The 57,164-nt window shown below is 65.0% G+C and carries 57 protein-coding genes (2 of these 57 running past the window's edge); 35 read left to right on the forward strand and 22 right to left on the reverse strand.

Going from position 1 to position 57,164, the window contains the following annotated elements:
• The 4 genes in view from ACOOGG_RS05290 to ACOOGG_RS05305 are tightly spaced (each overlapping or abutting the next) and all read left to right on the forward strand, a layout consistent with a single transcriptional unit that may run on beyond the window.
• Positions 1–908, forward strand: the 3' portion of a protein-coding gene (locus ACOOGG_RS05290; protein ID WP_420433022.1) for an FAD-binding oxidoreductase. It extends 544 nt beyond the left edge of the window; only the last 908 of its 1,452 coding nucleotides appear in the window; the start codon falls outside the window, past its left edge; it ends in the stop codon at positions 906–908.
• Entirely contained in the window at positions 909–1,820 is a 912-nt protein-coding gene (locus tag ACOOGG_RS05295) for an FAD-binding protein (protein ID WP_420433024.1), read from the forward strand.
• Positions 1,817–2,980 carry a (Fe-S)-binding protein gene (locus ACOOGG_RS05300; protein WP_420433026.1) on the forward strand — a complete coding sequence of 388 codons (1,164 nt, stop codon included), beginning with the start codon at positions 1,817–1,819 and terminating at the stop codon, positions 2,978–2,980. The genes ACOOGG_RS05295 and ACOOGG_RS05300 overlap by 4 nt, the downstream gene beginning before the upstream one ends.
• Complete coding sequence (locus ACOOGG_RS05305; RefSeq protein ID WP_420433028.1) at positions 2,970–3,149, forward strand: hypothetical protein; 180 nt, start codon at positions 2,970–2,972, stop codon at positions 3,147–3,149. Before ACOOGG_RS05300 ends, ACOOGG_RS05305 begins: the two co-directional genes overlap by 11 nt.
• Positions 3,150–3,446: 297 nt before the next feature.
• Here the strand turns inward: ACOOGG_RS05305 and ACOOGG_RS05310 are convergent, their stop codons facing one another.
• Together ACOOGG_RS05310 and ACOOGG_RS05315 are read right to left on the reverse strand one after the other, a co-directional pair.
• A complete protein-coding gene (locus ACOOGG_RS05310; RefSeq protein WP_420433030.1) occupies positions 3,447–6,053 on the reverse strand; it encodes a hypothetical protein in 2,607 nt (868 codons plus the stop codon).
• 261 nt (positions 6,054–6,314) lie between these two features.
• A complete protein-coding gene (locus ACOOGG_RS05315) occupies positions 6,315–10,205 on the reverse strand; it encodes a hypothetical protein (RefSeq protein ID WP_420433388.1) in 3,891 nt (1,296 codons plus the stop codon).
• Positions 10,206–10,734: 529 nt separating this feature from the next.
• On the opposite strand from ACOOGG_RS05315, the gene ACOOGG_RS05320 reads away from it, so the two are divergent.
• Positions 10,735–12,018, forward strand: coding sequence for a DUF222 domain-containing protein (locus tag ACOOGG_RS05320; RefSeq protein WP_420433032.1), 1,284 nt, complete (start codon positions 10,735–10,737; stop codon positions 12,016–12,018).
• Between the two features lie 43 nt (positions 12,019–12,061).
• On the forward strand, positions 12,062–13,573 hold the full coding sequence (locus ACOOGG_RS05325) for a hypothetical protein (protein ID WP_420433034.1): 1,512 nt from the start codon (positions 12,062–12,064) through the stop codon (positions 13,571–13,573).
• Positions 13,574–13,641: 68 nt separating this feature from the next.
• Here the strand turns inward: ACOOGG_RS05325 and cofH are convergent, their stop codons facing one another.
• The 5 genes from cofH to ACOOGG_RS05350 form a co-directional block, all read right to left on the reverse strand.
• Entirely contained in the window at positions 13,642–15,882 is a 2,241-nt protein-coding gene (gene cofH / locus ACOOGG_RS05330; RefSeq protein WP_420433390.1) for a 5-amino-6-(D-ribitylamino)uracil--L-tyrosine 4-hydroxyphenyl transferase CofH, read from the reverse strand.
• Positions 15,883–15,935: 53 nt separating this feature from the next.
• Positions 15,936–17,039 carry a transaldolase gene (gene tal / locus ACOOGG_RS05335; protein ID WP_420433036.1) on the reverse strand — a complete coding sequence of 368 codons (1,104 nt, stop codon included), beginning with the start codon at positions 17,037–17,039 and terminating at the stop codon, positions 15,936–15,938.
• Between the two features lie 5 nt (positions 17,040–17,044).
• Positions 17,045–19,018 carry a transketolase gene (gene tkt, locus ACOOGG_RS05340; protein ID WP_420433038.1) on the reverse strand — a complete coding sequence of 658 codons (1,974 nt, stop codon included), beginning with the start codon at positions 19,016–19,018 and terminating at the stop codon, positions 17,045–17,047.
• Between the two features lie 24 nt (positions 19,019–19,042).
• Complete coding sequence (locus ACOOGG_RS05345; RefSeq protein WP_420433040.1) at positions 19,043–20,158, reverse strand: FIST signal transduction protein; 1,116 nt, start codon at positions 20,156–20,158, stop codon at positions 19,043–19,045.
• 77 nt (positions 20,159–20,235) lie between these two features.
• Complete coding sequence (locus ACOOGG_RS05350; RefSeq protein WP_420433042.1) at positions 20,236–20,979, reverse strand: fatty acid desaturase; 744 nt, start codon at positions 20,977–20,979, stop codon at positions 20,236–20,238.
• A gap of 200 nt (positions 20,980–21,179) precedes the next feature.
• On the opposite strand from ACOOGG_RS05350, the gene ACOOGG_RS05355 reads away from it, so the two are divergent.
• The 8 genes from ACOOGG_RS05355 to ACOOGG_RS05390 are packed head-to-tail and all read left to right on the forward strand — an operon-like array spanning position 21,180 to position 27,095.
• Positions 21,180–21,824 (forward strand): acetate--CoA ligase family protein, encoded by a 645-nt coding sequence (locus tag ACOOGG_RS05355; protein ID WP_420433044.1) that lies wholly within the window; start codon positions 21,180–21,182, stop codon positions 21,822–21,824.
• Positions 21,821–23,293, forward strand: a complete 1,473-nt coding sequence (locus ACOOGG_RS05360) for an acetate--CoA ligase family protein (RefSeq protein ID WP_420433046.1) — start codon at positions 21,821–21,823, stop codon at positions 23,291–23,293. Before ACOOGG_RS05355 ends, ACOOGG_RS05360 begins: the two co-directional genes overlap by 4 nt.
• A gap of 30 nt (positions 23,294–23,323) precedes the next feature.
• Positions 23,324–24,826, forward strand: a complete 1,503-nt coding sequence (locus tag ACOOGG_RS05365) for a D-alanyl-D-alanine carboxypeptidase (protein WP_420433048.1) — start codon at positions 23,324–23,326, stop codon at positions 24,824–24,826.
• Between the two features lie 26 nt (positions 24,827–24,852).
• On the forward strand, positions 24,853–25,497 hold the full coding sequence (locus tag ACOOGG_RS05370; protein ID WP_420433050.1) for an LON peptidase substrate-binding domain-containing protein: 645 nt from the start codon (positions 24,853–24,855) through the stop codon (positions 25,495–25,497).
• Positions 25,498–25,539: 42 nt separating this feature from the next.
• Positions 25,540–25,881, forward strand: coding sequence for a hypothetical protein (locus ACOOGG_RS05375; protein ID WP_420433052.1), 342 nt, complete (start codon positions 25,540–25,542; stop codon positions 25,879–25,881).
• A complete protein-coding gene (locus ACOOGG_RS05380; RefSeq protein WP_420433054.1) occupies positions 25,878–26,099 on the forward strand; it encodes a hypothetical protein in 222 nt (73 codons plus the stop codon). Before ACOOGG_RS05375 ends, ACOOGG_RS05380 begins: the two co-directional genes overlap by 4 nt.
• A 4-nt stretch (positions 26,100–26,103) precedes the next feature.
• A complete protein-coding gene (locus ACOOGG_RS05385; protein ID WP_420433056.1) occupies positions 26,104–26,325 on the forward strand; it encodes a hypothetical protein in 222 nt (73 codons plus the stop codon).
• A complete protein-coding gene (locus ACOOGG_RS05390; protein ID WP_420433058.1) occupies positions 26,322–27,095 on the forward strand; it encodes a tRNA (adenine-N1)-methyltransferase in 774 nt (257 codons plus the stop codon). Before ACOOGG_RS05385 ends, ACOOGG_RS05390 begins: the two co-directional genes overlap by 4 nt.
• A 16-nt stretch (positions 27,096–27,111) precedes the next feature.
• Here ACOOGG_RS05390 and ACOOGG_RS05395 read toward each other — a convergent pair whose 3' ends face one another.
• Positions 27,112–27,345 (reverse strand): ferredoxin, encoded by a 234-nt coding sequence (locus ACOOGG_RS05395; protein WP_420433060.1) that lies wholly within the window; start codon positions 27,343–27,345, stop codon positions 27,112–27,114.
• A gap of 189 nt (positions 27,346–27,534) precedes the next feature.
• Here ACOOGG_RS05395 and arc point away from each other — a divergent pair, with 189 nt between their 5' ends.
• The 9 genes from arc to lepB all read left to right on the forward strand — a co-directional run bounded on the left by arc (position 27,535) and on the right by lepB (position 36,586).
• Positions 27,535–29,295, forward strand: a complete 1,761-nt coding sequence (gene arc, locus ACOOGG_RS05400; protein WP_420433062.1) for a proteasome ATPase — start codon at positions 27,535–27,537, stop codon at positions 29,293–29,295.
• Positions 29,296–29,344: 49 nt separating this feature from the next.
• The gene (gene dop / locus ACOOGG_RS05405) at positions 29,345–30,868 is read left to right on the forward strand and encodes a depupylase/deamidase Dop (RefSeq protein ID WP_420433064.1); all 1,524 of its coding nucleotides are present in this window, start codon (positions 29,345–29,347) and stop codon (positions 30,866–30,868) included.
• A 94-nt stretch (positions 30,869–30,962) separates the two neighbouring features.
• Entirely contained in the window at positions 30,963–31,157 is a 195-nt protein-coding gene (locus ACOOGG_RS05410; RefSeq protein ID WP_420433066.1) for a ubiquitin-like protein Pup, read from the forward strand.
• A gap of 16 nt (positions 31,158–31,173) precedes the next feature.
• Complete coding sequence (gene prcB / locus ACOOGG_RS05415; RefSeq protein ID WP_420433068.1) at positions 31,174–31,974, forward strand: proteasome subunit beta; 801 nt, start codon at positions 31,174–31,176, stop codon at positions 31,972–31,974.
• Entirely contained in the window at positions 31,971–32,648 is a 678-nt protein-coding gene (gene prcA, locus ACOOGG_RS05420; protein ID WP_420433070.1) for a proteasome subunit alpha, read from the forward strand. Before prcB ends, prcA begins: the two co-directional genes overlap by 4 nt.
• The gene (gene pafA / locus ACOOGG_RS05425; protein WP_420433072.1) at positions 32,648–34,006 is read left to right on the forward strand and encodes a Pup--protein ligase; all 1,359 of its coding nucleotides are present in this window, start codon (positions 32,648–32,650) and stop codon (positions 34,004–34,006) included. The genes prcA and pafA overlap by 1 nt, the downstream gene beginning before the upstream one ends.
• Entirely contained in the window at positions 34,006–34,962 is a 957-nt protein-coding gene (locus ACOOGG_RS05430) for a helix-turn-helix transcriptional regulator (protein ID WP_420433074.1), read from the forward strand. The genes pafA and ACOOGG_RS05430 overlap by 1 nt, the downstream gene beginning before the upstream one ends.
• Positions 34,959–35,915: a helix-turn-helix transcriptional regulator gene (locus ACOOGG_RS05435; RefSeq protein WP_420433076.1), complete on the forward strand. Its 957-nt coding sequence runs from the start codon at positions 34,959–34,961 to the stop codon at positions 35,913–35,915. The genes ACOOGG_RS05430 and ACOOGG_RS05435 overlap by 4 nt, the downstream gene beginning before the upstream one ends.
• A 14-nt stretch (positions 35,916–35,929) precedes the next feature.
• Complete coding sequence (gene lepB / locus ACOOGG_RS05440) at positions 35,930–36,586, forward strand: signal peptidase I (protein ID WP_420433078.1); 657 nt, start codon at positions 35,930–35,932, stop codon at positions 36,584–36,586.
• Positions 36,587–36,615: 29 nt separating this feature from the next.
• On the opposite strand, the gene ACOOGG_RS05445 is transcribed toward lepB, so the two are convergent.
• Entirely contained in the window at positions 36,616–37,485 is an 870-nt protein-coding gene (locus ACOOGG_RS05445) for a metal ABC transporter ATP-binding protein (RefSeq protein WP_420433080.1), read from the reverse strand.
• Positions 37,482–38,228: a glycerophosphodiester phosphodiesterase gene (locus tag ACOOGG_RS05450; protein ID WP_420433082.1), complete on the reverse strand. Its 747-nt coding sequence runs from the start codon at positions 38,226–38,228 to the stop codon at positions 37,482–37,484. The genes ACOOGG_RS05445 and ACOOGG_RS05450 overlap by 4 nt, the downstream gene beginning before the upstream one ends.
• A gap of 70 nt (positions 38,229–38,298) precedes the next feature.
• On the opposite strand from ACOOGG_RS05450, the gene tatB reads away from it, so the two are divergent.
• The 9 genes from tatB to ACOOGG_RS05495 all read left to right on the forward strand — a co-directional run bounded on the left by tatB (position 38,299) and on the right by ACOOGG_RS05495 (position 44,580).
• Positions 38,299–38,565: a Sec-independent protein translocase protein TatB gene (tatB, locus tag ACOOGG_RS05455; protein WP_420433084.1), complete on the forward strand. Its 267-nt coding sequence runs from the start codon at positions 38,299–38,301 to the stop codon at positions 38,563–38,565.
• A complete protein-coding gene (tatC, locus tag ACOOGG_RS05460; RefSeq protein WP_420433086.1) occupies positions 38,562–39,413 on the forward strand; it encodes a twin-arginine translocase subunit TatC in 852 nt (283 codons plus the stop codon). Before tatB ends, tatC begins: the two co-directional genes overlap by 4 nt.
• Positions 39,394–40,005 carry a hypothetical protein gene (locus ACOOGG_RS05465; RefSeq protein WP_420433088.1) on the forward strand — a complete coding sequence of 204 codons (612 nt, stop codon included), beginning with the start codon at positions 39,394–39,396 and terminating at the stop codon, positions 40,003–40,005. The genes tatC and ACOOGG_RS05465 overlap by 20 nt, the downstream gene beginning before the upstream one ends.
• A gap of 65 nt (positions 40,006–40,070) precedes the next feature.
• Entirely contained in the window at positions 40,071–41,249 is a 1,179-nt protein-coding gene (locus ACOOGG_RS05470; protein WP_420433090.1) for a M20 family metallopeptidase, read from the forward strand.
• Positions 41,246–42,862, forward strand: coding sequence for an FAD-dependent thymidylate synthase (locus tag ACOOGG_RS05475; RefSeq protein WP_420433092.1), 1,617 nt, complete (start codon positions 41,246–41,248; stop codon positions 42,860–42,862). The genes ACOOGG_RS05470 and ACOOGG_RS05475 overlap by 4 nt, the downstream gene beginning before the upstream one ends.
• A 97-nt stretch (positions 42,863–42,959) precedes the next feature.
• A complete protein-coding gene (locus ACOOGG_RS05480; RefSeq protein ID WP_420433094.1) occupies positions 42,960–43,451 on the forward strand; it encodes a hypothetical protein in 492 nt (163 codons plus the stop codon).
• Entirely contained in the window at positions 43,448–43,681 is a 234-nt protein-coding gene (locus tag ACOOGG_RS05485; RefSeq protein WP_420433096.1) for a hypothetical protein, read from the forward strand. The genes ACOOGG_RS05480 and ACOOGG_RS05485 overlap by 4 nt, the downstream gene beginning before the upstream one ends.
• 3 nt (positions 43,682–43,684) lie before the next feature.
• Positions 43,685–44,185 (forward strand): GNAT family N-acetyltransferase, encoded by a 501-nt coding sequence (locus ACOOGG_RS05490; protein WP_420433098.1) that lies wholly within the window; start codon positions 43,685–43,687, stop codon positions 44,183–44,185.
• Positions 44,182–44,580 carry an NUDIX domain-containing protein gene (locus ACOOGG_RS05495; RefSeq protein ID WP_420433100.1) on the forward strand — a complete coding sequence of 133 codons (399 nt, stop codon included), beginning with the start codon at positions 44,182–44,184 and terminating at the stop codon, positions 44,578–44,580. Before ACOOGG_RS05490 ends, ACOOGG_RS05495 begins: the two co-directional genes overlap by 4 nt.
• Before the next feature lie 4 nt (positions 44,581–44,584).
• Here ACOOGG_RS05495 and ACOOGG_RS05500 read toward each other — a convergent pair whose 3' ends face one another.
• The 12 genes from ACOOGG_RS05500 to ACOOGG_RS05555 all read right to left on the reverse strand — a co-directional run bounded on the left by ACOOGG_RS05500 (position 44,585) and on the right by ACOOGG_RS05555 (position 53,463).
• On the reverse strand, positions 44,585–45,922 hold the full coding sequence (locus ACOOGG_RS05500) for a hypothetical protein (protein ID WP_420433102.1): 1,338 nt from the start codon (positions 45,920–45,922) through the stop codon (positions 44,585–44,587).
• Positions 45,923–45,977: 55 nt separating this feature from the next.
• On the reverse strand, positions 45,978–46,349 hold the full coding sequence (locus tag ACOOGG_RS05505; RefSeq protein ID WP_420433104.1) for a hypothetical protein: 372 nt from the start codon (positions 46,347–46,349) through the stop codon (positions 45,978–45,980).
• A gap of 4 nt (positions 46,350–46,353) precedes the next feature.
• Positions 46,354–46,773, reverse strand: a complete 420-nt coding sequence (locus ACOOGG_RS05510; protein WP_420433106.1) for a hypothetical protein — start codon at positions 46,771–46,773, stop codon at positions 46,354–46,356.
• 10 nt (positions 46,774–46,783) lie between these two features.
• Positions 46,784–47,182 carry a hypothetical protein gene (locus tag ACOOGG_RS05515; RefSeq protein ID WP_420433108.1) on the reverse strand — a complete coding sequence of 133 codons (399 nt, stop codon included), beginning with the start codon at positions 47,180–47,182 and terminating at the stop codon, positions 46,784–46,786.
• A 6-nt stretch (positions 47,183–47,188) separates the two neighbouring features.
• The gene (locus ACOOGG_RS05520) at positions 47,189–47,392 is read right to left on the reverse strand and encodes a hypothetical protein (protein WP_420433110.1); all 204 of its coding nucleotides are present in this window, start codon (positions 47,390–47,392) and stop codon (positions 47,189–47,191) included.
• 38 nt (positions 47,393–47,430) lie between these two features.
• Positions 47,431–48,144, reverse strand: a complete 714-nt coding sequence (locus ACOOGG_RS05525) for a hypothetical protein (protein WP_420433112.1) — start codon at positions 48,142–48,144, stop codon at positions 47,431–47,433.
• Positions 48,141–48,956 (reverse strand): hypothetical protein, encoded by an 816-nt coding sequence (locus ACOOGG_RS05530; protein ID WP_420433114.1) that lies wholly within the window; start codon positions 48,954–48,956, stop codon positions 48,141–48,143. Before ACOOGG_RS05530 ends, ACOOGG_RS05525 begins: the two co-directional genes overlap by 4 nt.
• Positions 48,953–50,581 carry an ATPase, T2SS/T4P/T4SS family gene (locus tag ACOOGG_RS05535; protein WP_420433116.1) on the reverse strand — a complete coding sequence of 543 codons (1,629 nt, stop codon included), beginning with the start codon at positions 50,579–50,581 and terminating at the stop codon, positions 48,953–48,955. The genes ACOOGG_RS05530 and ACOOGG_RS05535 overlap by 4 nt, the downstream gene beginning before the upstream one ends.
• Positions 50,581–51,231 (reverse strand): hypothetical protein, encoded by a 651-nt coding sequence (locus tag ACOOGG_RS05540; protein ID WP_420433118.1) that lies wholly within the window; start codon positions 51,229–51,231, stop codon positions 50,581–50,583. Before ACOOGG_RS05540 ends, ACOOGG_RS05535 begins: the two co-directional genes overlap by 1 nt.
• Entirely contained in the window at positions 51,225–51,650 is a 426-nt protein-coding gene (locus tag ACOOGG_RS05545) for a hypothetical protein (protein ID WP_420433120.1), read from the reverse strand. Before ACOOGG_RS05545 ends, ACOOGG_RS05540 begins: the two co-directional genes overlap by 7 nt.
• The gene (locus tag ACOOGG_RS05550; protein ID WP_420433122.1) at positions 51,613–52,353 is read right to left on the reverse strand and encodes a hypothetical protein; all 741 of its coding nucleotides are present in this window, start codon (positions 52,351–52,353) and stop codon (positions 51,613–51,615) included. Before ACOOGG_RS05550 ends, ACOOGG_RS05545 begins: the two co-directional genes overlap by 38 nt.
• A 336-nt stretch (positions 52,354–52,689) precedes the next feature.
• The gene (locus tag ACOOGG_RS05555; protein ID WP_420433124.1) at positions 52,690–53,463 is read right to left on the reverse strand and encodes a hypothetical protein; all 774 of its coding nucleotides are present in this window, start codon (positions 53,461–53,463) and stop codon (positions 52,690–52,692) included.
• Positions 53,464–53,503: 40 nt separating this feature from the next.
• On the opposite strand from ACOOGG_RS05555, the gene ACOOGG_RS05560 reads away from it, so the two are divergent.
• The 3 genes from ACOOGG_RS05560 to ACOOGG_RS05570 form a co-directional block, all read left to right on the forward strand.
• Positions 53,504–53,824, forward strand: a complete 321-nt coding sequence (locus tag ACOOGG_RS05560; protein ID WP_420433126.1) for a hypothetical protein — start codon at positions 53,504–53,506, stop codon at positions 53,822–53,824.
• 191 nt (positions 53,825–54,015) lie between these two features.
• Positions 54,016–55,194: an oxygenase MpaB family protein gene (locus tag ACOOGG_RS05565; RefSeq protein WP_420433128.1), complete on the forward strand. Its 1,179-nt coding sequence runs from the start codon at positions 54,016–54,018 to the stop codon at positions 55,192–55,194.
• Between the two features lie 38 nt (positions 55,195–55,232).
• Positions 55,233–57,164, forward strand: partial view of an efflux RND transporter permease subunit gene (locus ACOOGG_RS05570; RefSeq protein WP_420433130.1) — the 5' portion only. 534 nt of this gene lie beyond the right edge of the window; 1,932 of the gene's 2,466 nt are visible here — the first part of the coding sequence; its start codon is at positions 55,233–55,235; the stop codon falls past the right edge of the window.

Consider the following 57,164-nt stretch of genomic DNA (forward strand, 5'->3'; position numbering starts at 1 on the left):
CCGTGGTGCTGGGCGACCCCGACGGCTGGGCCCCTGGGTTGGACCTGCGGGGGGCGTATGTGGGCTCGGAGGGAATGCTCGGAATCACGACCAGCATCGCAGTGCGGCTCACTCCGAACCCGCCCGCGGTGCAGACCCTGCTGCTGGCCTTCGACTCGGTGGACGAGGCGGCTCAGACGGTGAGCGCGGTGATCGCCGACGGCATCGTGCCCGCGGCCATCGAGATGATGGACAAGAACATCATCTGGGCAGTGGAGAACTTTGTGGGGGCTGGCTTTCCCACCGATGCGGCCGCGGTGGTGATTGTGGAGGTTGATGGGCTGCCCGGCGGGGTGGCGGCTGAGGCCGATCGGGTGGCTGAATTGGCTGTTGAGCGAGGCGGGAGCGTCCGTCGAGCAGCTGACGACAACGAGCGAGCTTTGATATGGAAGGGCCGCAAGAGCGCGTTCGGCGCCATCGCCCAGATAAAGCCCAACTACTACCTGCACGACACGGTGGTGCCCCGAACTCGACTGGCCGAGGTGATGAACCAGGTATACGAGATCGTCGAAGAGCACGATTTGCAGGTAATGAACGTGTTCCACGCCGGCGATGGCAACCTCCACCCGTTGCTGCTCTACGACCGCCGGGAGCCGGGGATCATGGACCGGGTTCACGCCGCGGGATCGGCCATCATCGAGGCCTCCTTGGCCGCAGGTGGGGTGCTGTCGGGCGAGCACGGCATCGGTATCGAGAAGCGTGATTTCATGCCGCTCATGTTCAGTGAGGCCGACTTGGACGCCCAGGCCCGGTTGCGTCAGGCGTTCGACCCTGACGAGATGGCCAACCCCGGCAAAGTGCTGCCCACCGGAGCCAGCTGCGCCGACGTGAACGCGCTCGAGAAAGTGCCCGAAGGAGTGTGGGGATAGGTGACCGGCGGGGAGGCCGGAGAAGCGCTGGAGTCGTTCGCCGCCGAGGTGGGGGCAGATGGCCCAGTGGCTGTGGTCGGCGGACGTACCCACTGGGAGGTGGGGGGGCGGTGCCCCGAAGAGACCCGCTTGATGCGGGCTCCGGTGGGAGTGCGGAGTTTTGACCCGGCCGACATGACCATTCGGGTGGGCGCCGGTACGCCGGCTGAGGAACTCGACACCGCGCTGGCCGAGGCCGGGCAGCGGGCCAACTTGCCGGTATTACCAGGAGCCACCGTGGGCGGTGTGCTGGCCGTGGGACGCGATGATGAGCATGCTCTGGGCCGAGGGCGGCTTCGCGACGCCCTTTTGGAAGCGGTCTATGTGGCCGACGACGGCCGCCTGGTCACCGCAGGCGGCCCGACGGTCAAGAACGTGTCGGGCTTCGACCTATGCCGCCTGCTGGTGGGATCGCTGGGCACACTAGGGCTGCTGGGGGAAGTGATTCTGCGCACCTGGCCCCGGCCAGCGACCCAGCGATGGCTAGCGGGGCCGTGCGATCCGGTGGAGTTGCGTCGCCTCCTGTTCAGCCCGTCGTCCATCCTGTGGGACGGCAACACGGTTTGGGTCCATCTGGAGGGCCATGAGTCGGATGTGGAGGCCGAGACTGATCTGGCTCGGTCGCTGGGCTGCGAGCCAACCGATGGACCGCCGCCTTTGCCTGCCTATCGGGTACCGACAGGCGCGCTGAAGGCCGAGGGATTCCCCGGCAACTATGTGGTGCAGGTCGGCACCGGATCGGCTTATGTGTCGGAGCCGATTTCACTTTCCGAGCCCGACCCCGCGGTTATTTCGCTGCACCGGCGGCTGAAAGCCCAGTTCGACCCCCGAGGTCGTCTCAACCCCGGGCGCGACCCGCTGGCGGCGGCATGAGTGCAAGGGTCTCACTGGGAATCAATCCTGAGGAACTGGCCTCGTGCGTGGCGTGTGGGCTGTGTTTGCCTCACTGCCCGACGTTTCGGGTAACCGGTGAAGAGTGGGCCTCGCCCCGGGGGCGAATCAGCGCCATGCGCCAGGTGCAGGATCAGGGCGCGGCCATCGACCAGGCGTTCTTGTCTTCGATGGACACTTGTGTGCAGTGCCGGGGTTGCGAACCGGCCTGTCCGTCGGGGGTGCCGTTCGGCTCGATGATGGAAGCCACTCAGGCCGAAATGAACCGTCAGCGGCGGGTGGACTGGCGTCGGTGGAGGTTTCGGCTTCTCGGACGTCCTCGACTGCTGAACCTGCTGTCGCGGATGCTGGCCGTGGCCCAGCGGCTGCGGCTAGTGCCATCCAAGAGGCTGGGGTTGCCCAAGATTCCCCTGCGACAAGATCGGCTTCAAGCTTCGGGCGACGACGTGTGGCTGTTCACCGGTTGCGTGATGGACGCCTGGCAGCGGTCGACCCATGCGGCGGTGAAGCGGGTGGTGGAAGCAACTGGGGCCGGGGTGGCTCTGCCCGGTGCCGGTGCCGCGTGCTGCGGAGCGCTTTCGCTCCACGCTGGCTTGGATGACCATGCCCGCTCATTGGCGGTGCGAACGATGAAGACTCTGGACGGCTCGGCCCCGATTCTGGTGGACTCGGCGGGATGCGGGGCCGCCCTCAAGGAGTATGGCAAGCACTTGGGCACGCTAGAGGCCATTGCCTTCAGCGAGCGGGTGCTGGACGTCCACGAGTGGCTAGCGGCCCATGCCGACCGACTGCCATTGGTGGGGGAGCAGGCTGAGGAACTGACCGTGGCGGTTCACGACCCCTGCCATCTGCGCCATGTGCAGCGGGCGCATGAGCCCGTAGCCGAGGTACTGGCCCGCTACGCCAACGTGGTGACCCTGGACGACGACGGCCTGTGCTGCGGGGCCGGTGGCGCCTATGCGGCCATGCAACCGGATCTGGCGGCGTCGATTCGAGAGCGCAAGCTGGAGGCCATAAGGCGCTCTGGCGCAACTATCGTGGCCAGCGCCAACCCCGGCTGCACCATCCATTTGGCCAACGCCGGAGTGGCAGTGCGCCACCCCCTGGAAATCGTGGACGAGGTTTTGGACAGTGACCGTTGAGCACATCCGCACCCAGCTCGAGCAGATCGCCGAACAACTCGACGACCTGGCCATGTCAGCACTGCGCGACGCGGTGGAAGAAGGGGCCACAACCCGCCCCGAGGAAGAAAAGAAGCTGACCCGAGCCCGCCGGTCAGTCGAGAAGGCAATCTCGATCTTGGAGGCTTAGCCCCTCTTCCGGAAAGGACCTACGCAGATCGACGTTGGTCCTTGCAGATGTGTATTTGTCGAGTTTGGGCCTTGGAAGAGAAGAAGGCCAGAACCCCGAGGTTGATCGTGACCCCGCCAGCCACTGAAGCTCTTCGCAGCCAGTCAGCGCCCGTTCGCGCGGTGATCTTCACGGTAATGGCGTTATCTGCACCTGCGGATGGTTGGGCAAGGGGCCGGCACCAAGACGACGGCCATCGTCGCCGCGATGCGTCGGATGGCTCGCCGGATGGTTCGCCAAAGAGTAGGCACTGGAGGATTAGGTGTGTGCGGCGCGCAGCGCGGCTGTGGAGGCGGGGTCTAGGGCGAGGTAGCAGCCAAAGCTCTCGTGGTAGCCCCAGCTGACCTGGGCCAAAACGGTTTGGCGGTCGGCGGACTTCGCCACATCCACCGGCTCGGCGCCGAACTTGTGGTGGTCGAAGCACCGCTGGGCCGCCCCTGCGTCCCCGGCGGGGAACCCCTCGGGCGCCGCAGCGGCTTGGAGCACGCCCAAAGCGCCCTCATCGAGGGTGAGGTAGCAGCCGATGCTGTCGTGGTAGCCCCAGCTGAGCTGAGCCAACACAGCCTGACCGTCAGCGGACTTCGCCACATCCACCGGCTCAGCCCCGAACTTATGCACCCCAAAGCACAACTCCGCCGCGCCGCCGTCGCCGGTGTCTTCTTCGGTGTCGGTCGGGTCGGAAGCGCCGTCGCCGGTGTCTTCGGTGCCGCCGCCGGTCTCACCGGAAGCGTCGCCGTTGCCAGGTTCGGTGCCGCCGTCGCTGTCGTCTTCGATGTCAGTCGGATCAGATGCGCCGTCGCCAGGTTCGGTTTGGCCGGTGCTGTCTTGGTCGTCGCCAGGTTCGGTTTGGCCGGTGCTGTCTTGGTCGTCGCCAGGTTCGGTTTGGCCGGTGCTGTCTTGGTCGTCGCCAGGTTCGGTTTGGCCGGTGCTGTCTTGGTCGTCGCCGGTGTCGGAGGGGTCGTCGGTGGCGGTCTCGCCGGAATCGTCTTCGTCGGAGGTCCTGCTGACATCGGTGGTGGTCTCGCCGCTGTCGGAAACAGTGACAGGCACCGTGGTTGTCCCACCCGACCCGACGGGTACTCCCTCCAAGGTTATCGACGTTGTCACACTGGGAGGTGTTAACTGGAGGCCCAAGATGTTACCCCAGCAGTCGATGGTTTGGTCGGCGGCGATGGCGCAGGCGTGGCTGCCGCCTGCGGCGATGGCGGTGTATTGGCCATCGGGCGCGTCGGTCTGCCCGTCACTGTTCCAGCCCCAGCAGTCGATGGTTTGGTCGGCGGCGATGGCGCAGGCGTGGCTGCCGCCTGCGGCGATGGCGGTGTACTGCCCGTCGGGCGCGTCCGCCCGGCCCTCCCCGTTGTTGCCCCAGCACTCGATGGTTTGGTCGGCGGCGATGGCGCAGGCGTGGCTGCCGCCTGCGGCGATGGCGGTGTATTGGCCATCGGGCGCGTCGGCCCGGCCGTACCAGCTGGAGCCCCAGCAGTCGATGGTCTGGTCGGCGGCGATGGCGCAGGTGTAGTCGCCGCCTGTGGCGATGGCGGTGTATTGGCCATCGGGCGCGTCGGTCTGGCCGACAGGGTTGAGGCCCCAGCAGTTGATGGTTTGGTCGGCGGCGATGGCGCAGGCGTGGTTGGCGCCTGCGGCGATGGCGGTGTATTGGCCATCGGGCGCGTCCGCCTGGCCGCTCCAGTTGCCACCCCAGCAGTCGATGGTTTGGTCGGCGGCGATGGCGCAGGCGTGGTCGTTGCTTGCGGCGATGGCGGTGTATTGGCCATCGCGCGGGTAGGTCTGGCCGTACCAGCTGCCGCCCCAGCAGTCGATGGTCTGGTCGGCGGCGATGGCGCAGGTGCGGTTGACGGCGGCAGTGATGGCGGTGTATCGGTCGTCGGTTGGGATATGCACTGTCATTTGCCAGTCGTCTCCGGGGTAGAGGTCTTGCGCGGTGTGGGTCCCGTCGTCGCCGGTAGCAGCCTGGAAGAATCCTGTTCCTGTGGTGTAGAAGGGGCTGGGGGGCATCGACTGGTAGGGGTTCTGGGAGGTGATCCAGCCTGTGACGGGGATGCCTTGGAGGGGTTGGCCGTCGGCGTCGGCGACTGCAACGGTGATGCGTCCTGCCCGCAAAACTTCCACGGTGCCGGCGTTTGTGGTCTGGCCGGCGGCTACCTCGACTTCGGCGGCGGCGTTGTTGGCGAGGTGGCCTGCGCCGTGGTTGCCGTGGGCGATGCGGTAGGTGCCGGGGGGGACCGGCGGGGAGGTGAACTCGCCGGTCTGGAGGTCGACGTCGAGCAGCCAGTCACCGCTGCCCCATAGCGCGTAGTCTCCGTCGGGGGGAGGCCCGCCGTCGGAGCCCGTGAACCGGCCCGACACCCGGCCGCCGGCCTCGAGCTCGACGTCGATGCCTGACAGCGACTCCCAACTCCACAGTTGCTCATAGCCGTAGCCGTCGATGAAGCGGGTAGCGAGGTTTGCGCTGCGGTCCCAGACCATCAGCGTCAGGTTTTCCAGGTTTTCGCCTCTTGTGACGGTCACCGACCACCGGCCCGAGCTGTCGACTCCGGTCTCGGCGAGGTACACTACCGAATACCCCTCCAGCGGCCGGGGGCGTTGGGAGCCGTCATCGGCCAGCCCGGCCGCGCACTCCCCCCAGCATCCCGCCACCACCGTGACCGCCACATCGGCGGTCGACACGCCGCTCGGGGCGGCGACAGTGCCGCTGAAGGTGGCCGCGCTGTCCTGCGCCGCAGCCGGCCCGGCCGCAGAAGACCCCAGCAAAGCAGCCACCAGCGCGACGGCCACCAACAACGCGGCCCTCATACTGCCTGCGGCCCCGCTGGTGTTTGCCGGCGACTCGCTATAACAGAACATGGCGGGAACTCTCCTGAAAAAGGCGGGCACTGACGGCCATCATGGTCGTACAACCCCCCCCCCCCCCGCAAATCTGCGTACGGGCGTCAGCGGCCAGCGCCTTGCCGTTGGCGCAGCACTTCGAGGTTGTCGACCGATGTGGGCCCGCCGGGCAAAAGCCATTGGGCCCGTAGCCAGTCGGACTCTGCTGACACGAAGTCGCCCAAGTTGAAGCAGGCGGCGCCCCGCTTGCTGAAAACCCGATTCGAGCCAGTGCGCGCGCTAGGTGTGCGCGGCGCGCAGCGCGGCTGTGGCGGCGGGGTCTAGGGCGAGGTAGCAGCCGAAGCTCTCGTGGTAGCCCCAGCTGACCTGGGCCAAAACGGTTTGGCGGTCGGCGGACTTCGCCACATCCACCGGCTCGACCCCGAACTTGTGGTGGCCGAAGCACCGCTGGGCCGCCCCCGCGTCCCCGGCGGGGAACCCCTCGGGCGCCGCAGCATCTTGGAGCACGCCCAAAGCGGCCTCATCGAGGGTGAGGTAGCAGCCGATGCTGTCGTGGAAACCCCAGCTGAGCTGAGCCAACACAGCCTCGCCGTCAGCAGACTTCGCCACATCCACCGGCTCAGCCCCGAACTGGTGCACTGCGAAGCAACGCTCCGCCGCACCATCGTCTTCGGGTTCAGCCTCGCCGGAGTCTTTGCCCCCGTCTTCGGGTTCGGCCTCGCCGGAGCCCTCGCCCCCGTCTTCGGGTTCAGCCTCGCCCGAGGGGTCGCCGGTGTCGGTCTCGCCGGAGGGGTCGCCATCGCCTTCGGTTTCAGTACCGCCGGAGCCCTCGCCGCCGCCGGTGTTGGAGGGATCGTCGGTGTCGGTCTCGTCGGAAGCGCTGTCGCCGGAGGTCCTGCTGACGTCGGTGGTGGTCACGCCGCTGTCGGAAACGGTGATATGCACTGTGGTTGTCCCTCCCGACCCGACGGCTACTCCCTCCAACTCCAAGGTTGTCGAATCGATGGGTGTTGCCTGGCCGTCTCTGTTATAGCCCCAGCAGTCGATGGTGTTGTCGACGGTTATGGCGCACGAGTGGGAGTAGTCGGCGGCGATTTGGGTGTATTGCCCGTCAGGCGCGTCGGCCTGGCCGTAGTCGTTTTCGCCCCAGCAGTTGACTGTGTTGTCGACGGCGATGGCGCACGAGTAGCCGTCGCCGGCGGAGATTGCGGTGTATTGCCCGTCGGGCGCATCCGCCCGGCCGTCGTCGTTGTAGCCCCAGCAGTCGATGGTGTTGTCGACGGCGATGGCGCACGAGTAGCCGGTGCCGGCGGCAATTGCGGTGTATTGCCCGTCAGGCGCATCCGCCTGGCCCGCCCCGTTGTAGCCCCAGCAGTCGATGGTGTTGTCGGCTGCGATGGCGCAGGTGTGGTCCCAGCCGGCTGCGATGGCGGTGTATTGCCCGTCAGGCGCATCCGCCTGGCCCTCCCCGTTGTAGCCCCAGCAGTCGATGGTCTGGTCGGCGGCGATGGCGCACAAGTAGCCGTTGCCGGCGGCAATTGCGGTGTATTGCCCGTCAGGCGCATCCGCCTGGCCGGCAGGGTTGAGGCCCCAGCAGTCGATGGTTTGGTCGGCGGCGATGGCGCAGGAGTGGTCATCGCCGGTTGCGATGGCGGTGTATTGCCCGTCGGGCGCGTCGGCCCGGCCGCTGCCGTTGTAGCCCCAACAGTCGATGGTGTTGTCGGCGGCGATTGCGCAGGAGTGGGATTGGCCGGTGGCGATGGCGGTGTATTGTCCGTCGGTTGGGAGCTTCATTATGATTCGCCAGTCGTCTCCGGGATAGAGGTTTTGCGCGGTGTAGGCCCCGTCGTCGCCGGTAGCGGCCCCGAAGACTCCTGTTCCTGTGGTGTTGTAGAAGGGGCTGGAGGGCATCATCTGGTAGGGGTTCTGGAAGGTGACTCCGCCTGAGACGGGGATGCCTTGGAGGGCTTGGCCGTCGCTGTGGGCGATTGAGACGATTATCTGGCCGGGCTGTTGGACTCGAACGGTGCCGGCGTCTGCGGTCTGGCCGGCGGCGATTTCGATTCGGGCCGCGTCGTTGTTGGCGAGGTGGCCGCCGCCGTGGTTGCCGTGGGCGAGGCTGTACTCGCCGGGGGCCACGATTGGGGAGGTGAACACCCCGGTTTGCGGGTCGACGTCGAGGTCGAGCAGCCAGTCACCACTGCCCCATCCCCATAGCGCGTAGTCTCCGGGCGGCGGAGGCCCGCCATCGGAACCTGTGAACCGGCCCGATGCCCGGCCGCCGGTGTCGGAGGGGTCGTCGGTGGCGGTCTCGTCGGAATCGCCGTCGCCGCCGGCCTGCCCACCGCTACAGACGAGTTCTGGTTCCCCATTCCATGCCACAGTGCAATCAACGGTTCCGCCGGGGGCGACGGCTATCCCCTCCGCCGAGGCGTCAAAGACCGGCACAGGCACATTGGCCTGGCCGTACCTGTTGTTGCCCCAGCAGTCGATGGTGTTGTCGGCGGCGATGGCGCAGGCGTGGACGCCGCCGGCGGAGATTGCGGTGTATTGCCCGTCGGGCGCGTCGGCCTGGCCGTATTCGTTGTTGCCCCAGCAGTTGATGGTGTGGTCGGCGGCGATGGCGCAGGCGCCGCCGGCGGAGATTGCGGTGTATTGTCCATCGGGCGCGTCGTATTGTCCATCGGGCGCGTCGGCCTGGCCAAAGAAGTCGTAGCCCCAACAGTCGATGGTCTGGTCTACGGCGATGGCGCAGGAGCTGCCGGCGGAGATTGCGGTGTATTGCCCGTCGGGCGCGTCGGTCTGGCCAAAGAAGTCGTAGCCCCAGCAGTCGATGGTTTGGTCGGCGGCGATGGCGCAAGCGTGTAGGTGACCTGCGGCGATGGCGGTGTATTGCCCGTCGGGCGCGTCGGCCTGGCCGCTGCTGTTGTAGCCCCAGCAGTCGATGGTTTGGTCGGCGGCGATGGCGCAGGCGTGGTCGCCGCCGGCGGAGATTTCGGTGTAGTGCCCGTCGGGCGCGTCGGTCTGGCCGGAGTAGTTGTTGCCCCAACAGTCGATGGTGTAGTCGGCGGCGATGGCGCAGGTGTGGTCGCCGCCGGCGGAGATTTCGGTGTATTGCCCGTCGGGCGCATCGGCCTGCCCGTATTCGTTGTTGCCCCAGCAGTCTATGGTCTGGTCGGCGGCGATGGCGCAAGTGTGGGCGGAGCCGGTGGTGATGGCGGTGTATTGCTGTGGGATTGCGATGTTCGTTTCGATTTGCCAGTCGCCGGGGTACAGGTTTTGCGTGGTGTGGGTTCCGTCGTCGCCGGTGGCGGCCCAGAAGTATCCTGTTCCGCTGGTGCCGAAGGGGCTGCCGGGCATGGACCAGTAGGGGTTTTGGGAGGATATTTCGCCTGACACGGCGACTCCTTGGAGGGGTTGGCCGTCGGCGTCGGCGATCGCGACGGTTATGCGGCCGGCCTGTTGGATTTGCACGGTGCCGGCGTCTGCGGTCTCGCCGGCGGCTACCTCGACTTCGGCGGCGGCGTTGTGGCCGAGGAAGCCTTCGCCGTGGTAGGCGTGGGCGATGCGGTGGGTGCCGGGGGGGACCGGCGGGGAGGTGAACTCGCCGGTTTGGGGGTCGACGTCGAGCAGCCAGTCGCCGCTGCCCCATAGCGCGTAGTCGCCGCCGGGCGGAGGCCCGCCATCAGACGTGGAGAACCGGCCCGACACCCAGCCGCCGGCCTCGAGCTCGACATCGGCGTCGCCGATGTCGACATCGCCGAACTCGACGCCCCCCCAGGGATCCCAAACGAAGTAATAACGGGGAGCGAGCACACCGCCCTCATCCCAAACCAGCAGATTCACATGACTCACACGCTGGCTTTGCGGCTCCGCCACGGTCATCGACCACCGGCCCGAGCTGTCCACCCCAGCCTCGCCGAGGAACTCCACCGCCTCCAAAGGCCGCGGGCGCCCGGCGGAACCCTCGGTCTGCCCCCCGCCATCGCAGCCGCCCCAGCAGAAAGCCACCACCGACACAACCACACCGTCCGTGGACACACCCACAGGAGCAGAGACCGTCCCGCCCAAAGACGCCATAGCGGACTGCGCCGCAGCCGGATCGTCCTGCGCCGCAGCCGGCCCGACCGCAGAAGACCCCAACAAAGCCGCCACCAGCGCAACCGCCACCAACAACGCAGCCCTCCCGCGCGTTGCCCTCCTCGCGGGGTGGTGCGGCGACAAGCTGTCTTGGTTCATGGCTGGGGCCTCCTCAAAGCACAGGGCTCGCTACCCCACATTGGTCTACTGCCCCCCCCCCCCCCGCAAATCTGCGTACGGGCGTCAGCGGCCAGCGCTCTGGTGTTGGCTTGGTGACTGAATAGCATGGCAGTGAACGTGCCGGTGGGGGGATCCGAAACACCCCTTCTCCATCCACGTTCATAGCGAGAGGTCCAGAATTCGTCCGCGCAGGTGATGGCACCGTCGGTTTTGTGCCCGCACATGATCTCGGGACGGGAAGAGACCTCGGTGAATTGGCCGCTGAGGGTGTCAACTTGCAGCTTCCGTTGGAGGCTTAGTTGGATTCCGGTTTGGCCTCTGGGGGGAATGTGGGCCTTGTTGCTTATGTTCAGGTCATATCCAATTGATAACAAGCATTATTCGCTTATTAACGTTTATTCGGGTAGTTGTTGTCACAGAGGTCGGTATACTTGCATGTATGGAGTTTAGGCCTCTGGAACAGGGGAAACAGACTGGTCGAGCGCCTTCCAGGCCGGTTTGGCCGGAGGCGGCTGATGTGGCCGGGCTGTCGCTGTGCGAGCTGCGGGAGCGGCTGGGGCTGATCAAAAAAGCCGAGGCCCGGCTGGCGGCGATGAAAACGGAGACATTGGCCGCCTATGCCAGCCGGGGAGGCGAGGGATTGGCCCGCCGGGTGGCGTTGGAGGAGTTGCAGGCTTCTAAGCAGCAGGCCCGCCGGGAAGTGGAGACCGCCTCCCAGTTCTCGCAGGTTCCCGAGACTCTCGACGCGCTGGGCGCGGGGGAGATTCCCGAGGCCCACGCCAAGCAGATCGCCAAGGCCGCATCCCAGGGGCCGGTTGACGAATCCGTGCTGGTGGAGGCGGCCCGGCGCGAGGACTTCGGAACGTTCTCCCGGACGCTTCGCGATCACCTGCATGAGCGGTCGGGCGACGATGGCAAGTCGTTGATGGCCAAGCAGCGGGAGCGCCGCTCCTTGAGCTTCTTCAAGTCTTCTGACGACGGCATGTTCATCTTGAACGGCCGGTTCGACCCGGTTGCGGGGAACCGGATCGAAGCGGCGCTGGCCGATGAGGTGCGCCGCCAGCGAAACGACAGCGACGCCGGTGATCTAACGGGGTTCGACCAGCGGATGGCCGACGCGCTCGAGAATCTGGTCTGCGCCGACACCGGCGACCGCAAACCCCACGGCACCACACTGATATTGACGGCCGGGTGGGACGCGCTTAACCAGAAGCTGGCCGATGCCCGCCTGCTCGACGGCACACCCCTGCCGATTGACGAGGTCGTGAGACTGGCGTGCAACGCCGACATCGTGCCCGCCGTGTTCAATACCAAAGGCCAGGAACTGTGGGTAGGGCGCAAACACCGCTTGGCCACCGAAGCCCAAAGAGCCGCCCTTATCATCCGCGACAAACACTGCATCGGCTGCGGACGATCAGCGGTGTGGTGCGAAGCCCACCACATTGAAGAATGGCTGAGCGGCGGACGCACCGACATCGACAACCTCGTTCTGGTCTGCAAAAGCTGCCACCACAACATCCACGACGACGGCTGGGTCGTGAGCAGAGACCGAAACGGCGCCTACGAACTACAACCACCACCTAGGCCCTACGCCGAATTCCCCTCTGGGCAGGCACGCTCAGGGCCATCCCTCGCCCGATCTCAATCCAATCCCGAAGCCTTTCCCGAAGTAGGCATCACCACCTGGCAGCCAAAAGAATCCAGGCAGCTGCTATTGAGCTGACACAGTGCTGGCGTGCCGACTAGCGGGGGTAGCATTGCCAGCCATGCCCATGAAGTGGATGTGCCGTGCAATTCTCGTGGTCGCCTCTCTCGGCGCGGTGGCAGCAGTGCCCGCGGGTCCTGCCGTATCTCAGGGCGGCGCTGAGCCGAGCGCGGCGCAGCGGTGCTTTGAACACCACAAATTCGGCGCTCAGCCCGTCGACGCGGCTAAAGCCGCCGACGGCCAAACCGTGTTGGCCCAGGTGAACTGGGGGTACCACGACAGCATCGGCTGCTACCTCACCCTCGACGACACCGCGCTGGCCACCCTGCGAGCAGCGCCCGCCCCCAAAAACCTGCCCACTGCGGAAACCGAAGCGTCAAGACAGTGCTTCGAGCACCACAAGTTCGGCCAACGCCCCGTCGATGTCGCCAAAACCACGGATCGCCAAACCGTCCTCGCCCGCCTCAGCTGGGGCTACCACGACAGTATCGGCTGCTACCTCACCCTCGACGACACCGCCCTAACTACTCTGCGAACCAACGCCCAACCCGAACCGACACCCGACCCGACTGTCAACCCGACCCCCGAACCGACACCCGACCCGACTGTCAACCCGACCCCCGAACCGACACCCGACCCGACCCCCGAACCGACCCCGATTCCAGCCAGCAAGACCGGGACTGGATCAGACATCGTTGCAGTTGCACTCACCGAGGGCACCCACATAGTCGAGATTGAAGCGGCGGCAGCAACCGGACACCTCAGCGTAACCCTCAGCCAGGCGGGCTCACGATGCGACCTGCTCGTAAACGAGATCGTTGACGACCAAGGCGTGTGGACCGGACGCAAAGTGCTAAACGTCGGCGGGTTCGCCGGCTGCGAAACCGGCAACGCCGTAATCGAAGTGGATACCGAACCCGGCGCCCGATGGACCATCACCATCAACCCGACCCCCGAACCGACCCCGATTCCAGCCAGCAAGACCGGGACTGGATCAGACATCGTTGCAGTTGCACTCACCGAGGGCACCCACATAGTCGAGATTGAAGCGGCGGCAGCAACCGGACACCTCAGCGTAACCCTCAGCCAGGCGGGCTCACGATGCGACCTGCTCGTAAACGAGATCGTTGACGACCAAGGCGTGTGGACCGGACGCAAAGTGCTAAACGTCGGCGGGTTCGCCGGCTGCGAAACCGGCAACGCCGTAATCGAAGTGGATACCGAACCCGGCGCCCGATGGACCATCACCATCAACCCGACCCCCGAACCGACCCCGATTCCAGCCAGCAAGACCGGGACTGGATCAGACATCGTTGCAGTTGCACTCACCGAGGGCACCCACATAGTCGAGATTGAAGCGGCGGCAGCAACCGGACACCTCAGCGTAACCCTCAGCCAGGCGGGCTCACGATGCGACCTGCTCGTAAACGAGATCGTTGACGACCAAGGCGTGTGGACCGGACGCAAAGTGCTAAACGTCGGCGGGTTCGCCGGCTGCGAAACCGGCAACGCCGTAATCGAAGTGGATACCGAACCCGGCGCCCGATGGACCATCACCATAGGCGGCGAGTGATGGAACTCCGCCCCAGCGAAACCTTCGCCACCGGGCACGACCTTCTGGCGCTCGGGGCTAGCTAGTACCTAGACAGCGACCCCGTCGTACAGCGTGGTGCGTTGGCGGAGGGTGCGGCCCAAGGGAGCACACAGCGCTTGAAGGTCGTCTTCGGTGGCTTCTTGGCCATGGGAGGCGCCGGCGGCTCGGGAGATGTTCTCGTTTATGAGGGTACCGCCGAGGTCGTTGACGCCGGCTTGGAGCATCTGGGCGGCCCCGGCCATGCCGAGCTTCACCCACGAGGCCTGAATGTTGTGGATCCAGCCGTGGTAGGCGATTCGGCCCACGGCGTGCATCAGCAGCGCCTCCCGGAAAGTGGGACCCCGCCGAGACCGCCGCTGCAAATAGATGGGAGCGGCCATGTGGACGAAGGGCAGGGGCACAAACTCGGTGAACCCGCCGGTCTCCTTTTGGAGTTCGCGGGTGCGGACTAGGTGGCGGGCCCAGTGGACTGGTTGTTCGACCGTGCCGAACATGATGGTCACGTTGGACCGCAGTCCCAGTCCGTGGGCGGTGCGGTGGGCCTCCAGCCACTCGCCGGTGTCGATCTTGTCGGGGCAGATCACGGCACGGATCTCGTCATCGAGGATCTCAGCAGCCGTGCCCGGCAGCGAGCGAAGGCCAGCGTCCATCAAGCGGCGCAGATAGTCGGCCAGCGGCTCCTCCAGGCGGCGGGCGCCCTCGGTTACCTCAAGCGCAGTAAAGCCGTGGACATGGATGTCGGGCACGGCGTCCTTCACGGCGCGGGTCACGTCGATGTAGTAGTCGCCGTCGAAGTTGGGGTGGATGCCGCCTTGGAGGCAGACCTCGGTGGCCCCGGCCTCGGCTGCTTCCACGGTGCGCTCGGCAATGTCGTCCAAGCTCAGCAGGTAGGGGTCGCCCCGCAGGTTGAGCGATAGCGGCCCCTTGGAGAAGCCGCAGAACCGGCACTTGAAAGTACAGACGTTGGTGTAGTTGATGTTGCGGTTGGACACCCAGGTGACTTCGTCGCCCACCGCGGCCTGGCGGAGCTCGTCGGCCAGTGCGGCCACCGCCCGCACCTCGGGACCGCGGGCACCGAACAGAGCGACGATCTCTGGGACCCCGACTTCTTGGCCAGCCCGGACCCCGGCGATCACTTCACCCACGGCTCCTCCGGCGGTGGCGCGACCGTTCGGGACCCCATTGACAGATGGCGCGGCCAGCAGCATCGGTGGCTGGGCATCGGCACCGGAGTACCAACCGGCGTCGTCGGGGCGCCCCATGCCTTCGGCATCGGCCCGGTCCAGCACCGGAAATCGCATGTCGGCATCCAGCCACCGCTCGGAATCGAGGGCGTACTCGGGATACACGGTCAACCGGGGGGCCAAGGCAAACCCCTTGGCCTCAGTGACGGCCCGCAGGCGGTCGAGGGCCGGCCAGGGGCGCTCGGGATTCACATGGTCGGCGGTGATCGGCGACACGCCGCCCCAATCATCGATGCCCGCGTCGAGCAGTTGGCCGAAGTCGTCAGATAGGTTGGGCGGGGCCTGGAGATGGACCTCCTCGGGCAAGATGAGGCGGGCCAGGGCGATCGCCTCCATGTACTCGTCGTGGTCGCAGGGCGGGGCAGCGTGCATGGCCGTGCCCGGCTTGGGCAAGAAGTTCTGCACGATGACCTCTTGAACATGGCCCCAGCGCCGATGCGATTCGGCAATGGCCTCCAGAGCGTCGACCCGGTCGGCCCTAGTCTCGCCGATGCCCACCAAGATGCCGGTGGTGAACGGGATGGCCAGCTCCCCGGCTGCCTCGAGGGTGGCCAGACGCCGCTCGGGGGCCTTGTCGGGCGATCCCCGATGGCAGTCCAGATCGGCCAGGGTCTCCAGCATCATCCCCTGCGACGGGGCGGTCTTGCGGAGCAGGGCCAGTTCCTCGGAATAGAGGGCACCGGCGTTGGCGTGGGGGAGCAGGCCGGTCTTTTCCACCACCAGGCGACTGGCATGGGCCAGGTAGTCCACTGTGGAGGCAAATCCGTGCTCATTCAGCCACTTCGCGGCATCGGGGTAGCGAAGTTCAGGACGCTCGCCCAAGGTGAACAGCGCCTCGTGGCATCCGACTCCTGCCCCCGACTCGGCGATGGCCAGCACCTCGTGATCGCTCAAGTAGGGCGACTCCAATCGGGCGGGTGGCTGGGCAAAGGTGCAGTAGCCGCACTTGTCCCGGCACAGCATGGTGAGGGGGATGAACACCTTGGGGGAGTAGGTGATCCGAGTGCCGTGCACCCGATCTCGCACCGCCCGGGCCCGGGCCATCAGGTCATCGAGGCCCAAGTCCAGCAGGTCTCGACTGGTTGGAGCAGCGATCGTCACCGAGCGCCTTCCATCAACCGGTCGGCGGTGGTAGTCAGGCTCTCGAGCAGATCGTCGAATGACTTCACGAAAGCCGACACCCCTTCTTCCTCCAGCCGGTCGGCCACAGCTTCCAGATCCACACCGACATCGGTGACTCTATCCAGAACCGCCTGAGCCGCGTCGGGGTCGGCGTCCACGGTGCGGGCCAGGGTGCCGTGGTCAGTGAACGCTTCCAGGGTTGCGTCGGGCAGTGTGTTCACGGTGTCGGGTCCGATGAGCTGGTCGACATAGAGGGTGTCAGGATAAGCCGGGTTCTTGGTGGAAGTGGAAGCCCACAGCGGCCTTTGCACCCGCGCCCCCCGAGCGGCCAGGGCCTCCCATCGGGGTCCGGTGAACTTTTCTTTGAAGATCTGGTAGGCCACTTGGCCTTGGGCTACCGCGGCCTGGCCGCGCAACGCCAGGGCTTCGGGGGTGCCAATGGCCTCGAGCTGGCGATCGACCTCGGTGTCGGTACGGCTGATGAAGAACGAGGCCACCCCGGACACCGACGACAAGTCGCCCTCGCGGGCCTCCAGGCCGCCGAGGTAGGCCTCGATGACCTCGGCGTAGCGGGTCAGGGAGAACAAAAGGGTCACGTTGACGCTGCGGCCCTCAGCGGTCATGGCCTGGATGGCGGGCAGTCCCTCAGCAGTGCCGGGAATCTTCACGTAGAGATTGGGGCGATCAACACGTTGGTTGAGCGCCCGGGCGGCGGACAGGGTGCCCTCGGAGTCGCGGGCCAACTTCGGATCGACCTCCACCGAGACGAAGCCGTCGACGCCGCCGCTGGCCTCATGAACTGGGGCGAGCGCGTCGAGGGCGCCGCCGATGTCGGTGAGCACGAGCTCCCAGTAGGCATTGGCGACGCTCAGGCCGTCGGACAGCAACCCGGCGAACTGCTCGTCATAATCGGTTCCCGAGGTCATGGCCTTCTGGAAAATGCTCGGATTGGAGGTGAGCCCCCGCACCCCGCGCTCAACCCAGCGGGTCAGTTCCCCGTTGTCGATCCACTCCCGGCGCAGATTGTCCAGCCAAGGACTCTGGCCGTGGTTGCGATACAGGTCGTGGAGACTGCTCATTGTGGTTACTCCTGGATGTCGATCAGTGCCGCCGCTTGGGCCGCCACATTGGCCGAGTTCATGCCCAGCTTGTCCAGCACCACCGAGCCCGGGGCCGACGCCCCGAACCGGTCGATGCCCACCGGCAGGTCCACCCACCGCTCCCAGCCCAGGGTCACCCCAGCTTCCACCGACAGCTTGGGCACTCCGGGAAGAAGCACTTCGGACCGGTAGGCGGGGTCTTGGGCGGCGAACAGCTCCCAGCAGGGCATGGAGACCACTCGGGCGGCCACGCCCTGTTCAGCCAAGGACGCGGCCGCGTCCACGCATACTGACACCTCGCTGCCGGTGCCCACCAAGATCACGTCGGGATGGGGGCCGTCCACTAGGGTGTAGGCGCCTCGGGCCACGCTGTCGGCCGCCGCGGTCCCCTCCAGGGTGGGCACGTTCTGGCGGGTCAGAATCATGGCGCTGGGGCCGTCCAAATCCACGGCCAGCCGCCATGCCTGGGCCACCTCGTTGCCGTCGGCCGGTCGGAATACCCGCAGTCCGGGGATGGCCCGCAGCGACATGACCTGCTCGATCGGCTGGTGAGTAGGGCCGTCCTCGCCGACACCCACCGAGTCGTGACTCCACACGAAGATGCTGTGGGCCCCAGACAGCGCGGCCAAGCGCACCGCGGGCCGCATGTAGTCGCTGAATACCAGGAAGGTTCCGCCCACCGGCACCACCCCGCCGTGCAGGGCGGCGCCGTTCATTACTGCACCCATGGCGTGTTCCCGGATGCCGAAGTAAATCTGGCGACCGGAAGGATGGGCCGAGCTGAGCGGTTCGGCATCGGCCAGACTTGTGCCCGTGTTTCCGGTGAGGTCGGCCCCTCCCGCAACCAGGCCGGGCACCACGTCGGCCATGGCGTTGAGACAGGCCGAGCTGGCTTTGCGGGTGGCCACCGAGTCGCCCGCTGGCCACGACGGCAGCTTGTGCTCCCAGCCGGGCAGACCCCGGCCGGCCAGGCAGGCCTCATACTCCGAGCGCTGCGAGCCGAGGGCCTCCACTCGCTGCCGCCAGGTCGACCGCTCAGCGGCGCCCCGGCGGCCGGCGGCCCGGTAAGCATCGACCACATTGGCGGGCACATAGAACGACTCGTCGGTCGGCAGCCCCATCACCGCTTTGGTGGCGGCGATCTCGTCGTCGAACAGCGAGTAGCCGTGGGCCTCGTGGTTGTCGGTTTGACCAGGGGAGGGGTAGGCGACATGGCTGCGCACGATGATCATCGACGGGGCGTCGTCAACCGCCATGGCCGTTCGAATGCCTGCTTCCAGAGCGTCGAGGTCGTCGGCTGCCTCGCCCAAGTCCAAGACGTGCCAGCCATAGGCTTCGAACCGCCGAGCGGCGTCGTCGGACAGGGACAGGTCGGTGGATCCATCGATGGTGATTCGGTTGTCGTCGTAGAGGCAGACCAGCCGGTCCAGACGCTGATGCCCAGCAAGTGAGGCAGACTCGTGGCTGATTCCCTCGGAGAGGTCGCCGTCGCTACACAGGGCAAACACCCGGTGGTCGCAGACGTCGGAGCCAAAACGATCGCGCAGCCAGCGCTCAGCCACCGCCATCCCCACCGCGTTGGCAATTCCCTGACCCAGCGGACCAGTGGTCACCTCCACCCCCGCGGTGTGCCCGACTTCGGGGTGTCCAGGAGTGCGGCTGCCCCATTGGCGGAAGTCTCGAAGGTCCTCAAGGGTCAAGCCCTGGCCGGTCAGATGAAGCATGGAATAGAGAAGGATGGATGCATGGCCAGCACTTAGGACGAACCGGTCCCGGTCGGGCCAGGCCGGGTCGTCGGCGTCGTAGCGCAAAATGCGAGTCCAAAGCACATGGGCCAGCGGGGCCATGGCCATAGCCGTCCCCTGGTGCCCAGAGCGGGCCTGGTGGGGAGCGTCCATAGCAAGGCCGCGGATCACGCTGATGCCCTGGGCTTCAAGAGCGGCGGGAAACGCTGCCATAGAAGGATCGATCCTTTCAGATGGTCATGGGAACAACACCACCGAAGCGGTGAACCCGTGGAGGAAATTGTGGCCGCCGATTGGCCCGAGTTCGCCGGCGCAGAACATTCCGGCCACTGGCGCTCTTTCAAGGGCCTCGTGGACCACAGCGGCGTCGTGGTCGGGGCCGTCGAATAAGTGGGTGCCCCGGCCGTTGCAGGTGAACACCAGGGCCGATCTGGCCGAGGTATCGGCCATCAGCTCTCGGAGGTCTTCGTCAGCGGTAGCGGCGTCACGAACTTGGAACTGAATCGTGGTGCCCACTTCAACCGCATCGCCCACCGCCAATGCGCCCGTCTGCTCATCGGCGCCGATCAGCCCACGGATGAGAAAGTCACCCCGGTCAAACTCTGACTTGTGCTCATCGATCACGACGCCCACGTGCAGACCCTTAGCCACCAGTGCCCGGTCGGCCTCGTCCAACCCCAACAGCGTCTCCCGCAGCCGGTCGACCGCGGTACGCCCGCCCATCTCGGTCACGATATTGCCCTCGGATTGGGTGACGGTGAATGGCTGGCCGATGGGCCGGCATCCCTGGGAGACCACAGTTCGAACCTCGAGGCTGGGGTCTAGGAGCACACCTACAGCACCGTCGTCGTAGACCTCCTGGTTGAGGATGAGCCGGTTGTCTCCCGGCTGGCTGGCGGCGGAGGCCAGCCCGCCCACCACCGTCACCGCCGACCCCGCCTTCAACAGCGCCTCACTGGGGAACGTGAACGGGTCGGGAACAGCCAGCAGCGTGCCCTCCGCGTCAGCCGGCATCCCGCCGACGGCCCATCCCTCATGGCTGCGGACTGCTTCGAGTCGCACTGGTTGAGCCGGGCACTGGGATGCGGCCCAAAGGGAGACTGCCGGGCGCTCCTCCACCTCGAGAGGGCCTCCTATCACCGACACCGCGGTGGCGCCGATGAGGGCAGATGGAGCCAGAACCTGATGGACAGCGTCGGCGATTTCGTTGATCGCATCTCGATGGGAGGCCGAGGTGAACAGCACGGCCAGGTCAGGTGATGATCCCACCGCTTCGAGGATCTCTCCGATTACCTCACCAGCGGCGTCGGCCGAGTCAGGATGCTCGGATAAAGCGGCCCCATACCTGCTCACTCCCCGCACGCTAGTCCGGTGGAACGCGCCGCCAGTGGAAAAAACAGGTTGTTACGCAAATGTGGGTCTATATCGGGTCAACCCGGTACAGAAGTGGTGGCCCGAGCGGCCAGAGCATCCACGTCGGCGTGGCGAATCCGGGCCAAACCCACGCGGCTGGCCACACTGATAAACCACCAGCCCAAGTCGAAATGGTGCCAACGGCGGGCGAAGCGGGCCGATGTCGGGGCGGCGTGGTGGTTGTTGTGGTAGCCCTCGCCGCAGGTCAGCCAAGCCAGCCAAGTGACGTTGGTGGCGCTGTTGTCAAACGGGCGGCGCCCGAAGGTGTGGGCCACCCCGTTTACCGAACCTCCCAAGCCGATGTACCCCACGGTGTGGACCGCTGCGGCCACCACGCCGGGAACCCAGCCCAGCCACCACACCAATAGGGCGATTCCCAATGCCAATCCGATGATCCCGCGGTTGAGCAGCAATCGGTCGGGCAGGGTGACGGGGATGTCCTTGGCGTAGCGCTCGGTGGTCTGGGGATCGCGGGCTGAGCGCCGGTAGAGGGCGGCATTGGTGAGCTGCACCCGCAGCCAGCCCAACCGAACCGGTGAGTGGGGGTCTTCAGGGGCATCGGTGAACGCATGGTGCTTGCGGTGGACTGCGGCCCACTGGCGGGCGGAGATCCCGGTCGCCGCCCACAAGAACACTTTGAAGAAGCTGCGGAGCGCGGGATGCAACTGCACTGCCTTATGGGCCAAGTCGCGGTGCAGGTACACAGTGGTGGCCAGATTGGCCAACTGGGTGAGGGCGAGTCCTACAACGATCGCGATCACTATCTGCACAGCTTGAACTCCTGACGGGTCATGACTGGTGGGTCATGGCTAGCCGCCGACTCCGACAGCCACGGGTGTGACCCTAGAAGATAGGCGAGGGTTACATACCATACTGCCTGGTGCCGCCGCCTGGTGACGCCGCCCGATGCTGCCGCCGTTGGAGTGGGGCAGGACAAGGCAGACGGGTAGCTTGGTCGGAGATGGGGGTGTTGTCGGAGTTTGAGTCGAAGCGGCTTCTGGCCAGCCACGGCGTTGTGGTGAGTCGAGACCGGCTGGCTCAGTCGGCGGACGAAGCGGTGGTCGCGGCAACAGAGATCGGCGGCCCGGTGGCCCTGAAGCTGTGCGGCCCGTCGCTGGCTCACAAGAGCGAGCGGGGGCTGGTGCGGCTGGGTCTGGATAGACCCGATGCGGTGCGAGACGCCGCGAAGGACCTGCTCGCCGCGGCCACAACCGACGGCGGCGAGGTGGCCTTGCTGGTGTCGGAGATGGTGGCCGGGCATCGTGAGCTCATCGCCGGCGTCGTGCTCACCGAGCAATTCGGCGCCGCGCTCATGCTCGGCTTGGGTGGCGTGCTGGCCGAGGCGATCGGGGAGGCGGTATTCCGACTGCTTCCAACAAGTCAGGCCGATTGCCAGGACATGATCGATGACCTGGCAATTCCTGCCTTACTGGGCCCACTGCGGGGCGAGCCGGCGGTGGATCGGGATGCGCTGGCCGCCACTCTTTTGGGTCTGGCCGAAGCGGCGGGCGGGGAGGGAATCCAGGCCATTGATGTCAACCCCCTGGTCATTCGCGACGGCCAGCCGGTGGCGGTGGACGCCCTTGTCGTGGTGAGCAGCTCATGAGCCCCACCCCGTTCGATCTCTTGTTCAATCCCCGAGGCATAGTGGTGGCCGGCGCTTCCACCCATCCGGGGAAGTTCGGTTTCGTCGCTCTTCACAACGTGTTGGCGGGGGGATTCGACGGGCCGGTTTTCGCCACCAATCCCGAGCAGCCGACCATTCTGGGGCTCGACACGCTGGCATCGGTCGAACAGGTGCCCGCGGGGGCAGCCGATATGGTTCTGGTCTGCACGCCCCCTCAGACCTGCGCCGACATCCTGCGGTCAGCAGCCAGCCGGGGCATCGGCGCGGCCTTCATCGCTTCCGGCGGTTTTCGGGAAGCCGGCGCCGAGGGTGCCCGCGCCGAGGAGGAGCTTGTTGATCTGGCCCGCTCGCTGGGCATGACAGTGGCTGGGCCCAACGGGCAGGGATTGATCTCCACCCCGGCCAAGCTGGCCGCCCAGATCGTGGCGCCAGTTCCGCCTCCCGGCCCCATCGCGGTGGCCAGCCAATCGGGCAACCTGGTGTCAGCGCTCATGAACTACGCCGCGCACAGCGGGGTGGGCATCAGCCGGGCGGTGAGCGCGGGCAACGCGGCCATGGTGGGAGTGGTCGACTACCTGGGCTGGTTTGCCGGCGATCCCCATACCAAAGCCATGGCCGCCTATGTCGAGGGAGTGGGCGACGGCCGGCAATTCGCGGCTGCCATCCGGAAGGTGTCCGAGGCGAAGCCGGTGGTACTGGTCAAAGGAGGCACCACTCCTCGGGGGGCAAAGGCCGCGGCCAGCCACACCGGGGCGCTGGCCACCGATGACCGGGTTTTCGACGGCATGGTGCGCCAGAGCGGTGCAGTGCGGGCTGCCACCATCGAAGAGGCGTTCGATGCCGTCGCCGCCTTCGCCACCCAGCCGCTGCCCGCTGGTCCCCGCACGGTCGTGCTGTCCAGCGCGGGTGGGTGGGGCGTCATCGCCGCTGACGCGGTGTCGAAGTCCAGCCTGGAGCTTGTCCCCCTTCCTGCTGATCTGGAGGCGGCCATCGATCGGCTGGTGCCGCCCCGCTGGAGCCGCCACAACCCTATCGACCTGGCCGGGGGCGAGAGCCGCGACACCATTCCGGAGGCGATCCACTTGGTAGCCGAGCATCGTGAAGTCGACGCGGTGGTCTATTTGGGAATGGGCATTCAGGCCAACACCGCCTCCCATCTGCGGTCAGGCCCGTACTTCCACTCAGCCGAGCTGGCCCGAATCTGCGAGTACCACGAACGCCAAGACAGCCGCTTTGCCACAGCTGCGGCCGAGGCATCAGCCCAAACCGGCAAACCCATCCTGGCCGCCACCGAGCTGGCCGTCACCCAGCCCGGCAACTCCGGGCCGGCTGCGATGGCGGCCGGAAACCGCTATTGCTTCCCCTCCGCCGACCGTGCAGTGCGGGCTCTGCACCACCTGTGGTGGTACGCCCAATGGCGCAAGCGTCATCTGCGAGCCAAAGCGTGATCAGCGAGACGGACCACTAGGATTTCCGCGGTGCGTCGAATCCTGATGCCCCTTCTGCTGCTAGCGGTCGCCCTCGGAGCCCTTCTCGGCTCCAACTACCTGAGCGACCGGCTTCACGAAAACCTCGGCGAAGTGGCAGCTGACGACACCGTTCCCCCTGGAGTCGGCACGCCTTTGATATCCACCCTTCGCTTGCGGGAGCTGCTGACCCCGTCGCTGACCGAGCCCGACTTCTTCACCACTCTGGACGACCTGATGGCCACCGCCCCCACGGCCGCTTGTCTCTCCATCACCCTTGACGGCCACGACCCCCCGTTCTACGAGAGCGGTGCCAACACCCAGGTGAGGCCTTCTGAGGCACTGGTCTTGCTCACCTTGGCGACTGCCCACCAGGTGCTCGGCCCTGATCACACGTTCACCACCTCGGTCCAATCCACCGTTCCGATGGACGGGGGGGTGGTGAACGGCGACATCTACTTGGTTGGCGGGGGCGATCCGCTGCTGTTCACCGAGGGATTCCTGGCGACGATGACCGAGGACCGAGACCTGATTCACACTCCCATCGAAGACCTGGCCCAAAAGCTGGTGGATGACGGTTTGACCCTGGTGACCGGTGCGGTGGTGGGGGACACCACTCGCTATGACGATCTCCGTTACGTCCCGTCCTGGCCGGAGAGCGTCATCGATTCCGAGAAGATCGGCACCCTGCTTGCCCTGCAATTCGATGACGGCTGGGTGCAGTTCCCCATCCCGGCATCTGAACAGGCAACCGATGGGGCTGATGGAACAGGCGAGCAGGAAGAGGCGGATGTCTATCTGGCCGCAGAGGATCCGCCGTTCTACGCGGCCGCGCTCTTCGACGACATGCTAGAAGCCCGCGACGTGGTCATCCGCCGCAGCCCCCGCTCAGAAGCGGTGCCCGAGGACGATGAGGTGTACGTGATGGCGACGATCGAATCGGCACCACTATCCGATCTCTATGGCCAGATCCTCGCCAGCCGGGACATCGAGACCATCGAGCTGCTGCTCAAAGAGGTAGGTCTGGCCGCTTTGGGCACCGGTAGCACCAGCGCCGGATTTCAAGCAGTAGAGGAAATGCTCAACGACGCGGGAATCAACATAGACCAGCTCCAACTGCTCCAATTCGACGGCTCGGGACTCGATCCGGCCAACGTCGCGACCTGCCCTGTGTTCACCTCGCTGCTGGACAGCGCGGAGTTCAGCCCGCTGTTCCACGAACTTCTCCCTACCGCGGCTGAAGTCGGCCCGCTGGGGAATCGGTTTGCCGGAGTCCCGAATCCGGGACGGATCACCGGATTCTCAGGCGGAATATCGAACGTCACTGCCATGACGGGCTACATCGATATCGGCTTGGGCCAAGAAGTGACGTTTGCCTTCATTGCCAACCAGCCCGGCGCCGACGACAACCGGGCTATCCGAGACCTGGAAGAAAATATCGTGCGCCATCTGGCCACCTTGGCGGCAAAACCGAGCCTCGACGACATCAGCCTCCAACCGATCCGAAACAGCTGACCGGTCTCGAATAAGGCCCTGGATCAATGACCGTGAACGATACAAGCACGATGGCCATGTTCCCCCTGGGGATGGTGCTGATGCCCACGATGGTTGTGCCGATCCACGTATTCGAGCCTCGCTACCGACAGATGGCCAGGGACTGCATGGACGGGGCCCGCGAGTTCGGGGTGGTGCTCATCGAGCGCGGTAGCGAGGTAGGCGGCGGAGACATCCGCTCCGCCGCCGGAACCGCGGCCGGGATCATCAGCGCCCAGGAGTTCCCCGACGGGCGATGGGGTCTGGTTGCCGGTGGTACGCGCCGGATTCGGGTTTCTCGTTGGTTGGAAGACGACCCGTATCCCCGGGCCGAGGTTCAAGACTGGCCCGATGCCGCCGACGGAGGCGACGACGGCGAGGAAATTGCCGCCAAGCTGCCTCCGGTGATTGCCATGTGGCGCCGGGTGCTGGCTTTGCAGTCCGAATTGGGAGCGCCAGGACCTCCGGCCACATTCGAGGTGTCCGACGACCCTGCGATCGCGATATGGCAGCTCGCCGCCCTGTCTCCCAGCGGGCCGCTGGACCGACAGAAGCTGTTGACCGCGGAGAATCCGGCCCGCCGTTTGAGCCTGTTGTATGAGTTCCTCGCCGACGCCGAGGAACTCATACAAGCCCGAATCGAGATGGGGTAGTGGAAACCACCGGGATAGGCTGATCGATTGCAGGAGGAAGCCGTGGCCAAACGTTCAAAAGCTGCCCGAAAAGGGAATTCGCCCAACGAAGCGTTGTCCGAACTGAAGACGCTGCTTATCGGCTATGGCCGACAGGAAATCGTTACTCCCCTCACCCAGTTGGGGAAGACGCTGAAGCTGGGCATCCTCGGCGCGCTGAGCATCGGCGTGGGGCTGGTTTTCCTGTCCATTGCCGGATTGCGCTTGCTCCAGACCGAGGCTTCCGGGGTGTTCGACGGAAACATGAGCGCCCTGCCCTATCTGGTGGTGCTAGTCGGACTGCTTTCTGTGCTGGCGGTCCTGGTGGCCACCAGGACTCGCATATCGAGAGGAGGCCGCTCATGAGCGATATGGAGATGGATCGCGAGTCGATCGGCAGGGACGATATCCAGGCAAAGTTTGAAGACCTGAAACACAGCCTGGACCGCACCGCAGAAGCGGCTCGCACGCCGATGCTGACCGCAGGCATTGCGATTGTGGCGGTGCTGGTGGTTTTGGCCTTCCTGTTGGGACGGCGGCGCGGTCGGGCCAGCCGGACCGTGGTCGAAGTCCGCCGGGTCTGATCGGATGGGGATGATTCCCGACCCGCTGGGATACTTGCGCCGACAAGCCATCAGACGCGGGGTACTAGGCGGAAGCCGAGCATGGCTCATCTTGGGCGGTGTGGCCTGGGGGTTCCGTCTGTTGACCCGGGTGGCCGGCACCCGCCGCCTTCGAGCAGTGCTTACTGAGGAGCTGCGCCCCGGCGAAAGCCTGCTTATCTCACATCTTCCCGACGAATCCCGGTGAGCCGGACGCTCCGAGACGGCGAATTGGTCCTGCTCACCGACCGAAAGGGCCGCCGATACCTGGTGACGCTGGCCGAAGGCCGAGAGTTCCACACCCACGCGGGTTTGGTGGCCCACGATGAGTTGATCGGTGGCACCGAGGGAATGCTGGTGCGCACATCCCGCAACGCCGAGCTGACCATTTGGCGTCCCACCCTCCACGACTACGTGCTGAAGATGCCCCGGGGAGCGCAGGTGGTGTATCCAAAAGACAGTGCGGCCATCTTGATGCTGGCCGACGTGTTCCCCGGCGCTCGGGTGCTGGAGTCGGGCGTGGGGTCAGGGGCACTGTCGATAAGCCTGTTGAGAGCCGGAGCGACGGTGCTGGGCTACGAGATCAGAGAGGACTTTGCCCAGCAAGCGGTAGAGAACGTGACGGGCTTTCTGGGATCAGAGGTCACCCAGCGCTTCCAGGTTGAGATCAGAGACTGCTACCAGGGGATTGACGACAAGGGGCTGGACCGGGTGGTGCTGGATTTGCCCGAGCCCTGGCAAGTTGTGCCCCACGCAGCCGCCTCGCTGCATCCCGGCGGCATCTTGGCGGCCTACACCCCGAGCATCGTGCAGGCCGCTCAGCTGCGAGAAGCCTGCGAGGCCGGACCCTGGGCGGCGGCTTCCACGGTGGAGATTCTGCACCGCGGCTGGCATATCAAAGGAGACGCGGTCAGACCCGAGCACCGAATGGTGGGCCACACCGGGTTCGTGACTGCGGTCAGAAGGCTGGCCGATTAGAGAGTTGAGCGGAGGCTCAGACCTCGATGAAGATGCACTCTCCAGGGCATTCCTCGGCTGATTCGATGGTGGCCTCTTCCTGCCCCTCGGGCACGATAGCCAGTCCCTCGACTCCACCCGGTTCGCTGAAAACCTTTTCGCCCTCTTTGACGTAGGCCAGGCCATCGTCGAGCAGCGTAAAGACATCTGGGGCGATCTCCTCGCAGAGACCGTCACCAGTGCAGAGATCCTGATCGATCCAGACCTTCATTTGCATCGGTGCAGTAGCCCTTTCGTGACAAATGGCGGACGCCGGGCATGGTAGACGTTGGGAGCTCCTTCAGTGTAACCGACCGAGGGTCGATCTCTGCCATGCAGCGGAAATTCCTCCGAGCGGGTAGACAGTCAGAACGCAATCATGCATCGGCACTTCGTTGAAGGCGTATAGAGTCGGGTGGGTATGGCAGACGCGAACGCGGCGGCGGACGAGGAGAGGCCAGAGGAGAATTTTCCTCAGGCCGAGCAGGTGGCAGCTCTGGAGAAAGAGCTGGCGGTGCTCCGCCAAAGGCTTCAAGATGCTCCCAAACGCGTTCGCACATTGGAAGAGCGGCTGTTGGAAACCAAAGGGCAGCTGGCCAAGGCCGTATCCCAGAACGAAAAGCTCACCTATACCCTGCGAGAAGCCCGCGAGCACATCTCCGCGCTGCGCGACGAGGTGGACAAGCTCACCCAGCCGCCGTCGGCGTACGGAACGTTCTTGGACCTCAACGACGACGGCACGGTCGACGTGTTCTCCGGGGGACGCAAGATGCGGGTCGCGCTGCACCCGGAGATCGCGGTAGACGGGCTGCGTCGAGGCCAAGAGGTGGTCCTGAACGAATCGCTGAACGTGGTGCTGTCCCGGGTGGGCGATGGCACCGGCGAGGTGGTGACCGTCAAAGAGGTGCTGAGCTGCGGGCGACGGGCGATCATCGTTGGGCGGGCCGACGAGGAGCGGGTAGTGGAGCTGGCCGCGGAGTTGATCGACCAGCCGCTGAACAGTGGAGACACCGCGCTGATGGACTCCCGTTCAGGGCTGCTCGTAGAACGCCTGCCTCGACCCGAAGTGGAAGATCTGGTGCTGGAAGAAGTACCTGACGTCACCTACGAGCAGGTCGGAGGACTGGACGAGCAGATCGAGCAGATCACCGACGCGGTGGAACTGCCCTTCATGCACCAGGAATTGTTCGCTGAGTACCAGCTTCCCGCTCCGAAAGGCATCCTCTTGTACGGCCCACCCGGCTGCGGCAAGACCCTGATCGCCAAGGCAGTGGCCAACTCCTTGGCCGGCAAGGTCGCCCATATCAACTCCGATCGGGAGGCCCGCTCCTACTTCTTCAACATCAAGGGCCCCGAGCTCTTGAACAAGTACGTCGGCGAAACCGAGCGCCAGATCCGGCTGGTATTCCAGCGGGCTCGGGAGAAGTCGGCCGAAGGTTGGCCGGTCATTGTGTTCTTCGATGAGATGGAGTCGCTGTTCCGCACTCGGGGCACCGGCATCAGCTCCGACATGGAGTCCACCGTGGTCCCCCAACTCCTGGCCGAGATCGACGGGGTGGAGGCGCTGCGCAACGTGATCGTGATCGGCGCCTCCAACCGGGAGGACCTCATCGATCCAGCCATCTTGAGGCCCGGACGCCTGGACGTGAAGATCAAGATCCAGCGTCCCGATGCCGAAGCCGCCGGGGCCATCTTCGCCCGCTATCTCACTGCCGAGGTACCTATCGCCGCCGAGATGGTGGAGGGGCTAGGTGGAGGAGACCCGGACAAGGCGATCCAGTCCATGGTCGAGCAGACCGTGGTTGAGATGTTCTTGGAGGAGGAGCGCAACCAGTTCTTGGAAGTTACCTACCAGAACGGCGACAAAGAGATCATGTACTTCAAGGACTTCGCATCCGGTGCCATGATCGAAAACGTGGTGCGGCGGGCAAAGAAGCTGGCCATCAAGCGCTCCATCGCCGGCGGCGCACCGGGCATCCACATCAACGACCTTTTGGATTCGGTGTACCAGGAGTACCGAGAGCACGAGGATCTGCCCAACACCACGAACCCGGACGACTGGGCGAAGATATCGGGCAAGAAGGGAGAGCGGATCGTGTTTGTCCGCACACTCTTGTCCAACGAGGAGACAAACCAGGGCGGGCGCTCCATCGAAGGAGTCGGCCCCGGCCAATACCTCTGACCTTCGATTGCCGCCAGACCTTCGGCTCAAGTCAACTAGCGTGCCAACCATGGCGGTCCCCAAGATCTGCGGCATTGAGACCGAGTTCGGGATCGCGCACACCGGCGCCGAGGATTCCAACCCGATCACCGCCTCATCTCTGCTCATCAACTCATACCTGTCGGAAGTGGAGCGCACCGGGGAGGGAGGGCCAGCGTCCGGGGTGTCCTGGGACTTCGAGGACGAGATGCCCGGCAACGACATCCGGGGCATCGCCCCCCTGGGATCGCTGGCCCCCGAGATTGAGACCCACTTGGTTAACGCGGTGCTCACCAACGGCGCCCGCTACTACGTGGACCATGCCCATCCCGAGTTGTCCACCCCTGAGTGCAGCAACGCCCTGGATGCAACCCGCTACGACAAAGCGGGCGAATTGATTCTGATGCGCTCCATGGAGTCGGCCGCCCGGGTTCTGCCCCAAGGCCAAGAGCTGGTGGTGTACAAGAACAACTCCGACGGCAAGGGCAACAGCTACGGGTGCCACGAGAACTACCTCATGGCCCGCACCACGCCTTTCTCCCAGATCGTGGTCCATGCCACCGCCCACCTGGTAACCCGCCAGATCTTCACCGGCTCGGGCAAGGTGGGCTCGGAGGCTCCTGGCCTCACCACCGCGGAGATACCGTTTCAGATCACCCAGCGAGCGGACTTCTTCGAAGAGGAGGTGGGACTGGAGACCACGCTCAAACGGCCGATCATCAACACCCGGGACGAGCCTCACGCCGATGCCCGGCTTTACCGCCGGCTGCACGTCATCACCGGAGACGCCAACATGTCGGAGGTGGCCACCTTCCTCAAGGTGGGGACCACCGCCGTCGTCTTGGCCATGGTGGAGGACAACGTCTTGCCTCGGGAGTTCCGTTTCCGGACACCGGTGTCGGCCATGCGGCAGGTGTCCTACGATCTGAGCCTGACCAAGACGCTGGAGCTGGCCGACGGCACCACCGCCACGGCGCTGGAGATCCAGTGGGATCTGTTGGACCAGGCTCGCAAATACGCCGACAGCCACGGGCTCGACGCAGTGGGCGGCCCGGTGGGCGACATGGTGATCGACCGCTGGGAGCAGGTCTTGGCTGGTTTGGAGGCCGACCCCATGACCTTGGCACGCCAACTCGACTGGGTGGCCAAATTCCAGCTGATACGGGGATTGTCCCAGCGCCATGGCTTGCGACCCGATGACGCCCGCCTGGCCGCGCTCGACCTCCAATACCACGACTTGAGGCCCGAACGATCGGTGGCGGCCCGGGTGGGTTTGGAGGCCCTAGTGCCTGTGGAAGACGCCCGAGCAGCTATCTCCGAGCCACCGACAGACACCCGGGCCTACTTCCGAGGCCAGTGCCTGAAGCGGTGGGCCCCCAACATTGTGGCGGCCAACTGGGACTCGATCGTGTTCGACGTGGGCGACGAGCCGCTCCGACGAGTACCCATGATGGAACCCGCCAGGGGCACGGCCGACCATGTCTACGACCTTCTGGCCGACTGCGACACCGCCGCTGAGCTGCTGAAGCGATTGGGAGAACAGAGCTCGCGCTAGGGCGTCTCGACAATTTGTCTTTACTTCGGTTTGTCCTCACTTCGGGGAGAGTGCGATATCGTGATCGGCAAGCACCCGGGCATGAGGGGATGAGATGGCGGAACGAGAACAAATCAAAAGACCCGCACCCCAACGAGAGCAGTCTGATGTCGAAGAAGCTCCGGCGGTCTCAGGGCAGGGCGAGGAGTTGAAGGCAGAGCTCGACGAGCTGTTGGACGAGATCGACGAGGTACTGGAGTCCAATGCCGAGGACTTTGTGAAGTCCTATATCCAAAAGGGCGGCCAGTAGCGGTAGTCTGCCAACTGTGACGCTGCCCCTCTTTGCAGCCGGGGGCGACCCGGGCCCCAATTTCGCGGCGTTGCTGCGCTCTGCCGGACTTGCGCCGCCGACGCCCGACATCCCCGCTACCGACTTGGCCATAACCCACGCCACCACGGTGGCCGCCATTCGCTGCCAGCAGGGAGTGGTAATGGCAGGAGACCGTCGGGCCACCGCTGGACACCTAATCAGCCATCGGACCATCGAGAAGGTGTTCCCCGCCGACCGCTACTCCGGGGTGGCTATAGCAGGGGCTGCCGGGCCGGCCATGGAAATGGTGCGGCTGTTCCAATTGCAGCTCGAGCACTACGAGAAAGTGGAGGGCAAGGCTCTCAGCCTGGACGGCAAGGCCAACCAGCTAGGCATGATGGTTCGAAACAACCTGCCCGCAGCTATGCAGGGGTTTGCGGTGGTCCCGTTGTTCGCCGGCTATGACCGATCCCGTGAGATCGGTCGGCTGTTCCAATACGACGTGACCGGGGGTCGCTACGAGGAGCGGGAGTATGCGGTGGGAGGTTCAGGGAGTCTTCACGCGGGAACGGTCATCAAGCTGGGATACCGACCCGATGCCGATGCCGATGAGATGATCGATTTGGCGGTGTCGGCCCTGTTCCGCACGGCTGAGGAGGACTCTGCCACCGGGGGCCCCGATCTGGTGCGGGGCATCTACCCAGTGGTGGCAGTCATCGGTGCCCAAGGTTTCGAACGAGTGGACGATTCCGAGGTGGAAGCCCGGTTCCGCGATCTGCTGGACAGATTGGAGACCAGAAGGGGTGATTCTCGATGACCATGCCCTTCTACGTTGCCCCTGAGCAGCTGATGAAGGATCGGGCCGACTTCGCCCGCAAGGGAATCGCCCGAGGCCGAGCCCTGACTGCGCTCAGCATCAGCGACGGCATCGTGATCTGCGCGGAGAACCAGTCCAACACCCTGCGCAAGGTGAGCGAGATCTACGACCGCATCGCCTTCGCCGGCGTCGGCCGCTACAACGAGTTCGATCAGCTCCGCATCGCCGGCGTGCGCCACGCCGACCTCAAGGGATACACCTATAGCCGCGAGGACGTGGACGCCCGAAGCCTGGCCAATCAGTACGCCCAGGTGCTGGGTCAGACCTTTACCCACGAGATGAAGCCGATGGAGGTGGAGATCTTGGTGGCTGAAGTGGAGTCAGAGCCCGGTGGAGATCAGATGTTCCACGTGCTCTACGACGGCACCGTCAACGATGAATCCGGCTACACAGTGTTGGGGGGAGAGGCTGACTCCATTGCTGAGCGGCTGGGTCAGACCTACGACGGCGATTGGGAAGTGGGTGATGCGGTAAAGGCTTCTTCGGCCGCGCTGAGCGGCCAGGAGCGAACCTTGGAAGCTGACGACCTCGAGGTGGCCATTCTGGTGCGGGAAACCGGCCGGAGGGCGTTTCAGAGGATCGAGGGCGACGAATTGGCCAGGCTATTGGACTGATGGACCGGCGCATCTTCGGGATAGAAAATGAATACGGCGTGACCTGCGCGCTTCGGGGCCATCGCCGGCTCAGCCCCGATGAGGTGGCCCGCTACCTGTTCCGCCGGGTGGTGTCCTGGGGCCGCAGCAGCAACGTGTTCTTGGTCAACGGCGCCCGGCTGTACCTCGACGTGGGATCCCACCCCGAGTACGCCACACCGGAGTGCGATTCGGTATACGACCTGGTAGCCCACGACAAGGCCGGCGAGCGGATCCTGGAAACGCTCATCGAGAGCGCGGAGCTGCGGCTGCGGGAGGAGGGCATCCAGGGCGACATCTACTTGTTCAAGAACAACACCGATTCAGCCGGCAACAGCTATGGCTGCCACGAGAACTACCTCACGAGCCGGCGCGACGACTTCACCGAGTACACCGAGGTGCTGATCCCCTTCTTGGTCAGCCGCCAGATTTACGCCGGGGCGGGCAAGGTGCTTCAGACGGCTCGGGGGGCTGCGTACTGCATAAGCCAGCGGGCCGAGCACATCTGGGAGGGAGTATCGAGCGCCACGACCCGCTCCCGTCCGATTATCAATACCCGCGACGAGCCTCACGCCGACGCCGAGCGCTATCGGCGGCTTCACGTCATCGTGGGCGACTCCAATATGAGCGAGTACGCCACGTTCCTGAAGACGGGGGCCACCGGCATTCTGCTGCGGATGCTGGAAGATCCGTCGGTGGCGCTGCGGGACATGACGCTGGACAACCCCATTCGAGCCATTCGGGAGATCAGCCACGACCAAACCTGCACTCGCCGCATCCGCTTGGCCAGCGGCCGCGAGGTCAGCGCCCTGGACATCCAGTCCGAATACCTCGACCGCGCCCTCAAATACGCCGACAGCCGCGACCTGAATCCCCAAGATAAGCAGGCCTTGCAAATGTGGGAGCACTGTCTGACCCAAATCGCCAAGGATCCCCTCAACCTGAGCAGGGAGTGCGACTGGGTGATGAAGCACCACCTCATCGAGGCCTACCGGGAACGCCACGGCCTGGCCCTCAGCGATTCCCGGGTGGCCCTGCTGGACCTCCAATACCACGATGTGAATCGGTCGCGCAGCCTCTTCTACCGGATGCAGAACCGGGGCATGACCGAGCGTATGTGCGTGGACGCCGAGATCAACCATGCCGTCGAGAATCCGCCGGCCACTACCCGGGCCCGACTCCGGGGTGAGTTCATCCGGCGAGCCAAAGAGCGCAAACGGGACTACACCGTGGACTGGGTGCACTTGAAGCTGAACGACCAGGCCCAGCGGACCGTTCTGTGCAAGGACCCGTTCCGCGCCCACGACGAACGGGTCGAGAAACTGATCGAATCCCTGTGATGTCCAGGCGAAAGCCGGAGCAGGTCAGATTGGAGCGCTTGCTTCGGCTCATCGCCGCGTTGATCGACACCCCTCGCTTCCTCTCCATCGAGGAACTGCACCAGAGGGTGGGCATCTCCCGCGGAGAGGACTCGGCCGGCTATCCAGAGAACAGCTCGGCAGCCAAGCGGGCGTTCCATCGGGATATGAACCAATTGGCCGATGTCGGCATCCCGGTCATCTCTGGGCCGGTTCCCGGCCAGGAGCGGGAGACCTGGGGGTACCGCATCCGCAAGCAGGACTACTCCTTGCCGGAGATGGACTTCGAGGCCGATGAGCTGGCCGCCCTGCATCGGGCAGCCACCGCGGTCCGCTTCGACGGGGTCTCGGGATCGGAGGCGCTGTGGAAGCTGGGCGGCCGGGTAGGGGAGGGTACCGATGCCGAGCTGGCCGCGGTGCCCGTCCATCCCGCTCTGGCGGACATCTTTCAGGCGATTACCGAGCAGCGGGTGGCCAGCTTCGCCTACGGCGGTCAACACCGCGAGGTGGAGCCGTGGACCCTGGCCTTCGATCAAGGCCACTGGTACGTGATGGGCCATGATCGGGGTCGGGACGACAAGCGCACCTTCCGGGTAGACCGAATCGAAGGCGAAGTCGAACTGGGCTCCCCCGGCGGCTTCCAGCAGCCAGAGGGCACCGCCGGTTGGGTGTCGTTTCAGCCGTGGAAGTTTGGAACTGCCCCGGCGGTCACCGCCACGCTAAAGGTTGACCCCGATCAGGCGATGTGGGCGGCGCGGCGTCTCGGACAAGAGGCCTCGGAGAAGGATTCCGACGGTTCGGCGATATTTGAGGTGGTGGTCCGCAGTCCAGAGGCCTTTCGGTCGCTGGTCTTGGAGTTTCTGGAGCATGCCGAAATTCTCGGTCCCCCCGAACTGCGCGCCGACATGGTGGCCTGGCTTGAGGGGATCAGCCAATGAGCCGGCTGAGCGCAGGGGATCGGCTTCGGCGAATGCTGGAGTTGGTTCCCTGGATCATGTCCCAAGGCGGTGCCGAGCTGAGTGAGGTATCCCAGCGATTCGACTATCCCGAGGCGGAATTACGAGAGGACCTCGTGAAGGTGCTGTTCGTCGTGGGGCTGCATCCCTTCACTCCAGATGAGCTGATCTACGTGATGGGCTTGGACGAAGAGGAAAACGGTGGATGGGTGGCCATCAGCAACGCGGATTACTTCTCCCGCCCGCTCAGGCTCACCCATGGGCAGGCCTTGGGATTGATTGGCGCCGGGGAGGCTCTGCTGACCGGAGCTGATCCCGACGGCCCGCTGAGCCGGGGATTGGCCAAACTGGCCGACGGACTAGGAGTGAGCGTGGGGGAGGACTTGGCGGTGAGCCTGGGAGAGTCGGCAGACGAATGGGTTGAACCGCTGCTGGAAGCAGCCATCGGACACCGCCAAGTGCGGATCCGATACTTCAGCTACGGAAGAGGCCAGGAATCCGAGCGCGTCATTCATCCTCTTCGGGTGTTCTCGGAGCTGGGAAACTGGTATGTGCAGGGCCATTGCCAGCAGGCCGGTGGTGTACGAGTCTTCCGCATCGATCGGATCAGATCTCTCCAAATGCTGGAGACGCCTTTTGAACCGCCTGATGAGGCGGGTACACCGTCGGCTTTTGAAGCTCGGGAGGGCGATCCCCGGGTTGTGCTGCGGCTGGCTCCGGGCACCTCCTGGGCCATCGAAAAATATCCGACCGACAAGCAGACAGCTCTCGACAGCGGCGAGATCGAGGCCACCCTGCCAGTAAGCGAGATCGGCCGGTTGGAACGGCTGCTTCTCCAACTCGGCACTCAGGCCGAGCTGTGGCATGCCGACCCTCCGGTGGCCAACGACCAGGCACAGGTCGCCGCTCAGCGGGTTCTGGCCCGATACGAGTAGAGGGCTTTCGCATCATGAGCGACGAGTCAAAGCCCGCGTCGAAAGAGGCGGTTTCGCCAAGCGGTGTCGCAGACTCCTCTGAGGAAACCGGAGGCGCCTCAGAGGCCAAGTCGGGCAAGACCGGACTGCGGGTCACTATTGAGTGGGTGGCCGTTTTAGCCGGAGCACTGGCTTTGGCCTTGATATTGCGGGCAGTGCTCTTTCAGGCGTATTACATCCGCTTCACTTCCATGGAGCCCACCTTGAGCAACGGCGACCGGGTGTTGGTGAACAAGCTGGGCTATGACCTCCATGACATCAACCGAGGCGACCTTGTGGTGTTCGAGCGGCCGCAGGGAGTGGGCGGCCGGCAAACCGATGACCTCATCAAACGGGTCATCGCCCTCCCCGGCGAGGTCATCAGATTCGTCGAAGGGGAGGTGTACATAGACGGCCGGCGTCTCCACGAGCCCTATCTGGAGTCATCCGGCATCACCGCGGGCAATATGCCCCCCAAATGCACCCCCCTCGTGAATGAAGGCTGCCTGGTGAGGGCGGGAGAGGTGTTCGTCATGGGCGACAACCGGGCTAATTCCACCGACAGCCGGTCGTTCGGTCCCATCTCTGAGCATCTGATAGTGGGACACGCCTTCCTGCGCATCTGGCCGGTCACCGAGTTCGGCCGGCTCTAGCCTGCTAGCCGGCGAAGATCGCCGCGGTTTCAGCGGTCAAAGTGGTCGTGGCCGTAACCGTGATCGTGGCCGTGACCGTGATCGTTGAAGACGTGGAGGATCCCGTCCTCGTGACTGTCGTGCTCTCCGTGAAAGACACAGTCTTCTTCATCGCCGTGAGCCATGCGGAGGCCGAAGGCTTCTTGCAAGTTCTTGTTGGTTAGTGCTTCGCTGGGTGTTCCCACGGCGATCATCCGATTGGCCAGGAGAAGAACCTGGTCGCAGAGCTCAGCCTCGTCCATGTGATGGGTGGAGATGACCACGATCCGGCCCCGCCTGCGCTCATCATCAACGGTTCGAATGATCACCTCCTGGCTAGGCATGTCCAGGCCGGTAATAGGCTCGTCCATCAAGAGCACGTCGGCGTCGTGGGCTAAGGCCTGGGCTACCATCACCCGCTGGCGTTGACCCCCCGATAGCTCTCCGAACTGGCGATTCACCAGGTCGAGTACCTCCATGCGCTCGGCCGCGTCCTCAATGATGATCCGATCCGCAGGGCCAAAACGCTTGATTAGGCCTCGGTTGCGGAAGCGGGACATACGCAGCACGTCGGACACCGTCAACGGCATCCACGCTCGTAGCCCATGCTGCTGGGGAACCAATGCGACCGATTTCCTTGAAGGGCTTGGATTGATCGTTCCACTCGACGGCTGGGTGAGGCCAGCGACAAGATGCAACACGGTCGTTTTTCCCGAGCCGTTGGCGCCGACTAAGGCTGTGGAAGTCCCGTGCTCGAACCGGCAGGTGACTTCCCGCACCGCTATGTGGCCGTTGCCGAACGTTGCAACGACATTGTCAAAGTCGATGGGTTTACGGTTGTGAGTTACCAGTTCCCTGAGGAAGGCGGCACGCTCGCTCATCGCTCGTCAGGGTACCAGTTGGCAAGCGCTGCTCCCATGCGGTCGACGTGGTCGCTGTAAACCGCGTCGATGCCCATGTCCAGCAGTTCGTCGAGCACCCGGGGCTGCTGCGCATCCCAACCGAAGCACAGCACCCCGAATCGGTGGAACAAAGTGACCAGGCCGCCGGTCCAGTCGGTTTGGTGGAGGTTTACCGAGTCGATGCCGGCCTCAGCCAGCACGGCGGCCCGCCGCTCGGGGCCGTCGGCCATGCGGCTCAGCCGGGTGGAATTGCACAAGCGCACATCGGGCCACCGATCCCGAAGCTCGACCAGGGTGTCCACATCGGGGTGGCACAACCACAGCCGTTGGCGGAGCGTACGCCCGGTGCTAGCCGCGGCCCCGTCCACGGCCGCGATCACCGCGGGGGCGGCATCGGGATCTTTAAGGTCGAGCGACAGCTCGAAATCGGCGCCACAGGCGGCGTACAGATCGGCCAGGGTGGGTATGTGCTCGGGCAGTTCGTCGCGGCGGCAGTCAAAGATGGGGCGCCGCCGTCTCAGCCGACCCGAGCGCACCCATCCGTCGTGGTCCAGCACCGCGTGGTTGTCGGCAGTCATCCACACGTCGCTCTCCAGGCCGACAGCCCCCATCTCCAGCGCCAAGGAGAACGCCGCCAACGTGTTCTCGCGCTCTTGGGCTCGGGCCCCCCGATGGGCAAACCCGATCGGGGGCAAATGAAGGGGGGAGATCCGGGGAGCCATCGGTTCATCTTGTGCTGCTGACAGGAGATCGAACAACCCCACTGGGGAATAGGAGCGATAGCCTCGGAGCGTGGGAAACCTCGGATGGGCCGAAGTCGCCGTGATCGTGGTGGTAGCCCTGGTGGTTCTGGGGCCGGACAAACTGCCGGGAGCGGCCCGCCAGATCGGCAACGTCATCCGCCAATTCCGCCGGATCTCCACCGGATTTCAGCAGGAACTGCAAAACGCCCTGGACGAGCCCATCGAGGCTGAAGCTCGGCGTCGAGGAGAACTGGCCGTGGAGCAGAGCAAATCGGCAAACAAACCGGCCCCCGACCCACCGCCGAGCAGCCAGTGAGCGAATCCACCGCGGGCCGCTCCCGATCCGACGACGGGACCATGCCCTTGATGGGACATTTGGCCGAGCTGCGAGTGCGGCTCATCAAATGCGTCTTGGCCGTGGTGGCCGGCGCGGTGGTTTGCTGGGTGTTCTACCCCCAGATACTGGACCGGCTGGTCCAGCCCTACTGCGACGTGATCCCCGAAGAAGCGGTGGATGAAGAGGCGGCGAGGCAGAACCTGTTCGGAGGATGCGAGCTTCTCGTGCTGGACCCGCTGGAGCCGTTCTCGGTGCGACTGACAGTGGCGGGCTACGGAGGGTTGACCCTGGCGGTTCCGGTGGTGCTTTGGCAGGTGTGGAGGTTTGTCCAGCCTGGCCTCTACCCCCGAGAACGACGACACGCAGCCGCTTTCACAGCGGCCGGGGCCCTGCTGTTCACCCTGGGGGCCGGCCTGGCCTATTGGAGCATCCCCCGGGCGCTGAACTTCTTGGCCTCAATCGGGGGCGAGGACTTGGTGACCGGATTCTCCCCCGCCAAGTACCTGTCGTTCGTGATCAAGATGATGGCTGCATTCGGCATAGGCTTTGAATTCCCCATTCTGCTGGTGTTCTTGCAGCTCGCCGGGATCATCCACTACCGCCAGCTGATCCGGGGGCGGCGATTCGCCATTGTCGGCATCGTGGCCCTAGTTGCGGTGATCACCCCCAGCGGTGATCCATTCACGCTGATGGTGCTATCGGTGCCCATGTACTTGTTCTACGAGGTGGCCATTGTCATCGGATGGATGCGAGCCCGCCGAGAACGCCGCCGAGCCGTTGAAGGAGATGAGGACCCAGAGGAAGCCGATGCCGATTCAGAGGGGTGAGAACTGGGGGATGCCAGGAGGACTGGGGCCGGATGGCGTGCTGGTTCGCACCGACGCCGAGGCCCGGGCCCTGATCGAAGAAGCTCGACGGGCCAACCTGCCACTGCCCGAGCTGGGCTTGCTGGGAGGCGACCTGTGCCGCACTCTCGGCGGCAGAGGCGACCCCGACGCCATCCGCTCGCCGGAAGCGTGGCGGTTCGCGGTGGATGTCGGCGCCGTACTCCTGGACGGCCGGCTGTTCTGGTTCAGCGCCCACCTGACGGCTCGACGAAGAGGGTGGGCCGGGGAGGCGCTGGTGGCCATGAACGCCGCCTGGCGGGGGGGCTGGAATCTGGGTCCCAAGGCCCATCCCGGCGATGGGCTGCTGGACGTCTCCCACGGCCGGCTGTCGGTCGGAGACCGGCTGCGAGCCCGGCGCCGGGTCGGCACCGGAGACCATCTGCCCCATCCCAATATCCGGTACCAACGCGCTGGTGCCTTCCAGACGGTGCTTGAGCAGCCGCTGATGGTGGAGTTGGACGGCCAGCCGGTTCAGCGAGCCGCCAATTTGTCGATTCGAGTGGAGCCGGCCGCGCTCACCGTGGTGGTGTGAAGCGCTGGTATCGCCGGGCTCGAAGAATCACTACGGTCGTCAATGCGACCACTAGCATTCGCCCCGTGACTCCCGAACTGGCCAAGCAGCAGATGGCCGCGGAGGTCGACGCGCGGGCGGCTCGTCTGCTCGGCGTCTCTCACCAGATCCACGAGACCCCTGAACTCTGCTTTGAGGAGCACACCGCCCACGATCTGCTCTGCACTGTCCTGGAGGGCGAAGGACTCGAAGTAGAGCGTTCGGCATTCGACCTGGACACGGCGTTCGTGGCCAGAGCCGGCCGGGCTGGCCCCCACGTTGCAGTGATCTGCGAATACGACGCTTTGCCCGAGATCGGACACGCCTGCGGCCACAACGTGATCGCGTCCGCAGGACTGGGCGCGGGCTTGGCCGCGGCAGCGCTTGCCGAGGAGCTGGGGGGCCGTATCAGCATAATCGGCACCCCTGCGGAGGAGGGCGGCGGGGGCAAGTGTTATCTGCTGGAGCGGGGCGCCTTCGACGGCATCAGAGCAGCCATGATGGTTCACCCCGCCAACCACGAGCTCATGCGGATGAACGCCATTGCGGTGGAGCAGCTTGAAGTGGCTTACGCGGGGAAGTCAGCCCACGCTTCAGCCTCGCCTCACCGAGGAAGAAATGCCCTCGACGGTGCTGTGTTGGGGTACATGAATGTGGCTGCGCTACGCCAGCACATTCGACCCGATGAGCGTATCCACGGGATTTTCACCCGGGCTGGGGACAAGCCCAACATCGTTCCTCATGATGCCGCGGCGGAATGGTACGTTCGCTCTCCCAGGCTCGACAGTCTGGCGGAGCTGAGAGAACGGGTGGTGGCTTGCCTCGAAGCCGGGGCGGCGGCGGCCGGAGTCGACATCGATTGTCGCAGCGAAGCGCCGATCTACGCCAACCTGATCGACAACCAGGTGTTGTTGGACCTCTATATTCACAACGCGGCCGAGACAGGGCGGGTTGTCCACGAGCCCGAGTCCGCAGCAGCCGTTGTGGGCAGCACCGACATGGGAAACGTCAGCCACGTTGTGCCGTCAATCCATCCCATGATCAAGATCGCCCCCGAGCATGTGCCCATCCACACCCCGGAGTTCGCCCACTATGCGAAATCGCCGGACGGCGACCAGGCGGTGCTCGACGGGGCGAAGATGATGGCCATGACAGTCGCCGATCTGTGGCTGAACCCCGAAGCCCTCGACCTGGCTCATGATGAACTGGCCCTCAGCCGCCAATGACCCAGTACGTCGCTGAACAGTTCACCAGTGACGAGGCGGACATCCTCCGCCGGTATTTCACCAACCTCGACCAGCCGGTGTTCGCACTGGTGAACCTGCCGGAGGTGGTCAAAGGAGCGCTGTTCGCCCGCTACAGCCGGTCGGCCAAATCACTGCGGAGGCTGTTTCTGGACGAGTTTGTCGGCGAATTGGACATCAGCGGCGACATGACCATCGATGCCACCGTCGGACTCAAGCGGGCCGAGGAGCTGTACGATCGGGTGTTCTTCGAGTACGGGGACGATTCGGTAGCCCAGCTAGGCGGCGTCCACCTGGCCTGCGAGCAAGCCTCCAATATCTTGACCAAGGTGCTGGAATGGGGCCGGCTGATGTCGTATTTGGAGCAGTCCACCAGATACATCGACTACCTGGCCCGCATCGGGGGACGCTATCGCTACTACCGCGACCCCCAAGTGGGGGAGTCACCCCTGTCGGGACGTTACGTCAGCGATATGGACCGGATGTTCGAATCCTACGGCCAGCTCCTACCGGACATGACCGATTTCTACCGCCAGCACACGCCCAAGGACTCCAGTACCTCTGACTTCGCCTACCGCCAGGCAGTTCGAGCCAAAGCACTGGATGCGGTTCGGGGGATGCTGCCGGCGGCGACCGTGTCAAATGTGGGCATCTACGGCACCGGCCAGTCGTACGAGCTGCTCCTGCTGCGGATGCGGGCCCACGATCTCCCCGAGGTCCAGGCATACGCCGATCTGATGCTGGCCGAGCTGCGCAAGGTGATCCCCTCGTTCCTGAAGCGAGTGGACCTGGAAGACCGAGGAATGGAGTGGAGCCGCTATTTGGGCGACGTCCAGGAGTCGGTGGAGAGCGTGGCCCAGCATTTGGTGCCTCCGGATCTGTCCGCCGATGAAGTTTCAGAGGTTCGCCTGGTGGACTTCGACCCAGAAGCCGAGGTCAAGATGGTGGCCTCCATGCTGTACCCCTACACCCATCTACCCGAGGAACAGCTCGAGCGTGAGGTGAGGGCCATGGGGACCGAAGACCGGATGTCGGTGGTGCGGGCCTATGCGGGGACAAGGGCCAACCGCCGCCACAAGCCGGGGCGAGCCTTGGAGCGGCCCTTCTACCGATTCGACATCCTCTCCGACTACGGCGCCTTCCGAGATCTCCAGCGCCATCGAATGCTCACACTGGAGTGGCAGAAGCTCACTCCTCAACACGGGTTCACCCGCCCTGAGGCAGTAGACGCCGCGGGCTGCGCCCCAACGTTCAACAAGGTCATGGAGAGATCAGAGGACCTCTACCACCTCTTGAATCGAGACTTTCCCGAGCAGGCCTCATATGCGGTGTGCTTCGCCTACAAAGTGCGCTTTGCGATGAGCTTGAACGCCCGATCGGCCATGCACCTCATCGAACTGCGCACCACCCCCCAAGGCCACTCTGTGTACCGAAAGGTCGGACAAGAGATGTGGCGGCTCATCAGAGACGAGGCCGGTCACGCGGCAATTGCAGAGATGATGAAGTTCGTTGACCTCACCGAGGAGCCCCCCTTGGGCCGGTTGGATGCTGAACGCCGAGCCGAACAGCGACGTCAAGTCGAAGAGCGGGCGTAAGCCCTCACAACATTGATCGCTAATGAGCACACATCGCGGGGCAGGGGTGTCTATGATCCGCGCTGATCGCAATACCTGAGAAAAGGACCAGGGGAGAATGACTGACCCTGACGAGAACGAGGAAATCCCAGTAGAGGATTTCGATGATGGTGATATCGAGGAAGACCTCGACGGCGAATTCGATGATGACCTCGAAGGCGAATTGGATGGCGAGCTCGAAGGCGACCTGGACGAAGACCTCGACGAAGACCTCGAAGACGAAGAAGAGGAGGCCGGCAACGGATCGGCCCGCAACTCGACTATGTCTGACGACGAGGACGGCGACACGGAGGACATCGACCCCGACAATGTGGAGGCCGATCTCGACACCATCTTGAAGGATCGCCTGGCCGCGGGCGACGACGAGGACGAGGACGAGGACACCCCAGAGCCAACGCCGGAGACCGCGGGCCAAGTCGCACCCAAGCGGGACAACGAGTGGATGTGCGAGGGGTGCTTTCTGATCGTCAGCTCCAGCCAATTCGGGCCCCGCAACAACCCCCGTTGTCCGTCGGGGGAGGAACCCTGCCCTTCGCTGGCCCGGTTGTGAGCTCGACCGACAGCACCGACTCCTCCCGGGAGGCGCTGGACCGGATGCTCGATGCGCTGGTGTTCGCGCCTTTGGGGCTCCTTCTGGAGTCGGACAAGCCGAGCGCGGAGCTGGCGGCTCGAGGCCGTCGACAACTGGAAGCCGCTCGGCTGCTTGGGCGCATTGCCTTGGGCCACTCCTCTGCTCCGACTGATGGCCCCGCCAACCCTCCCGATCCTCAGCCTGGTTGAACAATGAGCGAGCGGCCAAAAGACGGCGCGGCCCGACCAGCCCGTGCCGACGAGATCGGTGCCATAGCCGAATTGGCCCGGGAAGCCCGTCGCGAAGCGCTGGAATACCGGGGCGGAGAAAGATGGATGGCCACCGAGGCCGCTCCTGAGCCGCTTGAACACCATGTGGCAGGTCTTATTGCTGATCCTGAGGCGGTATTGGTGGCGGGCATCTGGGACGACACGGTGGTGGGGTACGGATGGGCCCGGCGAATAGTCCGCCTGGACGGATCGCCGATTGGCCGGATCGAAGAGCTGTTCGTCACACCGGAGGGCCGTTCGGTAGGAGTAGGGGAGTCGCTGTTCGGCAGTTTGATGCAGTGGGCCCGAGAGCAGGAGCTCGTGGCGATCGACGCCTTCGTGTTACCTGGCCACCGCGAAGCCAAGAACTTCTTTGAGACGTTCAAGATGACTGCCCACGCACTGATCGTCCATACCCAGCTTGACCAAAACCGGGAGTCATGAGCGGGCCGGAGCTATGTGTCGGGGCCGTGGTGGTAAGCGGCGGCGCCATTCTGCTCATCCGACGAGGAACTCCGCCGGGGGAGGGACTGTGGTCGGTACCCGGTGGCCGCGTGCATCGGGGGGAGAGCATGGCCGACGCTGCCCGCAGGGAGCTGCTAGAGGAAACCGGGCTGGTAGGGGAGGTGGGCGAGGCCGTGGGCTGGACCGAGCTCATCGGCCGCCGACGCCACTACGTGGTGGTGGACTTTTGGGTCACAGTGGCGCCCGATGCGGCGCCGACCGCCGCAACCGATGCAACCGACGTGGCATGGGTGGACTTTGACGAATTGGAGGAGTGGGACTTGGTCGACGGCCTGCTTCAGTTCCTAGCCGACCACCGGGTTATCTCCGGCTAGCGGGTTAACTCCGGCTGGCGGCTTGAGCACCGGCGCCGCGGCGGCTGCGCCTCGGCGGCGGGGTGGGTTCCACGCCGAACAGGGCGGCGATATGGGGAACCCGCTCAGACAGCTTTGTGACCTCAGCCAATAGTTCCTTGTCAGGATTCTCCGGGACACCCTGGGGCTGAACCGTTCGGCGCACCGGCGAGAACGCCACCGCTCCCAGTACGGTGATCCAACGCTTGGGCGGCGTGTCGCTGGCCAAGGCGGCGTTGGCCGCCTCTGTCAACCGGTTGACTATGTCTTGGGGAAGGGGCACTCCGGCTTTCGGGGGGCGTGAGCTGAGCCTCAAGGCTCGCACCATTCGACCATCGGCCAGCGTGGCAGCCACCTCGGCCAGCCATTCGGCGTGCTCTCTGTCGACTCGCTCGGTGAGCTTGTTGCGCAGATCTTCGGCCATAGCCTTGGTCTCTTCGTCGGTTGCCCCGTTCTCAGAGGCGACCACCACCGACCGCAGATCGCGTAGGTCAACGTCGTCAATTTCGGCCAGAGCGGCCTCAACCCGATCTCGCCACTCCGCGGATCGCATCCGAGGGAGCAGCTTGCCGGCTGCGGCTAGAAATTCATCGGCAGGATCGGAACTGGGCTTCTTTTCTTTCGCATCCTGCTTTGGCGGTTTGGCCTTGGCCTCAGATTCAGGAGCCTCCTCCGGTTTGGCCCCGGCCTCAGATTCAGGAGCCTCCTCCGGTTTGGCCTCGGCCTCAGGAGCTTCCTTGGCCGCTTTCTGCTTAGCTTGGGCAGCGTCACGGGCTTTCTTGCGCTGATCCCGCAGGGCTTGTTCCACCGAGGCGACGCCGTCTCTCATCATCTTCTCAGCCACCAGCTTTTGCTCCTCAGGCAAGCTGTCGATCAACGCCTGGCGGTGGGTGCGTGCGGGGCGCAGGCGCTTGGCTTTGGGACGGTCATCGTCGCGGCGGGTTTCCTGGCGATCACGATCCCTTCGGTCGCCCCGGCCGCGTCGGTCCTGACGTCCCCTTCGGTCGCCGGAATCCCGGTCCCGATCCCGGCCCTTGCGATTGGCCACCAACTGGGTGGTCACCAGTGGTTGATCTCGGCCAGAGCCCAAGATCTCCAGAGTCTCCGGCAGGGGACGCTTGATCTTGGGTTCGAAGGCCTCGATGATCTCGATACCATCCATGTGGAATTCGGCCTCGACGGTCAGCTCGTCGCCCACTTTGGCCGCAAAGGCGATCAGATCGCCGGCCATCTCGCCCTTCGGCTCTCGTGCGCCCGCGGCCCTCCATGTCCAAGACCCGTCGGGCCGCTGGCTGGTCAGCTCAATCTCAATCCTGCGAGACACCGGCGGTCACGCTACCGCATTGGCGTTCAATGGCAGAACTGCTGGTGGGCTTTCCTCAGCATGGGGCCAATACGGCGGTTGCGGGAACACCCATACCGCCCAAGTCGATGGCCACCGTGCCAACAGCCGGGGTTAGGCCAGTGAACACCCGTGGGCTCCAGGGGATGCGGGCCTCCACTCGAAGCACGGGACTTCCCCCGGCTTGGCTGACGCAACCGGCCAGGATGGTGCCGTCAAGGCGGGTTGTGTTCACCGTGCTCAGATCGCAACCCCGGCTCCCGCAACCATCGACAAAGGCTCCTGCGGCCCGCTCGGCCCGGTTGACGGCCAGGTTGCGACTGGTGATCAGTTCAGCGTGGTCGGCCAGCGAGCCGCTGGCCACAGCCACGGCCATGCCCAGCGACAAGAGCACAATGGCGGAGTACATCGGCCTAGTCGACTGGCTCGATGCCCACGGCTATGACCCGTTCGGTCTTGAGAATCATACCCAGATCCACCGGGCAGCTCACCACCGCCGCCACCGACGGTGTCGCGCCGAGGCTTCGGGAAGGGCGAGGCTGGGAAACCAGGCTGACCTCAAACAAGGCATCGGTTTGGTTGCAGACCCCGGCGGTGGCGGCGAGGCCGGACTGATCCACCGTGGCCATCACCTCGTCCCACCGGGCCCGAGCCGACGGCTCCGCGGTGGTGGCGTCGGCCTCGGCCAGGGTGTCGGCAGCATGAACGGCAGCGGCCTCTGTAAAGGCCGATGTCCGGTACCGGGCCGTGCCCAGCGTCCCGGCGGCGTCGAGCACCACGATGCTGAGCACCAGCGCAGGAAGTATCAGCAGAAACGCAATGGCGTCGCTCATGGGAATCCCATCAACAGGATCCGGGGACGCGGAGCGCGGCGGCGCTGGTGGCCGATCGACAGGCGATGGCGGTGGTGTGCAGCGCCGACACACGGGTATCCAACGGCGCCGCGGTGACCGCGGCGATCAGATTGCAGGCGTCGGCGTACACATCCACGGCCACCGGCTGCACCGCGAGGTGCTTAATCTTGCCCAAGGCCGCTCGGGCCGCGGCGGCCAACGCCTCGGGGGGCGGTGCATCGCATTGCCATCCGACCGCGGTCGCAGCCTGGGCCGCGGCGACCGCGGCCGACTGGGCGGCCGCGTCGGCCGACAGCCGGGTGACGTGGCTCACGTACAAACCGGTGACCACCGCCAACAAGAACATCAGCAGCACCACGTTGCGCAGGACGACCAGGGGGGAGGTCATGGCTGGTTAGGCGCATGATCCTGGACTTCCAGAAGTCCAAGTGCCGCCCACGGCGTCGCACAGCCTTTCGCTGGTGATGCGGTTGTTGTCGATATTGTGCCCTTCGTTGGGAGCATTATCGCTGAGCTGGGCGTAAACGATGAAGGCCACGATGGCAGCGGCAGCGATGGCGACCACGATCAAGATCATCTGGACGATGGCTGATTGCATGGGTGATTTCTCCTTTGGTTTGGGGCAACTGGCGCGCCTCAGAGCACGAAGATGACGGCGGCCATGACGGTGAGACCAGCGACGGCGGCCACCAGGGTGACCGTGGTTCCGATGGCCCGGCTGAGCTGGTCGATAGCCAGGCGTCGCTCGGACTCCAGGGTCCGAACCGATCGGGACAGGGACTTCTCCAATAGATCTGACGACGCCGCTCCAGCCCGCTCGGCAGCCACTACCGAGGTCAGCAGCGGCTCGGCGGGGGAGCCGGCGATGGCCGCGGTGACCGCGGGCAGCGGATCCCGTCCGGCCTCCAAAGCAGCCCCAATGGCCCCCTGGGCCACGGTGAATGCCCGACCCGACACCGTCAAGGCCGCGTTGACCGCGGCCGCGTTGATGGGCTGTCCCGCCGAGGTCAACAGCCGCAGTTTGCGCATCCACTCGAGAATCTTCTGGTCCCGTTCTCGGCGGTAGGCCGACGCGGCCAGCGATCGGATGGCTGCGGGCACCAAGCGAGGCAGCCACGTTCCAGCCAACACCGCCAGAGTCAAACCTCCGGCCCAGCCGAATGCCGATAGCCCGACGAGCCCGGCAACCCCAGCGCCGGCAGCCGACAGGGTCCAGCTGGCCATCGAGACGTGGTTGGGAGGCCAGCCCATGGCCGCGGCCTGAATCGCGGCCTGGCTGTTGGTATTGGGCGAGGCCAGCAGCAGTGCCATCGTCCCGGCCACTCCCGAGATGCCAGCGACAAAGATCATCGGCCCGCTCTCCAGGCCGGGGCCAGAACACGGGCGCAGAGCGCGGCGGTCAACATCGCCAACAGCAGCATGAACTGCTGCCCGACTACAGAGGTAAGCCAGCGACCCACGTCTTTAGCGGCAAAGCCGCTGATGGCCAACATGCCAACCGCCATCACCACGGTGACAGCGATCTGAGGCATGAGGGCAGCCACATAGCGGTGGAAGTGGCGGGCAGTCTCGGCCGCCTCCATAGCCTCGTCGGCCAGGACGCCGGCCAACCCCACCCACTGGGAACCGCCCCGAAACGCCTCGGCCAGCACGGTGGCCAGCATCTCGGCAATAGGGCGTTGGATGGTGGTGGAGAAGCGGTCGGCCGCCTCGACCAGGCCGCCGGTCTCGCACTCGGCGGCCATAAGCTGCGCAGCCGCACCGACCCGGCCGGGAACCAGCGGCGCTGCTTGGCGGATGGCTACCACCACGGTGGGAGCCACCAACGCCTGGTTGGCCAGTCCGCTGGCCAGCTGGGCTAGCTCGTCGGCTTCCCGCAGACTGCGGCGCGATCTGATCTGAACCGCGATTGCCCAAATGCCCACGCCGGTAAGCACCATGACGGCCACGCCGGTGGTTGCCCCCACCATCACCAGTCCGGCAATGAATCCGAGGACGACCAGTGCCGCGGCCAGCAGCGGTCCAGCTCGAAGCGAGCGCCTTCGAGCGAGCAGCAGGCTCCCCATGAAGAGCGCCGTGGGGGTACCGGCCGACGCCGGCCACCAAACCATCACCATCAAGGCCAACCCTGCGGCCAAAGCCGCCGCGGCTTGCGCGGTCATCGGTTTCCCACCCGGGATGTCGCCACCGGCGTAGAAGGCACCGCCGGCCTCCTGTCGGTTCCCGGTGCTGGGCCGTCGGCCGGTCGCAGGTCTATCCCCACAGACTGGTACAGACGCTCGACTTGGCCATGGGGCCGGCCCACCGGGGCCGACCACCGCTGGCCGGGACGAAGGGCCCAAAGGCACCGGGTGTCGATGACATCTTGGCGATCGTCGTAGCTGACGATCTGGGTGACATCGGAAATCACCCGCTCTCCGAGCTCGTTGCGGCCCATCCACACCAGCAGGTGGACGGCGATGGCGATCTGCTGGCGGGCGAACCGAGCGTCGGCCCCCTCGCCGCATGCGTACGACACCAATTTGGCCAGCACCCCCGGCCCCGGCTGGCTGTGCAGGGTGACCAGGCAGCCATTGAGCCCACTGCTCATGGCGTCGAGCAGGGCGAGGGTACCCTCGCCTCTGGTCTCGCCGATCACCAGCTTGGACGAATTGGCGCGCTTGGCGTCGCGGATGTGGTCGCTCATGGTGAGCTTTCCCACACCGTCGTTGTTGGCATCCCGGGTCAGGCGCTCAAAGCTGTTGGGGTGGATGCCGTATTGGGCCAAGCGGAGCTCGGGAGTGTCCTCTATGGTGTCGATCCTCTCGGAGCCGTCGACGGTGGCCAGCAGGGCCTGGCACAGTGTGGTTTTGCCGCCGCCCATGGCAGCGGCGATCACGATGTTGGCCCGAATTGGCCCGGATACCGCCCCCGCCAAAATCTTCTGAAGCGGTGGTGCGGCAACTTTCAGGTCGTCCAACGTGGCTTGGCCGGCCATATTCGACCGAAGGACCATGGTGGGGGGATGGCACATGAACGCTTCGGCGTGCAGCCGCCACCGGTCGCCAAGGCGGATATCCAGCCGGCTGTCGAGCATGTCGAAGCGCTGGGGCTGCCCTCCGGAGAAGCTGGCCAGGTGCCGGGCCGTCTCGATCAACTCGTCATTGGACGCGAATGGGGAGTTCCGGCGCTCGCGCTGTCCCTCGGCACGGTGGACGATCATGCACTCGCCGCCCCGGATTTGGAACTCCTCGACTCCCGTTTCGTCCAGCAGGTCGGCCAGCCGGGTTTGGGCAGCTTGCGAAGCCGACCATAGGTGGGTCTCGCGGTCGAGCGGGTCGAGCCGGCGGGGGGCGACGGCGGTCCATGCCATCCGACGCCCAAGCCGGTTCAGTCGGCGGCGATGGCTCCGACCCGGGTCGGTGGGCACCCAGAGCGTGAAGACCCGCTGGCGGCGAAACCGATCGGCGTCGGGCTGATCGTTGGACACCACCACCGAGACAATGGGCGTGGAGCGGCGGGCCCCGGTGTCCAGCCGTAGCTGGGAGCGGATGTCGGTGCTGTCGGCGGCGGTGATCCACAACACCGCAGCGGCTGAGGCCACCGCCGATTCCCGGCGGAGTTCCGGCTCATCGCCTCCCATGAAGAACACCGTGGGGTGACCGGCAGCCGATGCCTGGTCAACCTCGGTAGGGGAGGTGGCCAGAATCACACTGGGGGCGCTGCTGGCAATGCCCTCTAGAACCCCGTCCATTACCTGCTCCACGGCCTCGCTGTCGAGCCGTCTGTCTCTAATTGCCAACAGCATCAGCCCGCGGCCTCATTGTCGTCACCGGGACCGAAAGGGCCATCGCTTGGGCACGGGGGCCAGCCCCCGGGAGGCGACTCCCATATCCACCACTGACCGTCGGACAGCACGGCAGCCAGTTCAGGGTCGGCCTCTATGGTCACGCTGGTGGCGGCGCCTTCGTCGTCCACCGCCAACAAAGTTGCCAGCGCAGCTGCGCACCCACCAGAGGAGGGGGAGAAGACGGCCCGGTCTCCGGCAGCCGGTCCGGAACCAGCCCACATATCCGCGCTCACCATGAACCGCATCAGCGCGGTCAAGCGGCTGTCGCCACCGTTTTGTAGAGGGCGCAGCATCTTGGGGGAAACCAGCGTGCCCTCGGGCACGTCGACGGCGGCCACGGTGTCCGCCAGCTGGGAGGGATGGACGAACAGCGCCGCCCCATCGGCCGGCATGTTGACGGTGGCATGATCGCCCGGTGGGTGGCCCTCGGCCCACCGCTGGGCCGCCACCACTACCGAAACCTCCGCGACATCCTGGCCGTCTCGGGACAGGGCCGCGATCGCCGCGACGGTGGCCACCAGGACGACCGCCGTTGCCAATAGGCGCCAGCGGAAGGCAACTGGCCAAGACGTGGGCGACCACTGCTCGCTATTGGGACGGTTCACCATATTGTGATCCGTTGGCCCAGATACTCGGTCGGCTCGCGGAACCAGGACAGATCATCGGCCAAGACCAGGGTGTGGTGATGGCCCTGCTCAGAGGTGTACTGAACTTGCAGGCTCCACACCCAGAAGCCCCGACGGGGGATCGACCACCGACAGTGCCCGTGGGCCGCTTCCCAGGCGGGGGACAACGACAACACCTTGTCTTCCGGCACGGTCCAAGGGGGCAAGTCACCGGGCGGGCACCAGACGATGGAAGGATCGTTGCGGGCAAAGGCGGCTTGGAACCATTGCTTGCGCTGGGAACTCAGCAGATCCCACAGCGCGGCTGCCTCAATGGCCGTGTCCTTCGCAGCCACGTCGCCCGGAGCCTTCAGCTTGGCCAGATCAGCAGGCTCGTAGGGAAGCAGCTCTCGTAGCGACACCCCGACGCGAGTGGCCGTCCAAAGGCATCCGTCCACCGGGGCGTCGAGCACATCGAGCGTTGACCCCGGTTGCAGGGCTGTCCAATGGCGCACCGCGTGGCCCGCCCTTGAGGCCGCGGTCAGAAACAGCCGCCCGCCCGGTACCTCGGGATGGTGATGTCCCGTGAAACCACTGGCGTAGGGAACAATCGACTCCCACCGCACCCGCCGCAGCAGCGACATCCGGGTCTGGTCGGTCCACCCCCACGTGCAGGTCTTCCGTGGAGGCGGAGGAGGCGGAGGAGGGGGCGGAGGAGGAGGGGGCGGCGGAGGAGGGGGAGTCGCAGTAGCCGTCGGAACCGCAGTAACCGTCGGAGTGGCCGTAGGCCGAGGCGTCGTAGTCGTAGTGGCTGTGGGCCCAGGCGTGGGCGTCGCCGTAGGCCGAGGCGTCGCAGTCGGGGTAGGGGTCACCGTAGGCCGAGGCGTCGCAGTCGGGGTAGGGGTCACCGTAGGCCGAGGCGTCGCAGTCGGGGTAGGGGTCACCGTAGGCCGAGGCGTCGCAGTCGGGGTAGGGGTCACCGTAGGCCGAGGCGTCGCAGTCGTAGTGGCTGTGGGCCCAGGCGTGGGCGTCGCCGTAGGCCGAGGCGTCGCAGTAGCCGTCGGCGGGGGAGGCACGGGCTTCCAATGCCCGGTGTAGGACCAGTAGTACGTCTGCGGAGTCCACCAGTGGCTCCCGAACTGGTACCACGCCCCCGGGGTGTCGGCTGCGGGCGGGCTATGACCGCACCCCTCGCTCGTGCTGTGAACAACACAGGAAGTGGAACGGGAGTTCCCGGTCGGCTGTGAGCCGAAGGGTGTGCCGGCGTACTCGACAAACTGGTTTATGTGGGCGTATTCATGGGCCAGCGAGGTGCGACTGGTCCAGCACCACTGGCCCGGCGACGCGGCATCGCAAGAGGGCCAGCCGAGATCAAGCTTTAGATCGGCGGCTCCCGGCGCAGGGCTTATCAGCAGCGCAAGCAGCGCGGTGATCACAATGGCGGCGGCCACCCGCAGGCGGTCAGCACGTCCCACTAGTGTTCACCCCCACGTGCTGGTGCAGTCCGGGCACCGCCCCCGGAGCCTCGGCATCAAGCACGGCGTTCAACACCCAGTGCTCGGCACACAATTCGGTTGTTCCCGGAACTGCGAGGTGCGCAACCAAATCGGCTTCGAATGACTCACAGGTATCGGCGGCGATCCTCTCCAGCCGGGGTTGCCCCTTTAGCACCAGGCCCCGGAACACGACGTCGCGACATTTTTCCGCGAATGGCCGTCCGTCAAGCGGGGTCGGATTTCCGATAGTCGGGCACTGCGTCCAAGAGTTCCCCTGTCCGCCGACCACGCTGTAGTCGTCGGAATACGCCTGCTGCACGCACTCGCGTTCGGCGCCGTAACGCTGTATGGCCTGCTCCATCAGGCCAGCGCTGGTGGTGCAGCCCAACACGGCTTGCGACGCGCGCACATCCTGGGGCCATGGAGAGGGAGTCGACGGGTCTGCATGATGATTCACGCACCGGGTCATCCAGTCCCAGGCCTCCGCGGGCGGTGAGACCACGCGAAATCCGCCCAATTCCTCCCGGGTAGCAGGCCGAAGCACCTGGTACTCACCGGTAGAGTCCTCTGTCCAGGCGCTCTCCAGCGACGGCGGCGGCAACTGGTATTCACCATCGCTAATCCCGCCCTCGTCGTCAGCACCGGGAGGAGTGTCCCGCCACGTAGCTTCCGAACTCGACTCATCGGCAGCAGGGTCGGGATGGGAATGGCCGGGTGGGTGGTTGATTACCGGTTCCAAAGAGCTAGCGCTCCTGGCGCGGGGGCTGAGTGTCCAATTCGTGGGCAACCCCGGAGTCGGGGTGGCCGTGGATCCCGGCAAAGGCGTCGCCAGACCGGAGGTGGAGGCGAGTCCGGTGGCGGGCGGCATCGCCCGAGATGGGGCGGCCTTCGATTCAAGGGCCTCTTTCTGGTCTGGGTCGGTCAGCAGCACCGCAGCAGCAGGCGCCGACAAAGCAGTTGGCGATGAGGCCGCGGGCAGATCGGCGCTGTTGCTCGCGCAGGCCGTCAACAGCAACGTTGCGGCCAACCACATTCGGTGGACGGCACCCATGAAGCCCTTCCGTTCATTGCTTCTCGACAAGGGCCGGTGGGGCCGATAGCTCTGACTCAAGCCAGTCAGAGCACTATATTCACTGGATTTTCAGATATCAACAGATATTTTCATTGTCTTTAAATAAATCAATTCCTTTCCTAAACGTTGAGAATACATGTTATGTCAAGTTGATATGTCCTTTTGACATGGCTTCTGTATTCCTTAGGCCCGCAAAAGTAGGATATGCACCGACCTCCGATGACGACTCCCACTGACTACGACAATCCTGGCTACGCGCGAGCCTGTGCCCTCGAACCTGAAATGGCCGAGAACTACCTCGCGCACACCATGATTGGCGACCCCTTGGCCGATGCTGCCGTCGAAGTTCTCTCCGCAATGAAGCGTTCGGAGTCCGCCCAACTCATATCGGCCTACATGACCGTCCCGGACGGGAATGACCCTCCTGATGCGCCCGAGGAGGTCCACGCGCTCTTCGAGGACGCCTTTACTCCACCAGACTGGCTCGATCCTTCGGCATTGACCGCCGGCATTCATATGTTCCATCGGAACCGGAAGATGGTGGTGGCCGGGATGCTGGCCGGAGTTCTCGTGGAAGGATTCTCCACCAACATCAGCGAGTCGTTCTTCGTCACCGGCCGTCTGCGCGACCAGGGCGTTAGGCGGCTTCAGCAAAACAACCGCCATATGGTGGAGATCTTCCTTCCCGGCGGCATGTTGCCCCACGGTGATGGATGGAGGCTCTCTTTTCGGATCCGCCTAGTCCATGCCCAAGTCAGGTACCTGCTCAAGAACTCCGAAGACTGGGACGAGGATGCCTTGGGCGTCCCGTTGAGCGCAGCCCATTGCGGCTACGCGATCACCGCGTTCTCTGCTCGACTGCTCAAGCACATGAGGAGCCTGGGAGCAGCCTTCAGTGTCGAAGAAGCAGCGAGTTTCATGGCGACGTGGCGCTACTCGGGGCTTCTCATGGGGATTCCTGACTCGATCCTCTTTCAGGGCGAACAAGATGCGTTGAAGCTGTACGAGGTCGGCACCATGTGCGAGCCAGAGCCCGGCGCCGCATCTGTCGTTCTGGCCAACTCGCTGGTGAACTCTGCACCTCTCGTGGTTGGCATCAACGACTCAGCCGAGGGACAGAAGTTGTCGCAGTACGTCTACAAAGTGTCGCGGGCGCTCATCGGAGACACACTGGCCAATCAGCTGAACTACCCCAAGCAGTCCACCTTCGGCGTGCTTCCGTGGTTCCGCGTACAGGCCAAGTACGATCGCTTCACGTCGCGGTTCCTCCCCAAGATCGCCCGCAAGAGCAACGTTTCCAACTTCACAACGCTTTTGTCGGGTTCGTGGTTCCACGACGAGGGCATCACCTACCACTTGCCCGACCACGTCTATGCCGAGAAGTCCAGCGAATGGTGAGGTTTACTGACCAGCAGGCAGGTCACTAGGGCTGAGACATGTTTCGCTGGCAGGCCCGCACAATCCAGAGATCACCCCAACTGGTCCTTCTGGCATTGGGGGCGGTCACGCTTGCGATGCTGGCCGGATTCCTGGTTCGGGACCAGCCCGAGGGGCCGATCGACTCCACCGGGATCTTCCTTCCCGCCGGCAGCGACCTTGCCGAGGCCACCGATGCGATCCGGGAGAGTTTTCCCGAAGCGGCTGATTTGCGGGTGGTTCAAATACTGGCCAAGGGAGATGTCCTCACCGCTAATGGCCTTCGTTCGATAAGGGACCTCCAGGCCGCCATCATCAGCGATCCAGCGGTAGAGCCGTTTCTGGTAGACGAGCCCCTCTATGGGTACGTACAGCTCATCGAGCTCGCGGCAGCCGATGTCGGGCTCAGTCTGGACGCGGTTACCGACACCCAAGTCTCACTCGGATTGGCGCAGTTGGCCCAGGACCCCGAACGCGCCGAGCTGAACGATCTTCTGGGCCGATTCGTGGCCCGCGACGACGTCGGTACCCCCATAGCGGGACTCTCACTGATCATCCTCGACGACGTCGGCGACGCACTCGGCCAGGAAACGGCGCAGTTGCGGGCCCACGAGATAGCGGATTCATTCGATGCGTCGCCCCTGGATGTGGCGATCGTCACCCTGGCCAAGAGCGACGCTGAAGGCAAGGATGCCCGGGAACAGAACCTGCTGATCCTCACCGTGATCGCGCTCGCCGTGATCGTGGTACTGCTGGCCCTGTTCTATCGGACCCAGTCCGACGTCCACATCACGATGTTGGGCCTCGGCATGACGATCCTCTGGACGCTGGGTGCCGTGTCATGGCTCTCCCCCGGGGGTGTCGGAATCGTGGACCCCGACAACATCCTCCTCACGCTCGTTCCCGTGCTACTCATCAGCCTGTCGGTGGACTACGCCCTTCAGATCATCGGGCGCTACCGAGAAGCCCTCCGCGACAATGCAGCGCAGGGGGATGACCCCGAGCCCGACGACGACCGTTCCGGCCGGGCCATGGCCCGATCCGTCCGCCTCTGCGGTGTGCCGGTATTGCTGGCCGCAGGCACTACGGCGGTCAGCCTCCTGGCCAATTTGAGCAGCCGCTTTGAGCCAATCGCCGACTTCGGAATCATCGCCAGCATCGGCGTGATCTCGGGATGGATCGTGATGACCAGTTTCGTGCCGTCTGCTCGACTGATTCTGGACCGGCGACTTGCCGCCAAGGGGAGAGAGCCGACAACCCGTCCCGTGGCCGACACCATTCCCGGAGCGGCCGCCGTTCTGCCCCGCATTGCCACCGCCGTCGTGCGCCGCCCGATACAGGTCTTGGGCACGGCCATTGTCATTACGGTGCTGGCCGTAGTGGCGGCCAACAACCTCAGCACCACTTTTTCTGTCAAAGACTTCTTGCCGAAGGACTCTGACACGTTTAAGAGCTTTGACTTCCTGGAAGAGAACTTTGACGGTAGCGCCACGCTCATGACGGTTCTCGTCGAGACCGACGTGGACAGCAACCGAGCCGTTCAGGACCTTACCGGCCTTCACACCGCCCTGATTGACCCAGTACGCCGGCCGAACGGAATCGTGGGGGCCCCATTGGCCTCTGCCGGGACGCTACTTGCCGATTGGACAAGCCAGAGCGGACAAGCCGGCGACAGCTACGACGCCGACGTCGCGGCCGCCTTCGAGAGCCTGGCCGCTGGCAATGAGGCCACCGACGAAGAAGTCCGGCGGGCCTGGGAACAATTGAGGAGGGCAGACCCGGAGGGATTCGCAGAGGTGATAGACCTCCGCACCGACGGTTTCGACCGCACCATCATTCAAATACCCGTCGCGGTGAAGGACAACGAGGCTCTCCAAGACCTGATCGACGAGCTTGAGTGGCTGTGGAGAGGCGTCAGCGGAGAGATCACCGTCACCGGAGGGGACGCCCTT

The sequence above is a fragment of the Candidatus Poriferisocius sp. genome, from assembly GCF_965214065.1.
GTDB lineage: Bacteria > Actinomycetota > Acidimicrobiia > Acidimicrobiales > Bin134 > Poriferisocius.

Coding starts and splice junctions, on each gene's coding strand:
- ACOOGG_RS05300 (WP_420433026.1), top strand. CDS start 1,817: ATGAGTGCAAGGGTCTCACTGGGAATCAATCCTGAGGAACTGGCCTCG.
- ACOOGG_RS05310 (WP_420433030.1), bottom strand. CDS start 6,053: ATGTTCTGTTATAGCGAGTCGCCGGCAAACACCAGCGGGGCCGCAGGC.
- ACOOGG_RS05320 (WP_420433032.1), top strand. CDS start 10,735: ATGGAGTTTAGGCCTCTGGAACAGGGGAAACAGACTGGTCGAGCGCCT.
- ACOOGG_RS05325 (WP_420433034.1), top strand. CDS start 12,062: ATGCCCATGAAGTGGATGTGCCGTGCAATTCTCGTGGTCGCCTCTCTC.
- cofH (WP_420433390.1), bottom strand. CDS start 15,882: ATGGCCCGGGCCCGGGCGGTGCGAGATCGGGTGCACGGCACTCGGATC.
- tal (WP_420433036.1), bottom strand. CDS start 17,039: ATGAGCAGTCTCCACGACCTGTATCGCAACCACGGCCAGAGTCCTTGG.
- tkt (WP_420433038.1), bottom strand. CDS start 19,018: ATGGCAGCGTTTCCCGCCGCTCTTGAAGCCCAGGGCATCAGCGTGATC.
- ACOOGG_RS05355 (WP_420433044.1), top strand. CDS start 21,180: ATGGGGGTGTTGTCGGAGTTTGAGTCGAAGCGGCTTCTGGCCAGCCAC.
- ACOOGG_RS05360 (WP_420433046.1), top strand. CDS start 21,821: ATGAGCCCCACCCCGTTCGATCTCTTGTTCAATCCCCGAGGCATAGTG.
- ACOOGG_RS05370 (WP_420433050.1), top strand. CDS start 24,853: ATGACCGTGAACGATACAAGCACGATGGCCATGTTCCCCCTGGGGATG.
- ACOOGG_RS05380 (WP_420433054.1), top strand. CDS start 25,878: ATGAGCGATATGGAGATGGATCGCGAGTCGATCGGCAGGGACGATATC.
- ACOOGG_RS05385 (WP_420433056.1), top strand. CDS start 26,104: ATGGGGATGATTCCCGACCCGCTGGGATACTTGCGCCGACAAGCCATC.
- ACOOGG_RS05395 (WP_420433060.1), bottom strand. CDS start 27,345: ATGAAGGTCTGGATCGATCAGGATCTCTGCACTGGTGACGGTCTCTGC.
- arc (WP_420433062.1), top strand. CDS start 27,535: ATGGCAGACGCGAACGCGGCGGCGGACGAGGAGAGGCCAGAGGAGAAT.
- dop (WP_420433064.1), top strand. CDS start 29,345: ATGGCGGTCCCCAAGATCTGCGGCATTGAGACCGAGTTCGGGATCGCG.
- ACOOGG_RS05410 (WP_420433066.1), top strand. CDS start 30,963: ATGGCGGAACGAGAACAAATCAAAAGACCCGCACCCCAACGAGAGCAG.
- prcA (WP_420433070.1), top strand. CDS start 31,971: ATGACCATGCCCTTCTACGTTGCCCCTGAGCAGCTGATGAAGGATCGG.
- pafA (WP_420433072.1), top strand. CDS start 32,648: ATGGACCGGCGCATCTTCGGGATAGAAAATGAATACGGCGTGACCTGC.
- ACOOGG_RS05430 (WP_420433074.1), top strand. CDS start 34,006: ATGTCCAGGCGAAAGCCGGAGCAGGTCAGATTGGAGCGCTTGCTTCGG.
- ACOOGG_RS05435 (WP_420433076.1), top strand. CDS start 34,959: ATGAGCCGGCTGAGCGCAGGGGATCGGCTTCGGCGAATGCTGGAGTTG.
- lepB (WP_420433078.1), top strand. CDS start 35,930: ATGAGCGACGAGTCAAAGCCCGCGTCGAAAGAGGCGGTTTCGCCAAGC.
- ACOOGG_RS05445 (WP_420433080.1), bottom strand. CDS start 37,485: ATGAGCGAGCGTGCCGCCTTCCTCAGGGAACTGGTAACTCACAACCGT.
- ACOOGG_RS05450 (WP_420433082.1), bottom strand. CDS start 38,228: ATGGCTCCCCGGATCTCCCCCCTTCATTTGCCCCCGATCGGGTTTGCC.
- ACOOGG_RS05465 (WP_420433088.1), top strand. CDS start 39,394: ATGCCGATTCAGAGGGGTGAGAACTGGGGGATGCCAGGAGGACTGGGG.
- ACOOGG_RS05475 (WP_420433092.1), top strand. CDS start 41,246: ATGACCCAGTACGTCGCTGAACAGTTCACCAGTGACGAGGCGGACATC.
- ACOOGG_RS05480 (WP_420433094.1), top strand. CDS start 42,960: ATGACTGACCCTGACGAGAACGAGGAAATCCCAGTAGAGGATTTCGAT.
- ACOOGG_RS05490 (WP_420433098.1), top strand. CDS start 43,685: ATGAGCGAGCGGCCAAAAGACGGCGCGGCCCGACCAGCCCGTGCCGAC.
- ACOOGG_RS05495 (WP_420433100.1), top strand. CDS start 44,182: ATGAGCGGGCCGGAGCTATGTGTCGGGGCCGTGGTGGTAAGCGGCGGC.
- ACOOGG_RS05505 (WP_420433104.1), bottom strand. CDS start 46,349: ATGTACTCCGCCATTGTGCTCTTGTCGCTGGGCATGGCCGTGGCTGTG.
- ACOOGG_RS05510 (WP_420433106.1), bottom strand. CDS start 46,773: ATGAGCGACGCCATTGCGTTTCTGCTGATACTTCCTGCGCTGGTGCTC.
- ACOOGG_RS05515 (WP_420433108.1), bottom strand. CDS start 47,182: ATGACCTCCCCCCTGGTCGTCCTGCGCAACGTGGTGCTGCTGATGTTC.
- ACOOGG_RS05520 (WP_420433110.1), bottom strand. CDS start 47,392: ATGCAATCAGCCATCGTCCAGATGATCTTGATCGTGGTCGCCATCGCT.
- ACOOGG_RS05525 (WP_420433112.1), bottom strand. CDS start 48,144: ATGATCTTTGTCGCTGGCATCTCGGGAGTGGCCGGGACGATGGCACTG.
- ACOOGG_RS05530 (WP_420433114.1), bottom strand. CDS start 48,956: ATGACCGCGCAAGCCGCGGCGGCTTTGGCCGCAGGGTTGGCCTTGATG.
- ACOOGG_RS05535 (WP_420433116.1), bottom strand. CDS start 50,581: ATGCTGTTGGCAATTAGAGACAGACGGCTCGACAGCGAGGCCGTGGAG.
- ACOOGG_RS05540 (WP_420433118.1), bottom strand. CDS start 51,231: ATGGTGAACCGTCCCAATAGCGAGCAGTGGTCGCCCACGTCTTGGCCA.
- ACOOGG_RS05565 (WP_420433128.1), top strand. CDS start 54,016: ATGACGACTCCCACTGACTACGACAATCCTGGCTACGCGCGAGCCTGT.